Genomic DNA, 57,671 nt, shown 5'->3' with positions numbered 1-57,671 from the left:
AAAGGAATCAGAATGAGCAGTACTTTAGAGTCCGTAAATATACGACCAGATAAGCCTCAAACCAATGAGGACGAACTCACTTATGAACAACAACATAAACCAAGATCGGAATTTGAATCCCGCGAACAATATTTAGAGCATGAGTTACAAATCATGGCGCCTAAACGCTGGCGTCCCAATTTGCCGTTTAAAGATTATCGATTTGAGATAGAAGACACCATCCCAGCGATGGCCGCTACCATTGGTAAAGTGGTTATGGTGGGAGCGATAGCAGCCACCTTTGCCGGGGCGCTCGGGCTAAATGAAGGCTTTATTTTAGAAAACGTTCGTTATGAACTACTCATCGCCTCTGTTTTCATCATTCTATTCTCTGGCTTTTTATTACCTACCGCGAACCTCGCCGGTACACACGGCCCACTCATCCCTTTAATTCCAATTGTCGTTGCAGCAGGCGGACACCCTATGGCCTTTGGGTTACTGATTGGCGCTTTTGGCCTCATCTTAGCCATCAGTAAAGGTGGCAGCATGTTGGCCAACCTCACCAGTAAAGGCGTGTGTGGCGGCTTATTGCTCTACCTCGGTTTTGTTGGAACCGCCTCTCAAGTTAAGAAACTGTTCGCTTGGGCTGAGGGAATAGGTATGAGCCATATCGCGTTTGTCGTGATCTTTTGCACCATCATTTTGTACGCTTTATTAGAACATTTCCGCAAACGTTGGTTAGCCGTCCCTCTTAGTTGCTTATTGGGTGGTACGATTGCGTTTGCCATGGGTGCACCATTTGCTTTCCACACTGAGCCAGGCTTACCTAACATGAACCCTATGTATTGGTGGGGAGAAGATACAGGTTGGATGCTAGGCCTACCAACGATTGAACACTTCATGGTGGTATTGCCGTTTGCGATTCTTGCCGTAGCGATGTGGTCACCAGATTTCTTAGGACATCAAGTATTCCAAAAGATCAGCTATCCAGAACGTACCGAAAAAGTACACATGAACATTGACGATACCATGACCACGGCTTCGATTCGTCAAACGTTCGGTTCTCTGCTTGGCGGTACTAACTTTACGTCTTCATGGGGTACTTACATCGTACCGGCGGCGATTGCGAAACGCCCTATACCTGCTGGCGCTTTGCTGACGGCTCTGTTCTGTATCATCGCCGCAGTTTGGGGCTACCCAATGGATCTAGCGATATGGCAACCCGTACTTTGTGTTGCGCTCATTGTTGGGGTATTTGTTCCGTTGCTAGAAGCTGGAATGGAAATGACGCGTGAAGGAAAAACCACGCAATCGGCAGCGATTGTTGTATTTTCTTCAGCGCTCGTTAACCCCGCATTTGGCTGGTCTCTCACCATGCTGTTGGATAACTTAGGCCTGATAGGTTGTAAAGAACGTAGCGGTAAACTGAGTAAAATGAGCCGTTGGGTGTTGCCTGGCATTATGTTTATTGTGCTAAGTGGCGTAATGGCGTTGGTTGGTCTCCTACCAGGAGTACCGGCGATTATCCCAAGTTTTCGTTAACTTCTAAATAAGATTTATTGAATATTTGGCCCTTGCTGTTATTAAGTTTTGGTCAGAATACAAAAGGCCTCGCACGTGCGAGGCCCTAGTTTTATCAATCTAACGGTTACAACGGACCTAGTTCATCGCTTTAACAGTTGAACCGTGAGCTACGGCATTCATGCTACCAAGAGCCATGAATAGCAAGAGTGTGATGTTTAGAATTAAACGTTTCATAGTGTCTCTCTACTTACTTTGGAGGGAACACAGAAAGCGCCCCTCTCAATCAATATAGTCACTATAAAGTGTGAAGCTTTAGACAGGCCAACTGTTAAAAAACGGGGGCAACTTAAATAGAGTTAAATATCGGGTCTGTAAATCTTACGTCGTCAATGATCCAACATTAAACCCAATACATATTAACAACACAATGAAACATCAGTTAAATAAGCTATTTACATACCATTAAAACTCACCTTAGCTGAAAAAATATAAGTACATCATGTGTAACTGATCACATTGCAACATAGCCGATATCAATTACAATGCAAACTTCTTAAAAGTTAACAGAGTGTTCTTTAATGAAAATTGAAAGCGTTAGTATTCAAGGGTTTAGAAACTTTAGCGATGCAAATATTAACTTCAATAAACAAACATTGATTATAGGTAGCAATGACATAGGAAAAACTAACCTAGTCTATGCCATACGGCTTCTACTTGATAAGTCCTTATCTGAAAGAGACATCGAGCCTAGTGAAACGGATTTTCGTATTAGCGATAACGGCGAGCAATCAGATGAAATTTCGATAACTATAAAATTTTCTGACATTAAAGAAGATGCAGCGCTTTCAATTCTTAAAGAGCATGTTTCAGATAGTGAGGAGTCATATTTTGTATACAAAGCATATCGTAATACATTGGATTATAAAATATTTGTTGGTTCTACTATCGAAAATTTAGAAGCTAAGAATTCAAGATTTTATTTACGACATATAAACCTTAAGTACATTCAATCTAGTAGAAATTTAAAATCATTTATTGATAAAGAGAAGAAAAGCCTACTAAAATCAGCTCAAAATAGCAGAACTGACGTAGAAATTGAACACGATGAGAAGCTTTCAAAAAAGATATCTATTGGATTAGAAAATATTAACCAAAGAGTTAGAAAGCTTAATTACGTGAAAGATGCAACACAGTCTGTAAATAATGAATTAACGAACCTTTCTCACCACAACGCCGAATATTCGGTACATTTAGATTCTGGAGCTATAAAAGTAAATCAATTCATCGACAACTTAGAACTAGGGGCGAAGGTATCGGGTTCTAACTTGATGCTAGGAGGAGATGGGAGAAATAATCAGATCCTATTATCATTATGGAAAGCAAAAAGCGAAAGAGAAATAGTTCCCGAACATGAGGTTGTATTTTATTGCATTGAAGAACCTGAAGCTCATTTACATCCGCATCAACAGAGAAAATTAGCAAGTTACCTTTCTGATTCTCTGATTGGTCAATCGATAATTACAAGTCATTCACCTCAAATAGCGTCCAAATTTAGTCCAAACTCTATAATTAGTCTTGTCCCTACTAATAATGGTACTAAGGCTGCAAGTAACGGTTGTTCAGAATTAATCAAAGATACTTTTGTTGGTATGGGTTATCGAATGAGTATTCTTCCTGCCGAGGCATTTTTCGCTAAATGTGTATTATTAGTCGAAGGGCCATCCGAAGTACTTTTCTATAATTCGTTAGCATCAAAAATCGGAGTTGATTTAGACTACAATAACATCTCAATATTGAGCGTAGATGGCGTCGATTTCGGAGTTTACACTCGTATATTAGATGCAATGGGCATAAAGTGGACTCTAAGAACGGATAACGACATTTCAAAAGTTCCTTATAAAGATGAGATGTCATTAGCTGGTATTAATAGAGGTTTATCAATACTAGGATTAAACCATTATGAAAATGTACCACTGGGTACTTCTCATCAAGACACCATTACCAATGGCACATGGCAGAATGCGTCAAATATACTAAACCCAGAAGGAATATTCTTATCTAAAGTAGATTTAGAAAACGACTTATATAGTGAATTGAAGACAGATCTCGATTCCTTTGCCGATTCGGTTGGAACGGCCAATATTGTTTCATACTTACAATCAAAAAAGGCTCTTAGGATGAGTGAGTTTTTGAGAAAAGATAATATCGACTTCGATAGCCTGAGAGCGAAAAATATTGTAAAACCTCTCTTGCTTGCTGAAAAACTGGCGACGGAATAACATATGCTCACTTTCACCGATGAACAAAATGCCGCTATCGTTTTTGATGGTAGCATGGTGCTAACCGCTTGTCCTGGTAGCGGAAAAACTACAGTTATGGTTGAAAAAATAAGAAAGGAGCTAAATCAATTAGCAGACTACAAGGGTATTATTGGTATCACCTTTACTGTTAAAGCAAGTTCAGAGCTAAAGAAGAAATGCAAATCAGATGGCTTTAACACAAAGTCTAGTTTTTTTGGGACAATTGATAGTTTCTGCCTAGTCGAAATAGTTTATCCATTCTTATATAGTATTCATAATAATATACCTAAAAACTTAGATACGATGTCTTATTTTGATCTAAGTGATGATGATAAACTAGGTTTACCAGATCTAAGTATTGCTGGTAACTTAATTACCATCGACAACTTTAAAGGATATTCCGAGGCTATTTACAACCTAATATCTAAAGGTATTTTGTTATTAGAAGCTAATGGTATTATCGCACTCAAAGTTCTTGAATCGTCAAAGTCATGCAGAAGATATATTAAATCTAGATATACAGCCGTATATGTAGATGAATATCAAGATTCCTCTGAGTCACAACATGCATTGTTTCTCTATTTACACTCCCTAGATTTGAAGTGTATCTCTGTCGGCGATATACAGCAGTCTATCTATGCATTTAGAGGAAGTAATCCGAAGTATCTAAATGACCTGATGAATAATGAAAAATTCAAAGCTCTTTCGATTACGATCAATCATAGATGCCATCCTTCTATAATTAATTATGCTAGTAGACTTTATAATGAGAAATGCCATCTATTAGATACAGATGATAATAGGGTAATTTATTGGAACTTGGATGGCACCCCAGCACAGTGTGCGATTACAGTTAATAACTCTATAGAAAAATTGATTGAAAATGACAAAAGTTTGGTTCTCAAGGATATTGCAGTTCTAGTCAGAAATAACTCATCTTTAGATGTAATAAAGAATAACTTCAACTTGCCTTTGCGTATCTACGAGGATGTTAATCTAGCAAAAATTAACTCAACACCTGCGATAATTGCCAACTCATTACTTAGGTTCTACTTTGATCATTCTTCTCTGATTACTGATGTTATGAATACAATACTGAAGAATATTAATGAAAATGACATCAATTTTTCCCTAATTTCAAATAAAATAAGAGACTGTCGAAAAGAGGTTCCTAATAATATTATCCAATATATAAACAGCTTATTTCATCTTCTAAGAATACAGCCATTAAGTAATATTGAAGAAAGGGAAGTATCAAAAATTCTAACTGATGATTACTTGATGAAACAGTACAAACCTATTGATGATAATGAAGTTCAAGTTATGACTCTTCATAAAGCTAAAGGCTTAGAGTTTAAAGTTGTCTACCACTTGGACTTATACGACTGGATTATGCCAAAAAGAGTTTTCATTAAAGGTAATTATGATGTTATCTATGAAAACTATGAACAGTGCTTAAATTTACATTATGTCGGTATAACTAGAGCTATAGAGTGGTGTGTTTTAGTCACAAGTAACTTACGATTTGGGTATCAGGGCAAAGTTGTTAATGGGCAACCCTCTCAGTTTATCTCGTTACCAACATTAGCAAATCTAAGAAGATAGCTTATTTACTTCGATAAATAATCTTCACGAGTAGTTGTGTTGAGCATTCTTCTTTAAGAGTTACAATTAAACTGGTCGCGTGGTTGACTTGATTTTTTCAGCTATGAATTACCCCTACTTCTTAGGCTACAAAAAAGGCCTCGCAATGCGAGGCCTTTGATTTTCTATCTATCAGAAGAGATTAGTCGCGAAGTGCTGCGCCGAATTTCTCTGAAATTGAAGCTACGATAGCATCTACTGAACCAGCGATGTCTGCATCTTCAAGTGTGCGCTCTACAGACTGTAGGCTAAGTGCGATTGCTAGGCTCTTCTTACCTTCTTCAACGCCTTGACCAACGTATACGTCGAACAGTTTAGCGCCTGTTAGGAATTCGCCACCAGCAGCGATACACGCTTCTACGATGTCGCCAGAAGCGACTGCTTCGTCAACAACAACGGCGATATCACGACGGTTTGCAGGGAACTTAGATACGGCTACTGCTTCTGGAAGCACGCGAGTGTTGATAGCTGCCCATTCGATTTCGAATACGATAGTACGGCCGTTAAGACCAAACTTACGCTCTAGTTCTGGGTGAACAGTACCAATGATACCCACTTCTTTGCCGTCTACTACGATAGCCGCAGTTTGACCTGGGTGAAGTGCTGGGTGCTTAGCAGATTTGAAGCTGTATGCGATTTCGTTTGCTGAAAGCTCAAGAACGGCTTCTAGGTCACCTTTAAGATCGAAGAAATCTACAGTGTTAGTTGCAATGTCCCAGTGCTCTTCGCCACGAGTACCAGAGATAACGCCCGCAAGCATCATTTCTTGGCGCATGCCGTTTTCAGCCGTTGCTTCAGGGATGAAACGTAGGCCTGATTCGAATAGACGAACGCGAGACTGTTGACGCTTCTGGTTGTGAACAACTGTGTTTAGAAGACCTTGGATTAGGCCAAGGCGCATCGCTGACATGTCCGCAGAGATTGGGAATGGCAGGATTAGCGGCTCAACACCAGGTACAACAAGTTTTTGCTGTTCTGGTTCTACGAAGCTGTAAGTGATTGCTTCGTGGTAGCCACGGTCTACAAGAAGGTCACGAACGCGCTTAAGCGGTTGGTCAGCTTCTTTGTGGTCATTCATTTTAAGTGCCGCTTTAGGCGCTTGGTTTGGAATGTTATCGTAACCGTAGATACGACCTACTTCTTCAATTAGGTCTTGCTCGATTGCGATATCGAAACGCCAAGATGGAGACGTTGCCGTCCAACCTGCGTCCGTAGTCTCAACTGCACAACCTAGGCGAGTAAGAATTTCCACTACATCTGTAGATGGGATTTCGTGACCTAGTAGGCTGTCTAGCTTAGCGCGACGCAGAGATACTACGTTTGCTTTTGGTAGATCAGCTTCAGATTCGCTACCGTTTACTGGCGCAACTTCACCACCACAGATATCAACTAGAAGCTGTGTTGCACGCTCCATTGCTGCTGCTTGAAGTGTTGAGTCAACACCACGCTCGAAACGTAGAGAAGAATCTGTGTGAAGGCCGTAAGCACGTGCGCGACCACGGATGTGATCCGGTGCGAAGAATGCCGCTTCAAGAAGTACGTCAGTTGTTTCAGTAGTCACACCAGAATCTTGACCGCCAAAGATACCAGCGATTGCTAGTGCTTTGTTTTGGTCTGCGATAACAAGTGTGTTGCTGTTAAGTTCAGCTTCGTTGCCATCTAGAAGTGTTAGCTTTTCGCCCTGCTCTGCTAGACGAACCACGATACCGCCTTCGATCTTAGCAAGATCAAATGCGTGCATTGGTTGGCCTTGCTCTAGCATCACGTAGTTTGTGATGTCTACAACTGGGTCGATTGAACGGATACCACAACGGCGCAGTTTTTCTTGCATCCAGATTGGAGTGTCCGCTTTCACGTTTACGTTCTTAACCACACGGCCAAGGTAACGTGGACAAGCGTCTGTAGCTTTGATTTCAACAGATACTGTGTCTTCAATGCTTGTTGCAACAGTTTCAACTGCTGGCTCTGTAACGTCTGCGCGGTTTAGTACGCCAACTTCACGAGCAAGGCCACGGATGCTGAAGCAGTCTGCGCGGTTTGCTGTTAGGTCTACGTCGATAGTTACGTCGTTAAGCTCAAGAAGCTCACGTACGTCCATACCTAGCGTTGTGCCTTCTGGCAGCTCAAGGATGCCGTCTGACTCTACGTCGATACCTAGCTCAGAGAAAGAACAAAGCATGCCGTGCGATGGAACGCCACGTAGTTTTGCTTTCTTGATTTTGAAGTCACCAGGAAGTACTGCGCCAACGGTTGCTACTGCTACCGTTAGGCCAAGACGACAGTTAGATGCACCACAAACGATGTCTAAAAGCTCTTTATTACCGTCTGCATCAACAGCGCCGATATCAATTTTAGTTACTTGTAGTTTGTCTGCGTCTGGGTGCTGACCGCACTCAACCACTTTACCTACTTTAACGCCGGTGAATTCACCAGCAACAGGTTCTACATCGTCAACTTCCAAACCAGCCATAGTGATTTGGTGAGCTAGCTCTTCGCTGTTAATTGCAGGTTTAACCCACTCGCGTAGCCAAGATTCACTGAATTTCATAGTTTTGACTGCCCCGGATTACTTGAATTGTTTAAGGAAACGAAGGTCGTTCTCGAAGAACGCACGAAGGTCATTTACGCCGTAACGAAGCATCGTTAGACGCTCTACACCCATACCGAATGCAAAACCAGAGTATTTCTCAGGGTCGATGCCAACAGAGCGAAGTACGTTAGGGTGAACCATGCCACAGCCTAGAACTTCTAGCCATTTGCCATCTTTACGTTTCACGTCAACTTCAGCTGAAGGCTCTGTGAACGGGAAGAATGAAGGACGGAAACGCACTTCAACTTCTTCTTCAAAGAAGTTACAAAGGAAATCGTTAAGAATGCCTTTAAGTTGTGCGAAGTTTACGTTCTCATCAACTAACATACCTTCCACTTGGTGGAACATTGGCGTGTGAGTTTGATCGTAGTCGTTACGGTAAACACGACCCGGAGCAATGAAGCGGAATGGCGGTTTGCCGTTTTCCATCGTACGGATTTGAACACCAGAAGTGTGCGTACGTAGCATTAGATCAGGGTTGAAGAAGAAAGTATCGTGATCAGTACGAGCTGGGTGATCGTCTGCGATGTTTAGTGCATCAAAGTTGTGGAATGCATCTTCGATCTCAGGGCCAGACTCAGTGCTAAAGCCAAGCTCACCAAAGAACTGTTCGATACGCTCAACTGTGCGAGTCACTGGGTGAAGACCACCGTTCTCAATGCGACGACCTGGTAGGCTCACATCGATAGTTTCTTCAGCTAGTTTCGCTTCAAGCTCTGCACGTTGTAGTGCGTCTTTGCGAGCTGCGATCGCTTGTTGAACAGCACCTTTCGCTTTGTTGATCTCTTGACCAGCAGTGCGACGCTCTTCAGGTGGAAGTTTACCTAGGCTTTGTAGTTGAAGAGTGAGTTCACCCTTCTTACCTAAATACTGAACTCGCACTTCATCAAGTGCGACTAACGAATCTGCTGTATCAATAGCAGTCGTTGCATTAGCAATGATCTCTTCTAGATGTTGCATCATTTCCTCATCTACCAGTTGGTAGTGTCCGTATCGGATGATTAGTTTTTTAGATAGCTACACATAGTAATCAAACACGCAACTAATGCCAAATTGAATCGCTAAAAGAACAAGTTATTGACTAAAAACACGGCAAATTTAACAGGACATTAATGAGGAGTAGGAAGAAGTGGAACAATTACTGGTGCCACTCCTTAATTTGGAAATGACCTGAAGGCTAGATCTGAATCGAACAAACGCTGTTCTTCCCCGCATCTTTCGCTAAATAAACAGACTCATCAGCCGCTTTAATCAATTCATTCATTGTTTCAAACTCTTGGGTCATTTCAGCCACACCGACACTAATGCTGCCAATCCAAGCTTGGTTCCCAGTTTCGATCTCTAATTCAGACACTTTCTGTCGAGTCGTTTCTGCGATGTGCATGCCCCCATTAAGGTCGGTATCCGGGCAAATCACCAAGAACTCATCGCCCCCTAATCGACACACAATATCATCGTTGCGAAACCTGTTTTTCAGTTCGTTCGCGAGGGTTTGTAACACCAGATCACCAGCATCATGCCCACAAGTGTCATTAATGCGCTTGAAGTGATCGGCATCGATCATAATGCAGACTAAAGGTATGCCAAATTCTTTCGATTCTTGCCAATGCAAAGCTAACTGTTTAAAAGCACAACGACGGTTAGGTAATTTAGTGAGTGAATCGGTTAACGAGAGCTCTTCGAGTTTCTTGTTCGCTCGTTTCAATTCTGCTGTACGTTCCTCGACTTTGTCTTCGAGTACCTGGTTGAACCGTAACAACTGTTTGTTTCGTTCAGAAACTTGTTCGAATAAGCCTTTAAGCGCTGCTAGTAAAGGGATGGTTGAAGAGTCTTGCTGCTTTTCTTGTGCCTCAAAGGCTTGAAGGGGTGTTGCCCCCTCTTCTATCGCGGCCACTTGTCGCGCCATGTTTTGGTCCATGCCAAGGATGTGATAAGCGAGCCAATGGATGAGGAAGTCTAATAGCTGACGTGCTGATGCCTGATCTTCTTCCAATATGAAGGCTTGCATACTGTAGATATCTCGCATAAAAACACGATGCACTTTGATGTGTTCTTCTATGTGTAAATCATAAACTCCGCACCCTCTCATCAAAGATTCTTCTTCTTTAAAGTGAAACTCAGCATAACTTGTGAGATCAAGTAAAGCGATGCTAATGTCTTCGACTGAAATAGTATTCTCAGACAGCAGGTTTCCGTAGTGGTTGATAAAACCAACAAGGTATTGATGTTGTTCGTCTACGACACCAATACCTGTTTCAAAGTTTTTATCCCAATTAAATGAATTCATAAATCCCTTAGGGCCGATACCACCAGCACAATTTGCATGCATATTCGGAGGTTATAGATGCTCGAAAAATACAACTATTTTACCTATAGGGCTATTCGATTATTTGATCCATTTTATAAAAAGACGACTTTGAACATTCTAAATATAATTCATCTTAAATTTGAGACGCTCCCTTTAACAAGAGCGCCCCACGAATCCAACATTAACTTATTTGAAATGCTCACTTTTTGTAAAGACTAAAAATAGTATTCCAACGCCACCTCAACAAAGTCATCCTTGCGAGCAAAGAACAATAAGTCTTCAGCGGTTTCGTTCTCAAACAACCAAGCGTTCAATCGCCACTTGAGGTTATTATTGATGCGGCTCGATGCTTCGAGTTTTGCACTGTAGACATCGCTGTTATCTAAGTCTTGAGTGATGCCCGTTAATACCTCGGTTCCATCTACATCGTTTAAGGCGAAACGCGCACCAAGAAACACATCGTTTTGGCCGATGGTTTGGGCGTTATTGCCTCGACTGTCATACAAGTATTCAGCAATGAAGCCGATGTCCCAATACGACTCTAGCGCCCCAACCCACGTGTATTCAAAGCCTGTCGCCACGCCAGAGTGGTTGTCGTAGCTGTCGCGATAAATGCTTTCTAGCTTCCACAACCAATCGCCAATAATGCCTTGTACATCAAGCCCGAAATGCTGCATTTGTGCGTAGTATGGCTTGAGATTGCTGCCTTCCACACGGTAATAAGGGTCGCGATTTGTGCCGGCTAAATAACTGAAACCGACATTCCAGTCGCCGTACATTTGGCTATAACGTAATGCCACATCAACATGCTTTTCTTCTCTCGAAGATTCGTAAAGCGCATCGTCTGATACAGGTACGGTTGGTCTTAACCGTCCGTCTTCCCCTGCAAAGGTACGCTCACGAAAATACGGCAGTAACATAGCATCGATGGTTCCCCACTCTTTTATCGATGTGAAGTGCACCATAGGCTGACCCAATTTCGATTCACCATCGACCGATTCAATAGCATCGGTTTGGTTTACTACGTCCACTAAGTGCGCCGATTCGGTCACGCCCCAAAACACCTTGCCGACACCCGCTCGCAATTCGTAGTCATCCCAATACGTTAGGTATAAGGCTTCACGAACGTCACCATGGGTTCGCTCGTCGTCTTCACTGTCTAGGCGATAAAATGGCGTAAAGGTAAAGCTGCCATTACCCTTTTCTTGCTCCCAATAAAACTCTGGTTGTAACACCAGTGAGCTTTGCCCTTTATCTTGCCCTTGTAAGCCATCGCTAAAGAACTGCCTGTGTTCAAGGTTAACCTGCCCTGCCAGCTGTGGGGTGACCTGTTCTACGAACTCAGAGCTAAACCCATCTGCCACACATGGCAACGATACCTGCATAAGCCCCATGGTCGCCACCAAAGTGAAAGATAACTGCGTTCCTGTTGACACAATCCTTTTCATATTCTTGCCTTACTTTGCACGTTTAAGTGTGTTTTTTTGAAAATCCTTGTCCTTAAGACCGGTCTGGAACGCTAAATCTGTCGTGGTTAATACCGTACTTTTACCTGTTTGGTGGTTTTGCATCGACATGGTGTGTGCGCGCCAGTATTGGTTTAGGTATTGTTTGTAGTCTGCGAACGACAGGGTTTTCAGCAATGCGCCTTTACGGTCGTAAAACTCAACCTGAACGGGGCGGTAATATTGTTGATCGAGCCATACTTTCTGCTTGGTGTAGCCTGAATTTTTGTCGGTCGGAACTTGCTCTAAAACAAAGGTATCGACACCTTCGATTTTGGCGTCTTTAATGTAGTTGAAGGTGTACTTTTCTAGCTCAAACGAGCTTAAGTCTTCATAAGCAAATTCACTGCCCATGAACGGGCCCGATTTGTTACGTGAAGAGATGCGTTTTACACGCTTCAACGCAGGCAAATATAGCCATTGGTCATCCGATTTAGAGATGTGTGAATGGTTCAAGAAAGCCGTGCCTTTTACGTCACGTGGCTCATCAAAAATGGTCAGCCCTTTGTCGCCATCGTCATTAACCTCTAACGACTTCAATCGCATTAGGCGCGTACTGCTTTCGCCCTGTTTGTTGCGAAGTAGCATTTCCATTGTCGCGACAGAATCCCCCCACCCCATATCGACAGCTTTACGTTGTTCGGCAATTTCTAGGCCTTTCGCTGGGTCTGCTAACGCAGGGAAAGCTGCAAACGCGCTCATTGTTATCAATGACGTTATTAGTGTTTTCTTTGTAATAGAGTGTTTAATGCTTTTCATAAATTTCTCCTTGAGTCAGCCCACCGCAGCAGGCTGACGATTCCTTATTTGGTCGACGTAGACAGTTCGCCAACTGGTTTAGACGGGCTAGATTGATCGACTTTAGATAGCTTTGATTCGTGCTGAGGTTTGTCTGAATAGTGAGTTTGTTTGTCGAAGATCATCAGCAAGCTTGGTAGCAAGATGAAGTCGACCACCAGCGCAATAAAAATCACAATCGCGCTGAGTAAGCCCATGTCGGAATTGAGTCTGAAGCTCGACATCGCCAGTACAGAGAAACCAGCGACGAGCACAACAGTGGTGATCCACAATGCACGGCCAACAGTGTGGAAGGCATAACGAACCGCTTCCTCCGCGGATTTCCCTTCCAATCGTGCGCGTTGGTATTTACTTAAGAAGTGCACTGCATCATCAACCACGATACCCAAAGTAAGGGTGACTACGACCGACAATCCAAGGTTGATCTCACCAGAGATAAGCGCCCACAAACCAAAGCCAATAATTGCAGGGGCAATGTTTGGCACGAGACTGATCATGCCTAAGCGAACCGAGCGCAATGCAAAGATCATCAAACCAGAGATAAGCACTAAGGTGATAGGCAAAGTTGATAGCATGCTCGCCATATTGGTTTCACCGATGTGAGCAAACATCAGAGATGGACTGGATGCGACCACTTCATATTGCGGCGCGTTGGCTGCAAACCATGAGTAGATGCGTTCTTCGAGTTCAACCAGTTCTACGCTGCCTAGGTTATCGACCGTGAGTACCATTTTTATCGATGACTTATCGACGTTGATCTGGTTGTTCAAGTCCAAGCCATAAGGAAGAGACATCTCATAAAGCAGCAGGTATTGCGCAGCTAATTCCCGGTTAAGTGGCAATTGGTAGTAGCTCTCGTCATCGCCATGCATGTTCTTATTCAAACGCATGTAAACATCGGAAAGCGTTGCCACATGGTCGGTTTCAGGTTGTACACGCAGCCAGTCGGTAAAGTCACCAATCGCTTGCAAAAACACAGGATCAGCTATCGCTTGAGACTCGTTGGTTTTCACTGCAATACTGATGGTCGTCATGCCGCTTACAGTGTCTTCCATGAAGTCGGCCGCTTGTCTAAATTCACTTGAGGTATCGAAATACTTCACCGATTCATCATTCACTTTGTTCAAAGGAATTAACGCCGCAGCGCCGACAATCACAAGAGTTGAAACAGGCAGTAGCGCTTTACGGTGAGTCACCACAAAGTCGCCTAGCTTATCCATAAAGGTCACTTTGCTTTGTGCCGCTTCATTCGTTGGTAAAGTTTTAACTGGTAGCAGTTTTAGCAGCGCAGGTAACATAGTCACGGATAGCAAACACGCTATCATTACACCCAATGCCGATAAGTTACCAAAGTCACGCAACACCGGGGAATCCGACATGTTCATCATCAAGAAGCCTATCGCGGTAGTGACAGACGTTATCAAAATCGGCATCGCATTCAGCTTGATGCTGTATTGAATGGCTTGTGTTTTCTCCATCCCGCGTTGCATGGCTTGTCTCATGGTCACAATCACGTGAACACAGTCGGCAACGGCAAGGGTTAATACTAACGTTGGAACGTTGACCGTTGCCGTGCTAAGGAACATCCCTGCCCAGCCAGATAGCCCCATGGTCGCCACAATCGACGAGATAATCACAAGTAAGGTTGCAACCACACTAAAGAATGAGCGCAGCATAAAGGTCAGGAACACCAACACCACCAACAGCATTAATGGCACGAGCGTTGCGCTGTCTTCCTGAGCCGACATCATAAAGGCGTCATTCATGGCAATGATGCCCGCCTTGTGGAACTCGACATTCGGATAATCGGCTTGGTACTTGGCAATCATGGTGTTGATGGCCGCGATCACTTCTTGCACTTCCGCGGTTTCATCCACTTCAGGTAATTGCACGGTCACGTTAACAATAGTCACGTCACCAGACGCTGATACCAACGCATTCTTGAGTAGTGGCTCGTTTAGGGCAATCTGTTTAACTTTGGCGATTCGCTCTGGTGTATGCTCGTACCCTTCATACAACAGATCTTCCACCAAGAGGTCGTCTTCAATGGCTTCGGTGTGCTGATAATTGGCAAGTGAATCGACACGGCTTGAGTACGGAGTCTGCCAAGCATCGACCGTAAGGTTTTGAATTAAGGTGAGGGTTTCCGGGGTGAAGACATTGCCATTTTCAGGCGCGACAACAATCGCTAGGTTGTCGGTTTTCGCAAAGGTGGTTTGGATTTCTTCGAACGCCATCAACTGTTTGTTGGTGCCTTCGAAGAAGATATTGTAGTCTCCTCTGAAGTAGAGGTTCTTTGCCCCTAATGCAGAGAGCATAATGATTGAAAGAACCACCAGCAAAACGATAAACGAACGCTTGGTAGGTATTGAGTACCAACAGTTATTTAGATTCACGTTATCTAAGTTACTGCTATCTGAGCGGCTACGGCTTAGATTAGGGGTTTCTAAAGCGGGCTTCTGGCTGTCATGTTCCATCACAGTCTCCATTTGTGACGATTCGTCATATTTGTGTCATAAAAAATCAGCCAAAGCTGACACAGACACAATTCTTAGTCATACGTTCAAGAAAACCAAAACTACACTTGGTCAATTTTACGTTATGACGAATCGTCAAAAATGGTCATTAATAAACCCACATGAGTGGGCTTAATGGAAGGTTATCGTCCTACTGATTCTAAGTAAGCAATTTCTTCACTGAACAATTCATGCTCTACACGACGCCAGGTTTTTCGGTAATCCCAATCGCTAGAAAGGGGTTGCCAGTTTAGGCCATCTAGAAGCATATTTGCGTTATGTAATACTGAATACGGGTCTTGTAACCGCTTGATACAACGACTGTTTGATGCGTTCTGTGACAAGGCATTTGAACCGAATGCGATTGACCAGTTTGCAAACACGATGGCATCTGAACCCACACCAGAAGAGAACTTTAGGTCACCCGCTTCTACTGCTTGGTTAACCATAGAGTCGGCTTGTTCAATCACCAGCTCTTCCAGTTCGTTCATCTCGGTAACGCGTGCACTAGACGCTTTCTCTAGTACCCACGGGCTTTTCGCCATGATCGCACAAGTTGATAGTACCGGTTCCATGCGAGCATAGATTCGGTAAGCAACGTGTAATGCGACGATCTTTTCGCGTGTGTTGCCTTCAAACTCTCCAGAGCGAGCAAACATCAATGCCTCGGCCTTTAAAGAATGAATACACAAGGCTAAAACCACGTCTTCTTTGCTGCAAAAGTGATTGTATATCGTACCTTTAGAATAACAGCTCGCGGCCGTTAGCTTATCCATCGTGAGGTTTCCGAACCCTTGTTCTCGAACCAGATCTTTTGCTAACAACATCAATTCTACTTCTCGGTCTGCGATAGACTGCTGCTTTTTAGACAACACGCCTTTGCAACCAAAGATACCTTGTTTATCGCCTTTACAACCAAAGCCAAACATAATTTCTCAGTCCACATATGAGCTTAGCCGTTATCTAAGCTTCGCCAGTATTTAAAACACTCCTATCCAATATATTAACACGAATGATAAATTCATGTATCCAACCATTTTGTGACGCTTCGTCATTTCTGACCTATCGTCATAATAGCGCAAATATCGACCATATCAAGATATTTTGTCAATTAGATACAATTAATGAATAGATAAGAAAACAATCAATAATCAGTATAGAGGGAAGATAGGCACGTTCATGAGGGGACAAGACAAAATTTAGAAGCGCATTCGAAAATGCTAATAGACCACGTTACTTTAAGCCTTGGTGCAGAATCAGCCCCAAAAATACGACCGTAGACCTCATCTTTAGCCATCTTTTTACCTAGAATGAATTAGTGTAGGCTTACTTTTTGGGGCAGACTTCTCCTTATGGTTAATATTTGGCTTACTAATGCCGTTTTCTGTTAAGTTGCTATAAATTCAGTTAGGGGTGACTTACAATGGTGGCAACGATTTACCTTTATTGAGAACACTACCTTGAGCGCCAAATATTCTTATTTAGCTTGGCAAGTGAATACTTCTAGCCCAGCAGAAAAGCTTGTTTTATTGATGCTTGCAGACGGTGCTGATGAATGCGGCTACACCAATGTGTGCTTACAATCAGCAGGTCAGCTTTGTGCTCTCTCTACCTTTGGTTTGGCCGACTGCCTTAAATGCTTGGTCGACCAAGGCTTTCTCGATAAACTAAAAGTAGATTATCGAGACAAAAAAGAGATTCACGTTTTCAAAATGCTCATTGAGGAAGCACAAGAACAAGCTCAGGTTGATGTTGAAGCGCAACCGCCCAATAGCATACCCGTGTATTCTACTGCACCAGCACCAGCACCAGCACCTAAGTTTCAACCTGCGCCGGCGCCAATGCAAAATATGCAGCAAGCCCCTCGCCCACAAGGCCGAGGCTCAATGAACAGCAATACTGTTTCGACTCATGATCTCAACGAAGAAGAGATACCATCATGGGCAGAACGTGCATTTAAGTTCTCCGGCTTGTCCGGTGACCATAGTTTAGTATGGAAGAAATTTGTCCTCTGGTATAAAGCCAAAGCCAATGAATTAATGCCATTATCTCGGATTGAATCCAAGCTGCAGTACTGGCTAGTTAACGAGAAGCAAAATGAAAGACAGAACCAGAAAACCTCTCAATATTCAGGAAATGCAGGACAAGCTCAAGGAAATGGGTATCGACAAAAGCTTAGCCCATCTGAACGCTTCAGGCAGCAGCTCATCCAAAAAGGCAAAAAGCCAACCTTCTGAGCCAGCTCCGAAAGTTCAACGTGAAGCTCCAGTAGTACCTGAAGTAATTGAAAATCAAAGTACCGAAGTGAAAGTAGCGGCGGGACAAACTGCGGATTCTGGTGCGTCTCAACAAGTACCTGTTGTTGATCAAGATCCTGCAAAGCTGGAACTAACCGATTGGTGTATTCACGTGTTCGGCTCTTTTTTGAGCGTATATGAAACACAATGGGAATATCAATATGGTAGTGAGCCGAGCGGTAAGTTTATTGAATTTGCTAACTCTGTCGATTCAGACGGCCTAAACCGTGTGCTAATGCACTGCCATGAACGTATTCAACTTGGCAACAGTTGGCCGCCGCAAATGGGTGAGCTTTGGATCCTAAAAGACTCTTTGACTGAAGAGGAATTATTGGATAGCCGTATTCGAGTGTTATCGCGCGGTGGTGTGAACAAGATTGAGAAGTGGTTAATCCAAAACAAGCTGTACGATTTAAAACGCACAGCTGAAAACAAGCTCGATGGCCTGTTCAAGAAATACTACTTAGAAGCGAAACGTTTAGATGAAAAAGGTATGCTTGACACCGAGTTGCCAGATTTCCTTCTTACCGCTAACTCCGTAAAGAACCTAAACGATTTAAAACGAGAAGAGTACGAAAGCAAACACGGTAAAGCAATTAACCCAAGAATTCAGAAGATTCTGAACAGCAAAAAATAGCGCTGATCGCTTAACTTATACCGCTTAAGTCAACAACATTACTATTCTACAGATACAAAAATGCCAGCTATCAAGCTGGCATTTTTTATGAATTCTTACGAACTCTTTAACAAATATCCGTGACCAGCGGTAAGTCCGTCACTGACTGCAAGTAATTACAGCAGGTGGATAGTTGCGTTTAGAGAGAAAACGCCTGAGTCGTCATCTTTCATTTTGAAGTTTTGGTAGCTAGCGCCTACAGATAGTGGGCCAAAAATAAAGTACTCAGCGCCTACACCGTACATGATATCTACATCGTCTTGTTTGAAGCCGTCAGCTTTCAACTCGTATGAATGAAGACCACCTTTCGCGTATATGTGAAGAGGACCGAAATCGATACTTGGTTTGATCGCTAGATATGCCGTGCTCGCATCTAGGTTACTACGAACCGTGTTGCCATATTTTACGCTATCGAAAGAACCTAGATCCCAGTAACCCGCTTCAACACCGATTAATGGCAGAATACCTGTACCCACGTGGATACCCACCGCAGTTTCTTCTTCATTGCCTAATGAGTTTTGACCACCCATTACACCACCATATACCCATGAATCAGCCATTGCTGTTGAAGATGCACCTAGCAGTGCTAGTGCCAATAACGTTTTTTTCATATTCGACCTTTTCGTCCTAATGACCGACCTTAAGTGGTAATAAATTGCCACCAAGTCGCCCTGTATGTATTAACTATTCAATTAGTAATGCAATAAAGCAAGATTTATACCCAAACCTTGCCATTGCGTCTAGCTTTATTCTTTTAGCAAGCATCAATCGCGTTTTTAACACGCTTATCTGACACCGGGTAAGGCGTACCAAGCTGCTGAGCGAAGAAGCTTACACGAAGCTCTTCTATCATCCAACGCACCTCTTTCACGTTTTCTGGAACCGCGATCCCCTTTGGAATCTTATTCAACAGCTCTTTGTAATCGTTCATTACTGACTCAACTTTGATCATGTGTAAGCGATCTTTGTTCGGGTCAATCGGCAGCTTCTCCATGCGGCGTTCTATCGCCTTCATATAGCGTAGAGTATCTGGCAAGCGTTTCCATCCACATTCTGTGGCAAACCCCTTAAAAATCAAACCTTCTACTTGAGCTTTTATGTCAGAAAGTGCGAATGCCATAGAAAGATCAACACGACCTTTCAGCTTTTTACTGATGCTGAATGCCGTGGTTAAGATGGTTTCAACCTGTTGAGCAATCTCAACAACCGTATCACCCAGCTCTGCACGTACGTGTTCTTTCAGTGCTTCAAACTGCTCTGGTTCCCAAACCAAACCGCCCTTCTCTTCAATCAGCTTATCAATACCACAAGCGATACAGTCATCGATAAGATCGAGCACCTGTCCGTATGGGTTAAAGTACAGGCCAAGTTTCGATTTGTTCGGCAGGTTCGAGTGCAAGTATTTGATCGGTGATGGCACGTTCAACAGGATTAAACGACGCTGACCCGATTTCATTGCTGAGATCTGCTCTTGCTCGGTTTCGAACAGTTTGATCTCGACGCTGTCTTTAGTATCCACCAGCGCAGGGAAAGCTTTCACATCGTAGCCACCACGCTTCTGTTGGTAGACTTTTGGTAACTCACCAAAGCTCCACGTATGCAGGTTCTGTTGTTCGATATCATCGTCTGCCACTTTAGAAAGCGTTTCTTGAACCTTGTCTTTCAAGCTCTCTTTCAGCTCATGCAGGTCTTTCTGTTCTTTCAGCTTACGCTTGCGATGATCCACAGCACGGAATGTTACCTTTAAGTGCTCTGGTATCTGGTCTAACTTCCAGTCTTCACGAACTACTTCAACACCTGTCATGCGGCGCAGCTCTTTCTCAAGAGAGTCCAACAGTGGCGCTTCAAGTGGTGTAACGCGAGCTAAGAACGCATCGGCGTAGTTTGGCGCAGGCACAAAGTTACGGCGTAGCGTTTTAGGCAGTGACTTGATTAAACTAATCACCAATTCCTGGCGTAAGCCTGGGATCTGCCAATCAAAACCGTTCTGGTCGATTTGGTTCAAGATAGGCAGCGGAATGTGTACCGTTACACCATCATTGTCGTCGCCCGGCTCAAATTGGTAGCTCAGTTTCAACTTAATACCGTTTTGGTGCCAGAAGTTCGGGTAATCCAAATCAGTAACGTGGCTTGCATCGCCTCGGAACAGCATCGACTTTTCAAAGTTAAGCAGCTCAGGTGTTTTCTGGCTAGTCTTCTTCCACCATGTATCAAAGTGACGGCCTGAAACCGCCTCTTCACCTACACGCTGGTCATAGAAATCGAACAGTTCATCATCGTCGATCAAGATGTCACGACGACGTGATTTATGCTCTAGCTCTTCGACTTCTTGTAGAAGCTTACGGTTCTGCTTGAAGAAGGCGTGTTTGGTTTCCCACTCACCTTCTACTAATGCACTACGCACAAACAACTCACGGCTGACGGTGGCGTCAATCGCTCCGTAGTTCACCAAACGTTTCGGAATGATTGGGATTCCGTAGAGCATCACTTTCTCGTGAGCCATTACTGCCGCTTGCTTCTTCGACCAGTGTGGTTCGCTGTAGCTGCGCTTGATCAGATGTTTAGCCAAAGGTTCAATCCATTCCGGTTGAATCTTCGCGATAACACGACCCCAAAGTTTGGAGGTTTCCACCAGCTCAGCAGACATGATCCATTTAGGTTGTTTCTTAAATAGGCCAGACGCAGGGAAGATATGGAAGCGCGCATTACGAGCACCTTGATATTCATTCTTCTCTTGGTCTTTCATGCCGATGTGCGAAAGCAAACCTGATAGCAGCGACATGTGAATACCATCGTAGCTGCCCGGTTCGTCGTTCAACTTGGTATCCAATTCACGCATTGCTTGGTGAACTTGGAAATATACATCTTGCCATTCACGAATACGTAAATAGTTCAGATAATCTTGTTTACACTGTTTGCGGAACTGGTTACTCGACAGCGCTTTTTGCTGCTGCTTAATGTAATCCCATAGGTTCACAAACGTGATGAAGTCCGACTCTTTATCGAAGAAGCGCTTGTGCTTATCGTCAGACGATTGCTGCTTGTCTGATGGACGCTCACGCGGATCTTGAATCGACAATGCAGACGCAATAACCATCACTTCATGCAGGCAACGGTTGCTTGGCGCTTCAATCACCATACGTGCTAAACGTGGATCGATAGGTAGCTTCGCTAGCTTACGACCAATCGCCGTTAGCTTCTTCTTATCGTCGCCTTGATTCTTGTTTTTGTTCGCGGCGGGCCCGGCTGTCGCGATAGCACCTAGTTCTTCAAGCAGCCTTACACCGTCTTGAATGTTACGCTTATCTGGCGCTTCAACAAATGGGAAGGCTTGAATGTCGCCTAGACCTAAGGCTGTCATCTGAAGGATAACCGATGCTAGGTTCGTACGAAGAATCTCTGGATCGGTAAACTCTGGGCGTGACTCGAAATCTTCCTCAGAGTACAGACGAATACAGATACCTTCCGCAACACGACCACAACGACCTTTACGCTGGTTAGCACTCGCTTGAGATACTGGCTCAATCGGTAGGCGTTGTACTTTAGTTCGGTAGCTGTAGCGGCTGATACGCGCCGTACCCGGGTCGATAACATACTTGATGCCCGGAACGGTTAACGAGGTTTCTGCCACGTTGGTTGCCAGAACGATGCGTCGACCAGTGTGGGACTGGAAGATACGGTTCTGTTCACCCGCCGACAAGCGCGCATACAACGGAACAACCTCTGTATCACGCAGGTTACGCTTACTTAGCGCATCTGCGGTATCACGAATTTCTCGCTCACCGTTCATGAAGATCAAGATATCGCCAGAACCTTCATCACACAACTCATCAACCGCTTCAAAGATGCCTTCGATTTGGTCGCGGTCTGAATCACTTTCATCCCCCCCTAATGGGCGGTAACGCGTATCAACTGGGTAGGTACGGCCAGAAACTTCAATGATAGGCGCATTGTTGAAGTGCTTAGAGAAACGCTCTGGGTCGATGGTTGCCGACGTGATGATCACTTTGAGATCGGGACGCTTCGGTAGCAACTCTTTCAGGTAACCCATGATGAAGTCGATGTTCAGGCTACGTTCGTGCGCTTCATCGATGATGATGGTGTCGTACTGATTTAAAAAACGGTCGTGTTGAATCTCCGCCAGTAGAATACCGTCGGTCATCAATTTGATTTGGGTGTTATCAGAAATCTGATCGTTGAATCGAACCTTATAACCAACAAACTCACCCAGTTGTGTTTCCATCTCTTCAGCAATACGGTTCGCAACCGAACGCGCCGCAAGACGACGAGGCTGAGTGTGACCAATTAAGCCAAAGCGGCCACGGCCAAGTTCAGAACAAATTTTTGGTAACTGAGTGGTTTTACCCGAGCCTGTTTCACCCGCCACGATAACCACTTGGTTTTCAGCAATGGCTTTCGCGATGTCTTCGCGCTTTTGGCTGACAGGGAGAATCTCTGGATATTCAATCGTTGGTTTTTGTGCAGCGCGCTGGGTTGCCGTCATCATCGACTTGGCAATATCTAATGCAATTTCATCGAAAACAACGTGCTTGGATTGTTCGTTCTTAATGCGGCTTGCACCAGAGATGCGCTTACTTAAACGGAAGCGATCGCGCATCATGCACTCATTCAATGCCTTGCGAAGCGAGGCTGGGGTATTTTGAGATGCGCTAGCTTTAGGTGCTTGCTGCTTTGGTTTTTGGTTTTGTTTTGGGTTTTGCTTAACTTGATTTGCAGAGGAATCAGGTGTCGCGTTTGAATTCGCGGCATGGATCTGATTCGCAGTATCGTTGTTTTTGTCTGCTTTTTCCGGAGACGAAGTCACAGCGTGTCCTATTCTTTCTCTTATATAAACTCGCGCGATTGTACCACAAGTATTCAATAAAAAAGCCTGAGGGCTATGTGAAAACTGCGCTAACGTTTAAAAACTCAGCGATTCCACAGCGGCTGTCAGGCTCTTATCTCAGGTCCAATCAGCACCTAAATCAATCGTTAAAACTCATATTGGAAATAAACGGTGTTGTAGTTACTGCCACCTTTGATTCGACCAAACTGAGAGGCGTTTTCAAAGATCGCCGAGCGATGGTGTAATGAATAACCGAACCACAAGTTGTTCAAATCGTTGTTACCAATTAAATCACCCACATTCACATCGAATGAGAAGTCTAGGTAGTTCAACAAGTGACTTGCGGTGTAACCTTTACGATCCATCTCAGAGCCTTCAATGTAGGTAATCGAATCGATGTACGACATACCTTCTGCGACACCAAATCGCCACTGTGTCGGCCAATCAAACGTGTAGTAGGCTTTGATCGCAATGATGTATTCCGTACTCCTAGATTGCACATCTGAACTCCAGTGGTGTGCAATACCCGGCGTTAGGTAGATGTCCAACGGGAAACCAAACACTTCGTCAGTTAAAGGGTGACCATAGAAGAAGGATGTAAGCTGATTGTTGTATTCGTCTTTCTCACCGTTGAAAGTGATGATTTCACCAATGTTCGATGGCGTTGCCCAGCCGTGAGCAACACGCAGATAAGGTGCGTTACTTAGCTCAGGTTTTGGAGCCTTTTCTTTGTCGTTGAAGAAACCAAAGCCAAGGTAGAGTTCACCTTGATAACGGTCTTCCACAATGGAAGAATCGTAAGCATTATCGTCCAATCGAGTCACGCTGGTCGAACCCAATAGATAAAGGTTTGAAAATACATGATAACGCGCTTCTACGCCGACATTGAGGTCAACAGCTGCACCAATGGCTTCATTAGATGCTGAGTAGTATTCGCTATTGAAGTCGGCACTTTTATAACGCAGCGTCGCGCTTGGAGAGAATTCCCAATCGCCCGTTTCATACTTGGCTTTCACACGCAGATTACCGTGGAAGTTGTACTCACTGTCACTCATAATTTCCGTCTCGACAGCCCATTGCTCATCAAGTTGGTAAGTGAATTGAGCACCGAAATCGGCGGTATCGCCCTCAATGGCGTTTTGCTCTGAAGCTGAAATATCAATAAAACGCATACGAGAAATAGCGTTAAATGACCACTTTTCATCTTCGGTTTGGTACAGGTATGCTCCCATTTCTGTTCCGTCAATAAACACGTAATCGTTCTTGAAGAATAACATCGGGACAAATGAATTAACCGACTGGTCGCCACCAGAAGTGTCGTAAGGAATGCTCGCGGTTCGGAACATTGCAGCAATGCCCCATTCTTGCTCTTCCGCAGCCCACGCCACGCTGTTACCTAAAAAAGCGGTACTTAATAAAACCGCCCCATACGAGATGAGCTTCGGTGAAAATTTGTGCTTCATTCTTGTGTAATTACTCTTTGTAATAAATATTGTGTTACTGAATAGACATTTCTTAGTTATTCCGGCTAACTAATTTTAGGTTTGAACAGCAATGACCGTTACAATGAAGGATATTCTCGGTCAAATGAAAGTATTGTGAAAGTTTCAGAATTACAAAACATTATAAACCACTTACCCAGTGATTCCGACCCAGATATCGTTATGGGTGAGGAGTGGTTACCAGAGCGATTGGTCAACACAAAGTTAGACGGTGAACTGCTGTTTCTGGAATTCGATAATGCTCCCGAAGAAAACCAAGGGGACGACGAAGGCCGTGGTTTTGTTGAGCACGAAATTTCGATGATTAGAGAGAAGCTTGAGCAAGTCTTAGACGACCCTTCCGATACCCAGACTAAAGCCGACGCCCTATTAGCGATATTTCTCATGGGTCATGAACTTTCTAGCTCAGAAGTTATCGAAGTCCTTGAGATGGCAGAGTCAGAGGTAGTAGAGCAAGAGGTAATAGAGTCTGAAATTTCAGAATTGGAAACATCGACTCTCGAAGGTAACGAACCTGAAACACCAGAACTCGGCACCTCTGCGCTTGAAACAAAAAAACTCAACGACACACCTCCAACGATTTAGGAACCGTTTTGAAACGCTCGACGACATCATCTCTTCCATTTTTACTTGCTGGCCCGATTTTAAGAAAAACTACGGTAACTGAAGTTGTACTATGGATAGTGACTAGCTCACCGCTTACTGGCACAACCAAACTATTCAATGCAGGACAAGAGGCGCCTTTTTATACGTCGCAACTCGATGAACAAGAATCGATTCAAGTGGGTACACATGCTTGGGTAACCTTGATTCATTTACAAGGTGAGTTTCCAACCAACGTTCCGTTGGAATACCAAATAAAGACTGAGCAAGGTTCGTTAACCGACCTTGCACCTCATTTGGTTTACACAGACAGGCGAACCAACAATGACAGCTCTCGGATCGAATTTAAGATATCGACAACGGCTGACTACATCTTGCATGGCTCTTGTCGCAACCCCCATCACCCAAGTAAAGATAGTCTCGTTGCGGCTGACAACAAAGTCGCACAACAAACGGTGCTTGAGCGACCAGATATATTGATGATGAGCGGAGATCAGATCTATGCCGATCACGTCGCAGGCCCAACGCTTGATGCTATACAACAGGTGATTCAATTACTTGGACTTGCTAGTGAGAATTTGCCAACCGATTCGCAAGCTAGCGATATAAAAAATAGCGAAATGTTGTTTATGAGTGAATATCACTTGTACCGACGCCATCACCTTTTACCGCACCACAAAAGTTCCAATTCTCTACTCGATAAGATATTTCCAAGTCGCGGAGTTCCAATCTTCAGTTCGACTGATTGTGAAAACCACTTGGTCACCTTGTCTGAATTCATTGCTATGTACATACTGGTTTGGTCCCCCACGCTATGGGAATACATCAACCGTGAACGATTAATAGAAAACGATTTCACACAAGGCGGCAATAAATTAACGCCTGCAGAGCAACAAAAATGGCGAGATGAAAGCGTCATCATCGATGATTTCATTGCTGGCTTACCGCAAGTGCAGCGTCTGTTCGCGCATATTCCAACGTACATGATCTTTGACGATCACGATGTGACTGATGATTGGAACCTTACCGTGGGTTGGGAACATGCCGTCGACCAAAACCAGTTCGCGACTCAAGTCATTGGTAACGGCCTTGCGGCTTATTGGATGTGTCAGGGTTGGGGTAACAAACCGGAAAGCTTCGACGAAACGTTTATCGAGCAAGCAAAACAGCTTTTTGTCGATCAACCGCTCATTACTAAACAAACTCATAATAAAGCCGGCAATGCTGTGACTACTCACTCTGTTAGCAACATCGAGCCAGAAAAACATCAAGCCTTTATTGAGATGCTGAGTCGCTTTGAAGAGTGGCATTATACAATAGATACCTCACCCAAACTCATTGTGTTGGATACTCGAACGCGTCGTTGGCGTTCAGAGTCACGCATGAATAAGCCCTCCGGTTTAATGGACTGGGAAGCCTTGATTGAGTTTCAACATCAGTTAATGAATCAAGATAAAGTGGTGATCGTTTCTGCGGCACCGATGTTTGGCGTGAAGTTTATTGAAACGCTGCAAAAGATGATGACCACGCTAGGCAAGCCACTGGTAATTGATGCTGAAAACTGGATGGCTCACCCTGGTAGTGCCAACACGCTGATCAGTATTTTTACGCATACTAAAACACCAACCAACTTTGTCGTTCTTTCTGGCGATGTTCATTACTCTTTTGCTTACGATATAAAGCTAAGATATCGCAGAAACAGTCCGAACATTTACCAAATAACGTGCAGCGGGATCAAAAATCATTTTCCTGGTTCACTGCTTAAATTCTGTGATGCTTGGGACCGGTTGTTATACAGCCCGCGTTCGATTCTTAACTATTTCACCAAGCGTAAACGCTTAAAAATTGAGAAACGAAGTCCAGATAATCAGACCTTTTATCGCCTTTCAAATCGCAGTGCTATTGGTGAGTTAAAGTTAGACAGTGACGGTAAACCACAGTCAATCACGACATTAGGCAGTGATGGTAAAGTCACACGCTTCCCTGAACCGGATTAAACAAGTGTTCCTTATCCCTCGCTTATCCGTAATGTCAGCTTTGAGTAAAGACGCTTGCGATCACGCTCTGTAAACCCAATAGTTATATCTATCAGCGTTGCAAACTCGATATAAACATTCACTGGAGCTCGTTATGTTTAATTCTCTTACATCAATCTTCAAACAATTAATAGAAGGCCAAGACCTAAGCAAAAACCAAGTCGCATCACCCAATCTCGCCATCGCGAGTTTATTATGTGAAGTTGCGGGTGCCGACCACCAGATCGATGAATCGGAAAGAGTGGCTAAGCTTCAGCTTATTCAGCGCTTGCTAGACTTAGATGAGAAGCAAGCAAAGGCGTTACTGGAACAAGCCGAGCCAAAAGTAGAGCAATCGGTATCGCTGTATGATTACACATCTCAACTAAGAGAATTGTCTCAGCAAGTAAGAATCGACTTAATAAAAGCGATGTGGGAAGTAGCGCATGCAGATGGTGAAATAGACCCAATTGAAGACTCTGTGATCCGTAAAACAGCAGAGCTACTCTACGTTGACCACAGTGACTTTATCAAGAGTAAGTTAAGTGTTTTAGGCAAAAATTAGTGCCTGAAATAATGAATTGGAAACTGAAATAAATAAGAAGCGACGGATTAAGAAACCGGTCGCTTTTTTGAATCGGTAAGCTGAAAGCTGGCTAAACAGGGCTGAAAGGAGCTAAAAATTCAGCTACAACATAGTTAATGTGAGTTTCGCAAGATTATAAGCATCAACATAACCCGAGTGCTGACGCCCTTCCCATTCAATGTTCTTAGCTTCTTGAGCGGCTCTGTGACCAATGCGTTTGTCTTTCAATCTATTTTGAACACGATAAAGCGTTGCAATGTTTAAGAACTCGCTGAAAGGAGGTTCAATGCCTTTTTCTTTACACTCGTTGTGTAAGATGAGGTCATCGCGTCCCCACGCTGCGTAAATCTTGTTTGGACCACCAAAGTTCTTGATCATCGACTTGATGACAGACTCTAGCGGGCGGCCTTGCTTTTCAATTTTACGAGGTGTAATGCCCGTTAACTCGGCACAGAACAGAGAGACTTCGTCTTTCTCTGGCTTAACGTAGTATTGTGCGCGCTTCACGATAGTGCCGGATGCTAGGTCAATCTCAGCAAGACCAACTTCAATGATCTCCCCTGTTGTACCTACACCGTCTTCGCTCCAACAGCACATTTCCAAATCGAAACACACCACTCGATTGTGATTCATACGTCGCCTAGTTCTCTCGTCAAAATTTCGTGAAATTGTACATGAGCCCAATAAAGAACTCGACCCCAGTTTCATCAAGTGCTCATTTAGCCTGCAATTGTGACTCGATTTCGGCCATTTGACTTACTGTGGTAGAGCATGCTGTCCGCTTTTTGCATGATCTCTTCAGAGTCCTCACCGCTACGAATGGCAGCACCAATACTTAAAGTACAACTCAGTTGTCGACCTTTATACTCACAATGAGAGTGACTCACTGTGTTTCGAATGCATTCTAAGTAACGATTCAAAGCTTCATGATTCGAAATGCTAGAGATAATACAGAACTCATCACCGCCTAAACGGAACAGACCATCTCCTTGCTTCAGATTGACAGAAATCAGCTTGATAACATGAATAAGTAAAGCATCGCCAGCCGGATGGCCGAATTGGTCATTAATACCTTTAAATTTATCGACATCAAACCCAATCAAACTAAAGGGCTGGTTTCGCTCAATGGCTTTGTCGAGCATTTTATTGAAAGCACGGCGGTTATAAATTTCGGTCAGGCTATCATGATTGGCTAAGAAACGAAGCTCTTCCGTTCTTTCATCAATCATTCGGTATAAACGCTCTTTCTCACGAATTTGTAAATTGACAATATAAGCAAGAAGCAGTGAGATGGTTGTACCAACAAAAGCAATACCCGCCAATACAAGATAACCATTAAAAGAGATGCATGAATCTATCTTGTAATCGACCGTCCATTCTCGGTTAGTCAACGTGATTGTTTTTGTAATATGGTGTCCAGACACACCTTCGTAGCCGTCAGATTCAAATAAAATAGGAGCATCTTCGGATTCAAAGCCGTTATCAGTAACACGTACATAGACGTCTATATCTCCGATTGTTGACGCCAAAAGGTTATCAAAGTAGGCCGTAGTACGAACTATACCAATCACAATCCCTAATAAGTTGTCACTGTGGTCATCAAACACTGGATGGAAAACCAACATCCCCCTTTTCGGCGTATCACTATCTAAACCGTCTTGCAGTAAACGAACTTTGTCTGAAATATTAGCCTCACCCGTCTCTCTGATGTTATCAAGGATCAACTTAAAGCGTTCACGAGAAGAATAAAAACCCAACACATCATTGTTTACTGGGTCATTGGGGTAGATATCGGTCGCAATAAATGCGGGTTCACCACTCAAAACATAACCGTATGTTTTTGGGCCATGTTTAGGAATAGTAAACATTTTGTAGGATGGGTACTTCGCTATCATTTGTGCGGTATGTTCGGCGATATCTTCTGCCGCCACTTTTTGCATCCATTGCAATCCAATCAAGCTTTTCGAACCATTCATAATTTGCTCAGCAAAACGGTCGAATTTATCCCAGCCCCCTGGCTCAGAGGAATAGAAAAAATTAGCACCTGAACCTATATAAGCCACATCATTATCGATAAATGCTTTCAAGCTCAACGTTTGTTGCTTAGCAAAGCTATCCAAGTTCGTATTTAAGGAATTATGTTGATTAATCGCGACTAGAACAAAGCACAATACCATTATCAAAAATGAAACCGAAAAGGCGACTAACGGCAGAGTTCGTTTTTTCAACCCCGTCATAGGGTCGATTGTATGGGGCATACAGTTTCCATTCATATTGATTGATTTGAAAGTATACACTGCCAGAATATTACTCTCTAATTATCTTTGACTTTAACAATGGGACAAAACTAACACTATTTACAAAGTGTGGACATTTACGACGAATAAACCAACAATTCTCGATTAAATTTCAAGCTAACTCGCTAAAAAGCCAATTTATTGAAAACATTTAATAAAGCCCTTAAGCCTTGAACATGCTAGTATCCACCCCATATTTATAGCTTGAAAGAATCTATTTTGCCTTTGCATAAATGAGTTTTCTTTCCAACCTGTATATTCTACAAAACCAGCGAATATACCGTTAAATCAATCTTAAAGAGAAATCACTATGATCGTTGATTTGAACCTAATCCCACAGACGTTTGATATGCTTCACGCAGGCCTAACTGCATCAAGCGTTTTACTACTGTTAATTGCCGTTTCTCGTAAAACCAAAGTGGTTGAGAAAGTCATAGAAAAACCAGTAGAGAAGATCGTTGAAGTTGAAAAGCCAGTTGAAAAAATTGTCGAAGTAGAGAAAGTTGTTGAAGTTGAAAAAGTGATCGAAAAAGTCGTTGAAGTGGAATCTAAGCTGGCGACAGCGCCAACAGATTCAGCAATGCAACTTCTGTCTATCATGCAACAAGAAGCGCGCTTAATCGACTTCCTACAAGAAGACCTAACTTCGTTCTCTGATGAAGAAGTTGGCGCAGCGGCACGTGTTATCCACACTGGCGGCCAAAAAGTATTAGCAGACTACGTAACGCTTTCTCACATCCGTACTGAAGATGAAGAAACGCGCATCACAGTAGCTGAAGGTTTCAACCCGCAAGAGATCCGCCTAACAGGCAATGTAACGGGTAACGCACCATTCAACGGCACACTGGTTCACAAAGGTTGGAAAGCCACTGACATGAACCTACCTAAGCTTGCTGAGAATTACGATACATCTGTGATTGCACCGGCTGAGGTGGAGCTATAATGGAACACCAAAATCATTCTTCATCGCAAGAGCGTTCACAACAACAGCAAGCACCTAAGTTCAGTGTTGGTATAGATCTAGGTACAACACACTGCGTTTTGTCTTTCATCGACACAACCAATGAAGATGCTCGTGTTGAGGTGATGCCAATCCCTCAACTGACGGCTCCAGGTACAGTAGAAACTCGCAGCCAACTTGGCTCGTTCCTATACCAACCGCACGAACATGAAATGAACTCAGGTTCTCGCGTTCTACCTTGGTCTTCTGAGCCTAAAGCACTGGTTGGTGCGATTGCGCGTAACCTTGGCTCAAAAACCCCTATCCGTTTGGTAGCAAGTGCAAAATCTTGGCTATGCCACGGTGGTGTTAACCGTCGTGATGCGTTCCTTCCTGCAGGCAGCCCTGAAGAGGTTGAAAAAGTATCTCCGCTTAAAACTACTGAACTGTACCTTGAGCACCTTAAAGATGCTTGGAACCACGCAAACCCAGAACACAAACTGGCAGACCAAGATGTAACAATCACGGTTCCTGCTTCGTTTGACCCTGCTGCTCGTGACCTAACAGCTGAAGCTGCGCGTAATGTCGGGTTCACTCACCTAACGCTTTTAGAAGAGCCACAAGCGGCTCTTTACAGCTGGATTGATAACAGCAACGACACATGGCGTGACGAAGTAGACGTTGGCGACATCGTGCTTGTTGTTGATATCGGTGGTGGTACTACCGACCTTTCGTTAGTTGAAGTAACACAAGACGACGGCAACCTAAGCTTGAACCGTATCGCAGTAGGTGAACACATCCTACTGGGCGGTGACAACATGGACTTAGCTCTTGCTTACCGCTTGAAGATGAAACTGGCGCAAGACGGCAAAGAGCTAGCACCTTGGCAAGTTCAAGCTATGACTCACGCTTGTCGTGATGCGAAAGAAGCACTGCTAAACGATGGTGAACTTCAATCTGTGCCGATCGTTGTCCCAAGCCGCGGTTCTAAACTGCTTGGCGCGACACTGAAAACAGAACTGACTCAGCAAGAAGTACAACAAACATTGGTTGATGGCTTCTTCCCGAAAGTAGCCGTGACTGAGCATCCAGTACAAAAGACGCGTGGCGCACTGACTCAAATGGGTCTGCCTTACGCTCAAGATGCGGGTATCACTCGTCATATTGCTGCATTTCTTTCTAAGCAAGCCAATGCGCTTTCTGGAAATAGCGAAACGGCTCAACAAGATTTCAACCCGTTTGCAAACATGCCCGGTATGCCAGGCGCAGAAGCACCAGCGGCAGCGGCAGATTTCATCAAACCAACAGCGGTGTTGTTCAATGGTGGTGTTCTAAAATCTAACCTACTTGCTGATCGTCTTTCAGATACGATCAACGAATGGTTGATCAATGCTGATGCAGAATTTGCTAAACAGCTTTCTGGATTGGATTTAGACCTTGCAGTTGCAAGTGGCGCTTCTTACTACGGCGCAGTGCGTCGCGGCCAAGGCGTTCGTATCCGTGGTGGTATCGCTTCTTCTTACTACGTAGGAATCGAAAGCGCCATGCCAGCTATCCCAGGTATGGCTCCGCCAATGGAAGCACTGTGTGTTGCGCCATTTGGTATGGAAGAAGGTTCAAGCGTTCAAGTTCCTAGCCAAGAGTTTGGTTTGGTGATTGGCCAGCCAGTACACTTCCAATTCTTCGGTTCTACGACCCGTCGTGAAGACGTAGCGGGTACGCACCTTGATCATTGGGCACCAGAAGACCTTGATGAACTTCCAGAGATTCAAGTGACACTGCCAGTATCTGAAGGTCGCCGTGAGGGTGAAGTGGTTCCAGTAACCCTAGCCTCTCGTGTTACTGAACTCGGCACGCTTTACCTAGAAGCAATTGCTGCTGATAACGGTCAGAAATGGCACGTAGAGTTTGATGTTCGTGAAGACGCGAATAACGACTCAAACGAACAAGCATAACGAAGCAACGGCACCTTAACGGGTGCCGTTACTTTATCAATGCGATTCCCTAACCCTGTATTAAAAACATTTAAAAGACAATAATAAGACCAAGACTATCAACACACTGGTCATCACTCTGGAAGAATAAGGTTTTGTATGGCATCTCCTCGTTTTTTAGTCGGCATTGACTTAGGCACAACCAACACTGTGGTTGCCTACTGTGAAATCAACGACGACCTACAACATGCTCCCGTTTCTCTTTTCGATATTGATCAACTCATCGGCCCCGGTGAAGTGGTTCGTAAGCCCCTACTTCCATCATTTCGTTACCACCCAGCACAAGGTCAAATCTCCCCTTCTGACCTAACCATGCCTTGGGAAACAAGCCCAGTAAAAGGCGATATCAAGAACGTTATCGTCGGTGAATGGGCGCGTGAATTAGGTGCTAAAGTGGAAGGCCGTCAAGTATCCAGTGCTAAGAGCTGGCTATCGCACCAAGCGGTTGATCGCAGCTCAGACATTCTCCCTTGGGCTGGTGCGAATGATGTCGATAAAGTATCACCCGTTGTCGCGAGTGCGAGCTACCTGAATCACATTCGCCAAGCATGGAATTACCGTAACCCGAGTAACAAACTTGAAGACCAAGATGTAGTAGTAACGGTTCCAGCATCATTCGACGAGACTGCACGCAAGCTGACGCTTGAAGCCGCAGAACTTGCTGGCTTAGGCAAGATTCTATTACTCGAAGAGCCTCAAGCGGTTTGTTACGACTGGTATGCTCGTCACCAGCAAACGGCTGCGGAAGAGCTTCAACAGATCCCGCTGATCTTAGTGTGCGATGTAGGCGGTGGTACCACCGACTTGAGCTTAATTGAAGCCAAATTCGATGCGAATGGTGATGCGGAAAAACAAGGTCATAGCGAGCTAGAACTCGACCGTATCGGCGTTGGCGAACACTTGATGCTCGGTGGTGATAACCTCGATTTAGCGCTTGCTCACCTTGCAGAGCAACGATTCAATCAAAACAAGAAGCTAAACGCCTCTAGCCTAACCAAACTGATTCAACAAACTCGCGCTGCAAAAGAGAGCCTGCTTTCTGCTAATGCACCAGACGATGTAAAGATCACCATGCTGGGCAGCGGTTCAAAACTGCTTGGCGGTACTAAGAGTATTGGCTTAACCAAACAAGAAGTTCATCAAATCGCATTGGAAGGTTTCTTCCCGCTTTCTGAGTTTACAGAAGTGCCAGACAAACGCCGCAGTGCAGTGGTTGAGTTTGGTCTGCCTTACGTGGCTGACCCTGCCGTGAGTAAGCACGTTGCAGAGTTCCTAACAACGCATCAACAAGTGTCGAAAACAGCACTAAAAAACTCTGATTCTATCGAGTTTGACGATACTAAACCTGCTATTCCTGTCGGTGTGCTACTTAATGGTGGTGTGTTCAACAGTGAACTTGTCACAGAACGTATTACTCAGCTTCTAGGTAACTGGAAAGGTTCTCCAATCACAGTATTAGATAACCCTCACCCTGATTGGTCAGTCGCTCTAGGGGCTGTTGCTTTTGGTAAAGCTCGCCGTGGTGCGCAGCTGAAAATCGGTGGCGGTGCTGCTCGTTCTTACTTCTTACATTTACAAGAAAAGAACAAGATGGGCAAAGCACTTTGTCTACTTGCCAAAGGGACTGAAGAAGGCCAAGAAATCCGTTTGAACAGCCGTCGTTTCTCATTGACGCTGGGCGAACCGGTTCGTTTTAACCTACTGACTTCAACACACGATCAAATCGCACACAACACTGCAATCCAAAACGGTGTGATGGTGGATGTGGATGCCGATCTGTTCTCCCCTCTTCCACCTTACATTTCTACCTTGGAAAGTTCGGGGACTGTCGAGCTTCAAGCCAACCAAAAAGAGCGCGTTGAAGTATTGCTCGCTTGTCAGTTGACCGAAGTCGGCACACTTAAAATAGAATGTGTGAGCACTGAAGATGACTCTAAGCGTTGGTTGCTTGAGTTCGAAGTAAGAAACAAGCAAGGTGATGAGTCTGATACCTCTGCACTTCATCCAAGATTAGAAGAGTGTAAGGAATTAATCTCTCGTCTATATAGTGGCAACAAGAAGAGTGCTGAATCGAAAGAGATCAAGACTCTCTCCAAAGACCTTGAGAAACGACTCGGTAAACGTGATGAATGGGACTTCACGACTCTTCGTCATTTGTTCGATAGCTTCTCATTAGGTCGCAAGCGTCGCCGTCGCTCAGAGGCACACGAGAAGAACTGGCTGCGTTTGGCGGGTTACTCGCTGCGTCCTGGCTTTGGTGACCCAACGGACTCATGGCGTATTGAGCAAATTTGGGGACTCTACCAACAAAACATCCAATTCCAAAACCACCAAGGTTGGACGGACTGGTGGGTATTCTGGCGTCGTGTTGCAGGCGGTTTAAACCAAGAACAGCAAGAAACTATCTTGGCTGACATTGCGAAGTACCTTCACCCTGGCGCAATGAAAAACCCGAAGACGGCCAAAGATGCACAAGACAATGGTTATGAAGCCATGGTTCGTTTAGCCGCATCACTTGAGCAACTTGAGGTTGAAGACAAAGTGCTGCTGGCGAGCTGGTTTTTGAGCAAAGCGATTAACCAGAATCAGTTTGAGCAAGCACACTGGTGGGCACTAGGTCGATTAGCATCAAGAACGCCTTTATATGGCAGTCAGCACAGCGTGATTCCTAGAGAGCAAGCGGAGCAATGGTTACCGAAACTACTTGAACAGAACTGGCATAAAGAACAAATGATAGCCTTTGCAGCTGTGATGATTTGTCGTAAGACGGGTGACCGTCAGTTTGATATCTCTGATGACTATCGCAACCAAGTGATTGAGAAACTGAAACAAAGTAAGGTGCCTGAATCTTGGCTAATGCTAGTGAGTGAAGTGACTGAACTTTCTGAGAGCGAGTCTAAGCGTGTATTTGGTGATGCATTGCCAAGCGGATTAAGCCTGATCAATAGCTAGTTTTAAAAACGATGAGCTTGCGTTACTAGTGAAAAAAGAAAAGCCACTTTCGATTCGTTGAAAGTGGCTTTTTTATTGGTGGCTTAAGCCTGGTATGTGTCGTTGATAATCAGTTTTCGAGTTAAGAGCCTCAGCCGTGTTGCAGTTCATCATTGTTAATGTTTCGTTCCAGTTGGGTTGATAGGAAAATCCGTGTTTTCATAAATATCGGACAGTTTTTTCGGTTTCTTATCCTTGGCTCCTTTGGTTGATTGATTATGAGTTTCGCTTAAAAGCCATTCCTCATGCATTTTTGCCGAATCCAAAAACTCTGGATCCTCCATTGCTTCCTTGCGAAGTTTATTTACACGTTCGAGAGTATCCCAAATCATAATACTTCACCTCCACTAAGGCTACACTTCCAATATAGAACTCCCCCCTTTTGATTCAATACTTTCCGATTAAACCATAGTGAATTTGTGATTTACATATCGAAAACGGCTTTATAAGTGCATTGTTTGAACAGAGAGAACTCATTTATTTTTTATTAAAAAATAAATATGGTTATGGTGTTATCTATAAACGCACCACCTAGGAGGTACTGTGTTTTTCAATCAAGGCTATAAATAAAGAAAAATGTATTATTTCAGATTGTAAAGACAATTTTTTGACATTATAGTCAATAGTATGACATTCCATCAGGTGATCATTAATGCCATTTAGTAACATATATAAGTCAAGCTCCAAACATGCCATAAATGATCTAGTTAAAGATATGGATCTATCTTTATGGAAAAGCATGCTCAACAATATTGCAGAAGTGCTTAATGCTCCTGCTGTTGAACTTGTTCTTACTGCTGAAGTAGGATTTCAAAGCATTGCTATGTCCACATCTTCAGGGGTCAAAGCAAAACCAGGGAAGATAATCCCTAAGGACATCAACCTATATTGCAAGAAAGTAATGGACACAAGAGCTAAGTAATGGACACAAGAGCTATGCTCTACGTTCACAACGCTACAGGCCAAGAAGAGTGGAGCGACAATCCAAAACTAACACAGATGGGCTATGTCTCTTATCTTGGGTTACCTATCTTTCACTCCGATGGAAGTATGTTTGCTACGCTTTGTGCTCTAGATACTAAAGAAACATCTTATCAAACTGTCCAGATAAACTTAATGGAAAGCATTCGAGCTTTATTGGAGCGCGAAGTCCATACCGCCGAAAGAGTTAGAAATTTAAAATTCACATCAATTCACGATGAACTAACTCAAGTTTTTAATCGGCGCGGTGTGTTGAATGAATCTCCTAAGATTATTGATAGTGCTTCTGAATATGGCTTAGCAATTGGGTTCATTTATTTTGACATTGATGGTCTGAAATATATCAATGATAACTTCGGGCATAATATTGGTGACCAATATATAAAATGCTTTTCCAATTCACTGAAAAAAAACACTCGCAAGGAAGACATTTGTGGCCGAATTGGAGGTGATGAGTTCGTTCTATTGTGTAGAGATGTATCAGAAACCTCTTTAGAACAAATAGTAACTCGAGTTAAGTCAGATTTTGATAAGTACTTCAACAATTTGGGGATCAATTCTCGGGCTGACTTTAGTCAAGGAACACTAATCTACTCATCGAATCCCCCTCCTATCCATGAATTAATAAAGTTAGCAGATATAAAAATGTATGAAAACAAGATGACTAAACGTTGTGCTAAATTTAAATAAAAAAAGCGAGCTCGATGCTCGCTTTTTATCTGTCGTTTATTCAACACAGGCTTAATCAAATCATGCTGTCATTAAGCTCGGTTGCCGATTTTCACTGTACCGTTTGTTGAAAACCAAAGCGCTTCTGAACGACGGCGGCCGAGTAGAATCGGACCATCATCGTAAAACAAAAAGTTCTTCCAATGCTTCTTAAAAATCGCCCACTTGGTCTCAAGTACATTGTATTTTTCGTAACAAAAATAAACAGTTACGTCATCTTGCCAATCAATGAAGTTTAGGATCTCTTCTGGCATTTCTGGTTCATCTGCTTCCCAATGTGCCATCCAGCTGATCTCTTCATTCCAGTTCGATGCTTTGCTCGGCCAATCTTGCGAGCTTAGCCTTTCTGCATCTGGGCTTTGAGGGCTTACGTTCTCTTTCCAAAACTGAGATGCTCTTGCCTGTGTCATTGGCTTAATCTTTTCCAAGTCTTCCGCTGGCAGTGGCATCGACTGATGAGTGAAAATCCATTTTCTTTGGTATTCGTCCAAAGTTGTATATGACATCAAAATTCCTCAAATTTCGTCTTAGGCTGATGGATTACCATGCCTATCTGTTCTTTCTGATGCAGCGGCGATTAGAGATCGCTTGATATTCGCTGCCTTTAAATTCGTTGTTCGCTTGTTTACTTAAATACGCTTACTGCTAAATACAACTGTAGCTAACTACAACTGCGTCTGAGCATTGCGTCTGTCTTCCCAGTTAGGGTTAACTAACGCGGTCAGTATATGGTCTTCCCATTTACCGTTAATCTGTAGGTAGTCTTTAGCAAAACCTTCTCGAACAAAGCCAAGATGTTCTAATACACCAGCGCTGCGTTCGTTGTGAGGCATGTAGCCCGCCATTAAGCGGTGCATGTTTTGCACATCAAACATATAGTCTTTGGCCATGCTCAAACCTCTTCGCATGTAACCGTGGCCTTGTTCACTTTCAGCCAACGAGTAGCCCACATTACAGGCGTAAAACGGAAAGCGAGACAAGTTACTGAATGATATCGTGCCTAACATTTCGTTTGAGTCGGCATTGATCAATAAACAGTAATAACCAAGCCCCATTTTATGAAGCTCGTTTAGCTTGATCAGTCGCTGCGCCCAACCTTCTCTTTCGAAGAACGCATCTTCTCGAATCGGTTCCCAAGGTTTAAGGTGCTCTCGGTTTGTTTGAAAATACTCACTGATCATGTTCGCATCGTCAATTTGCGCTGTACGTAGAATAAGGTTTCCATCGTGCTTATAAATGCGTTCAGGTGTACTCAGATCTTCCATTCGCTTTCTTATTCCGTTATCTGGTCTTGTTCTAATTTCTTACTCAATACCGTTTGCTTGTTCAATACTACCCACTTACTTAATAACATACCCAAACAGGCTCAATCAGTTCTTTCTAATACCGTAGTCGCGCAGTTTGTTGGCAATTGAGGTGTGAGAAACATTCAAGCGCTTTGCTAACTTACGGCTTGATGGGAACGACTGGTAAAGCTTCTCTAGAATCTGAGATTCATAGTCTTTCATGATCTCATCCAGAGAACCATCTAAGCTTAGGTTTGCCATTCCTGCCGTCATGGTGTCTAGCTGAGGCAAGTGGAATTGCTCAACCGTTAAAGTATCCGAATCCAACTCTGTCAGTGCACGTAGAACCATGTTGTCTAATTGACGAATGTTACCCGGCCATTGGTAATTACCAAGCTGATCAATTAACTCTTGAGTGAGCTTTGGCTTTAGCATACCTAATTGCTGCGCATATTTAGCCACGAACAGCTCTAGCAATGATGCTACGTCATTAGAACGTTCACGCAAAGCTGGAATTGACAGCGTCAGTACATTCAAGCGGTAGAATAAGTCTTCACGGAATGAGCCAGAATCAGCGAGTTCAGAAAGGCGGTGGCGCGTTGAGGCTATAATACGCACATCAGCGTGCATCTCTTCTTCTTCTCCAACACGACGGAACGAACCATCTTGTAGAAAACGAAGCAATTTGATTTGTAGATGTGGGCTCATTTCGCCAATCTCATCTAAAAATACCGTGCCGCCATTCGCTTGTTCGAAAATACCTTTATGACCTTGCTCATGGTTGAATGAACCCGGAGCATGACCAAACAATTCGGTTTCCGCTACGTCATCAGGCATTGATGCACAGCTTAGAATCAAAAATGGGAAAGACGAACGATTTGAGCGGTTATGACACGCTTTTGCCAACATCTCTTTACCTGTACCTGTATCGCCCTCAATTAACAAAGGCTGATCCAGCATCGCCAGTTTCTTAGCTTGACTGATCAAGGCTTTATGGCGATTAGAGACACCAACAAAGTGTTCAAAACCTAAGTTGTTCTGTTCTGGGATTGCATCTGGCGTGTTCGTCTCTTGATTACACGACCGAATCGTCATTACTGCACTCGCCAGTACTGCTTCGTTAACATCGCCACCAAGATAAATAGGCAGAACCTCAATCGAGAAATCTAAACCATCCAACACCACCACTTCACGATGACGAGTGACGTCACCTTCGATCCAACGAGCAAAGTTGAAGCTAGGTACGAATGTCGAAAGCGGCTCGCCGATTACTTCGTCTTCTTGCTTGCCGAATAAGTTCAATGCAGCGTGATTCGCTATATCAACTGACCCTTTAAGGTCAATCGCTATAACGGGGTCTGGTAGATTAGCCAACAGAGCAATTAACTCTGTGTTATGTCTTTCGCTTGGCATAAATTGGATTTTTCGTACATCCTTCACACCAGAAATTCTGCGAATTTCAGCCATAAGTTCACTAAAAGCATCAAAATTGATATCAGGGCAGTTTAGGTAAATAATGCCTTTAACATCAATTTCGATTCCTCTTAAATCAATGCTTTTTGAGGCCAAGATATCGAGCAACTCACGCGTTAAGCCGAGTCTGTCTTCACACAATACTTCAAGACGCACAAATAGTCCTATTATAGGTGTCAGGATAAGTTGACAGTAGTGTGGATTAAGGTCTAAGTTCAGTCAAGAAGAAGAGTAAACATATGTTTACTCTTCGCTCGCATACCACTCAATGTCATACATTTTGTTTCAAAGTCGTATGCACTATTTCAGCGTGATTCGTTTTATTTCAGAAAGGACGGCTTTTCGCATATCTGCCAGTTTTACTTTGCGCTCGTTATGCCAAGGCATTGGGCGAAGTAACGTCATGGCTTTTAAGCCCAATCGAGCGGTTAGGATACCAACACCTAGGCCCTGTCCTGCTCTCGCGGATACTTTGCCAGCAAGATCCATCGAGACAAGATCCATACTCGCGTCTATTGCGAGTTCACTGGCCCCCGCAGCTGCCATATTGATCAACACCAACTTGAATAACTTAATACGCGACCAGTAGCCAAGCTCAATGCCATACACATCAGCAAGCTTGTCTATCATGGTGAAATTGCGCCACGCCACCAGCAACATATCAGCCGCCGCCAATGGACTCACTGCAACCAAAGCCGCCGATTCGGTCGAGAACTTAGTGACGATTTGAGTCGCAACCTTATCTTGTTTGCTCACCACTAGAGCATCGTACATATCCAACACCTCAGCATCGCTGTGTGCTGGGTTAATGCTGTTTCGCCACTTATCGTACGAAGGCGACTCAGCGATAATTCCGCCCTGCTTCGCGATGTTTTCACAGAACGCTTTGCCCTTACCGACACTTTGGCTTTGCAATAGCTCTTCACTCTGCTCTTGCACACTAAAGTGATCTTTAAGTGAGCGCAGTTTCCACAGCTCTTTGCCTATTGCGCCTAAACCCAATGAAGCAATGGCAGCCATAAAGCCTGACCAACCCAACGCAAGCCAGTCAGCCGTTTGAATCGCGGTAATCACCGAATCAATTGCCTGCCATCCAACTAGGCCAGAGAAAGCGACCAATAAACCCGTTCCAAACCACTTCTTCTTTTTGCTCGGTCGAATCACTTGTTCCAATTGCTGCTCAGCTTCACCATCAAGATCGGCTTCCACTTGCGGTGCAACAGGGATAAATTTCTCTTGCTCTGTGAACAGTTGTTGTGCGCCTAAATCCGGGCCAACGTCGCTCTTATCTTGCTCATCAAAAGAGGTTTTCAACGGTTCATTAAAGACCTGCTTTGTTTTTAATTCACTCATTTTGATTACCTCAATTATTTCAACTTGTCGCCAATGAGATACTCTAAAACCTTGTCGACTCTTAGATGTTGGCAAGGCTCATCGGAATATTGCTCCATCGGTCTAAAGCTCGTGAAATCAAACTGGTTGGTTTCCCAATACTGTTTGTTGGGCAACTTACGCGGCACTTCTCCCGGATACATGGTTTGAGGGACATTATCCAAAGTCACACCTTGCAACGCTGGGACATTGTCTGAACCTGACGAGATATAACCCGCGCTGGTCGCTTGAATAGACGCGATACTCATACAACTCATGTCGATGTGTTCAAACGCCGCCTGTTGCCAAGCCGGATGCACCATCTGTTGTAGCAGTGACACCAAGTTCGGATGTTGATCCGGTGTCACGTGGTCAGCCTTAGTGGCTGCAAACAAGATCTTGTCGATCTTCGGTGCAAACAGACGCCTTAAAATATTGCTTCGACCGTACTTAAAGCTCTTAAGTAACTGTTCTAACGCGCCACGCATGTCCATGAAAGAGTCATAGCCCGCATTAAGTGGCTGTAAGCAATCCACCAGTACGATTTGTCTGTCGAACGTCGCGAAGTGATTTTTGTAGAACGCTTTGACGACCTTCTGTTGATACTCTTCATAACGCGCTTTCAGTACCGCATAGTTACTTGTTTTTAAGAACTTACCCTCAGGTGCGATACACGGAAAGAATTGCAGCACAGGCGCGCCTTCAAGCTCACCGGGTAATACGAATCGACCCGGCTGCACCCAGTGCAACCCGTTATCCTTACAAGTGTGAAGATACTGAGTATAGCTATCGGCAATGGCGACCAGTTTCTTTTCGTCCGCTTCTGCTAGCAAGTCAACGTCACCACGCATTGCGTTCCACTGTTGCGAGTAAGTTTCTCTGTCGCCTTTCAATGCGGCAAACTGAGATTGGCTCCAGGTATCGAAGTCCATATCCAGTAACGGCAAATCAAGCAGCCACTCTCCTGGATAATCGACAATATCGAGATAAAGGGTGCTGTTTTTACTCAGTAGCTTTTTCGCGCCCTTCGCAGGCTTATATTTGATGGCTAGACGAATCTCACTGACATCACGCGTTGGCACCGGCCATTCTGGTGGCTGCGCATTCAAAGATTCCATCGCTTCATCGTACGAGAAACGGGGAATCATCATGTTGTGTTGTGGAATACGTTTAGCACCAATAATTCTTCCATCTCTCGCCGAGGCAAGAAGTGGTAAATTTTTGTGGGTAGACGTATAAAGAAGCTGATTAACCAGCGAAGTAATGAATGCTGTCTTGCCCGCACGAGAAAGCCCCGTGACCGCTACTCGAATGTGAGAATCCGTTCCTCTGCTTATAAAGTCACTCATTTCTTGAGTTAGGTGTTTCATTTGAACGACTCCGTTATAAATAGGCTAGCTGCTTAAGATAATAGAGAGGGAAGCCTATGTTCTTTCCCTGTTGGGATAGTTTGTATGCTTTTGCTAATAGTGGAGAGTATGCAATACCCATTCTTAATGCTAGATGAATAAAAGCCCCTGACTACATACATAATCAGGGGCTTTAAATTTTTTCGTTGATGTCTACTAATCGTCTTCTATTAGCTTGTAGATAACAAACAGTGTTATCTCAGAAATCAACCACAATACACATGTTATGGTTACGTATTTGTCGTTAAAGATGCTGATTCCGTGCAAGATCAAATCGTAACCAATGAAACTACCAATCACCACTGCCAAGATAATCTGTAGGATCTGAATAAAACGAGGCATTCCTCTCTCCTATGTTCTTATATCAAACGATATGTTTATCACTATATCATTGATAATAAGACAAAAGTGCAAATAATGCTGCACTTTTGTCTTCAACTTTCTGTCAAGAATTGCAATTCAAACACTGAAGCTAGCGTCTGTTTCGACTTTTTGACTTCAGAAAATTATGCTTTTTCAGCTTCAGCAATTTTCACTTTCCACGTGTCAGGGCCGATCTGGTGCGCGTTCACGCCGTTAGAGTCAACCGCTACTGTTACGGGCATATCTTCAACTTCAAACTCGTAAATCGCTTCCATACCGAGATCTTCAAACGCAACAACGCGTGCTTTTTTAATTGCTTTCGCGACTAAATAAGCTGCACCGCCAACCGCCATTAGATAAACCGCTTTGTGCTCCTTGATTGATTCAACCGTTGCAGGACCACGTTCCGCTTTACCTATCATGCCCATGATGCCAGTTTCGTTTAGCATCATGTCAGTGAACTTATCCATACGTGTTGACGTTGTTGGACCCGCAGGGCCTACCGCTTCATCGCCTACCGCATCAACAGGGCCAACGTAGTAAATGAACTTGCCTTTGAAATCAACGCCAGCTGGAAGGCCTTCGCCGCTTTCGAGCATGCCTTGAATACGTTTATGCGCTGCATCACGACCTGTTAAGATCTTACCTGATAGCAGAACCGTTTCGCCTGTCTTCCACTCTTGTACGTCTTCTTTGGTTACTTCATCAAGGTTAACACGACGTGTGTTTGCGCCCGCTTCCCAAGTGATGTCTGGCCATTCTTCTAGCTTAGGTGGCGTTAGCTCTGCAGGGCCGCTGCCGTCTAGTGTGAAGTGAACGTGACGAGTCGCTGCACAGTTCGGGATTAAGCAAACAGGCTTAGAGGCTGCGTGTGTTGGTGCTGTTTTGATTTTCACATCAACCACAGTCGTTAGGCCGCCAAGGCCTTGAGCACCAATACCCAGTTTGTTTACGCGGTTGAAGATGTCTAAACGAAGCTCTTCTTCAGCGTTCTCTGGACCTTTGTCGATAAGCTCTTGGATATCGATGTGTTCCATAAGAGATTCTTTCGCTAGTACCGCTGCTTTCTCAGCCGTACCGCCGATGCCTATACCAAGCATGCCCGGAGGACACCAGCCTGCGCCCATTGTTGGTAGCGTCTTCTCTACCCACTCTGCAATATCATCAGAAGGGTTCAGCATAACCATCTTGGTTTTGTTCTCAGAACCGCCGCCTTTCGCCGCGATTTGAATTTCAACTTTGTTGCCTGGAACCATATTAATGTGAACAACCGCTGGTGTGTTGTCTTTTGTATTAATACGCTTACCTGCAGGGTCCATTAGGACAGACGCACGCAATGGGTTGTCTGGATTGTTGTAAGCTTGACGAACACCTTCATCAACCATCTGTTGTACTGTTTGATCCGTTTCCCACCTAACATCCATGCCGATGTTCACGAAACAAGTAACAATACCCGTATCCTGACAAATTGGACGATGACCTTCCGCAGACATGCGCGAGTTGATAAGAATCTGAGCGATCGCATCTTTTGCTGCTTGGCTCTCTTCTTTCTCATACGCTTTTTCTAGGGCTTGGACAAAGTCTAAAGGGTGATAATAAGAAATGTACTGAAGTGCGTCAGCGACACTGCTGATCACATCTTGCTTACGAATAACCGTCATTGCATGCCTCTTTATTGTTCTGGTTCCATGTGGGTCCATGGTTTGACTATTTCAGGCCTAATTGGCTTAGCTTTTTATTGTGTTAAGCTGTATTTAGTTGCTTTAGCAATCGCTTGCATAGCTGTAAACTAAACCATTTGTATTACACCGTTCTAATCAAGAACCCATTTTATTTTCAATTTATGATACTCTTGCTTCCTCTCACACGCCATGCAGTGATCGAACTCTTTGTCACAAATTAAACAAATGAATAACAACGAATTTCGCTCTATCCAAATAAAGCCGCTTGAATATCAATCAACTTTAGCTAAACAGCTGTTTTCCCATATTGAGAACCTACCGTGGGCAATGCTATTACGCTCCGCTTCAGAAAACCACGTTGATAGTCGATACGATATTTTAGTTGCTCAACCCATCGCCACCTTCGAGACAATCGGCGTCAAAACGACCGTTAATGTAAACGAAGAACGTAAGGTGTCAGAGTCAGATCCTTTCGAACTACTCGACCAATATCAGCAGCAATTATTGCCTGCAGCCAAAGGCCACCCTGAATTACCATTCGTTGGCGGTGCTTTAGGCTACTTTAGTTACGATTTGGGGCGCAGAGTTGAAACACTTCCGTCTCTTGCAAAGCGCGATATTAACGCACCCGACATGGCGGTTGGTTTGTATGAATGGGCAATAGTGGTTGATCACAAGCTTAAGACAGCGTGTGTGGTTGGACAGAACATCGAGGCGCACTGGAATTGGTTATCTGAGCAGCAAGGCAAATCTCAAACAGAGGAATTTCGCCTAACGACACCGTGGCAATCGAACATGAGTGAACAGAGTTATTCTGACAAGTTCGAGCACGTTCAAGAATACCTGCTCTCTGGCGACTGTTATCAGATTAATTTAGCTCAGCGCTTCAATGCCAAATACCAAGGCAGTGAATGGCTGGCCTATGAAAAGCTTGAACAGTATAACTCAGCCCCCTTCTCCGGTTTTATCCGTTTGACCGAATGCGCAATAATCAGTGTTTCGCCTGAACGATTCTTAGAACTCAATAGTGGCACTATTGAAACAAAACCGATCAAAGGCACACGCCCTCGTTCTGAAGACCCTATAATTGATGATGCCAACGCACAAGACTTAGCAAGTGCCGATAAAGATCAGGCAGAAAACTTGATGATCGTTGACCTGCTTCGTAATGACATTGGTCGAGTAGCAAAACCGGGCACCGTTCATGTACCAAAACTGTTCGACATTGAAAGCTTCCCTGCGGTTCATCATTTAGTAAGCACAATAAGAGCTGACCTTGATGACCAATATTCAGCAACTGCTCTACTGAGAGCTTGCTTCCCTGGTGGTTCGATTACTGGTGCACCTAAAGTTCGCGCAATGCAGATCATTGAAGAGCTAGAGCCTCATCGACGTTCAGCATATTGCGGCAGTATTGGCTACATCAGCCGAAACGGTAGAATGGATACTAGTATTACCATTCGTACGTTAGTGGCAGAGAACAATACCCTTTACGCTTGGGCTGGTGGTGGTGTGGTGTTTGATAGTGATTGTGCATCTGAATACCAAGAGACGCTGGACAAGTTGAGTCGGATCTTGCCCGTGCTCGAAGACAGCTAAGCATCAGTCCAATGTTTGACGACGTTTACCCGTTGGCGTTCAGCAAATAAAGCAAACCCTAGGTTATCCGGTTGTCATCATGACCACTTAGGGTTTTTAGTTTCTTTCTAAATGCATGTTGTCCACGGAATTCACTAGCTCAACTTAAATCACTGTAGTTTTACCTAAATAATAAATAGCTTGACCTAAACAACAGCAGCAGGTGTGGAACCCCACTTCTTAAGCATATCTTTGAGGTCATCCGCTGTGTAGGGTTTACTGAGTATGTCGTCCATACCACACTGAATACAGCGTTCACGCTCTTCCAGTGTTGTGCCCGCAGTCAGTGCCACAATCGACTTGTTATACCCTTTCTCTCTTAAGGTTTGTGTTGCTTCAAAGCCATCCATTACTGGCATTCTGCAGTCCATAAATAAAATGTCGTATTCATTGGTACATGCTAACTCAAGCCCTTCGACACCATTGCTTGCGATCGCAGGCTCTATCTCATACTTACGAAGCATTTGTTGGATGATGACCTGGTTCATCTTAATATCATCAACCACCAGTACTTTTAATAACGACAGTTCGACATCTGACTCGAGATCTTTAGCCTCTCGTTCGCTATTAGGCAATATATCGATAACTTGCAGCGGAATTGCGATAGAAAAAGTCGTTCCTACACCCACGGTACTCGAAACTTTAATATCACCGTGCATCATCGCGACTAACTTGCGACAAATCGCTAACCCCAACCCTGTACCTTCATAGTTTCGGCTACTAGAGTTATCAGCTTGTGTAAAAGGTTCGAAGAGTGTTTCATGAGCAGACTCAGCGATTCCAACCCCAGAATCTTGTACCGAAAAGAAAAATTGATTATGTCGCCATTCTATATCAACACTTACGTGACCTTCTTCAGTAAACTTGATGGCATTACCAATCAGGTTCACAAACAACTGTGTAATGCGCTCCAAATCCCCATTGAAGTGAGTCGGCATATTTTGGGCAACATTGACATTAAATTGCAGTTGTTTCTCAATGGCTCTATTTGTAAAGATGCTGTCGATAGTGTTTCTCAAATCCTTCAACGCAAACTTCTTCGGAATAAGTTCCAACATGCCCGCATTTATTTTACTGTAATCGAGTAGGTCATTAATGATGGTTCTTAGAAACTCACCAGATTGGCTTAGGTTGTTCACTAATTCGCGCTGTGAACTTGTTAATTCGGTATCACTAATCAGTTCCGCACTACCCAACAATCCGTTTAATGGGGTCCTTAACTCGTGGTTTATCATGGCAACAAAATCGCGTGTCGCCCTTTCAGATTCTTCCGCTCGTTGACGTGATTTAATATTGCGGTTAATGGCAAGCTGATGAGCCAACGCACTGCATATAAGGTCGGCCACCAACGATAATTGACTCTCAATAAACTCATAGTCTTGTACAGACAAATTAACTTTAACAATCAGTGCACCAACAATCACCTTCTCGACTTCAAGGGGCACCGTCAGTATATTGCCTTCCCATTGAGGCATCTGTATATCATGTGTTAGCTCGCCAACGGTTTTGTCGCCATAGTCGTACGTTTGAAGTTCTGGGATTAGCTTAGGTGGCAGTATTAAGCGGCTGGCTTCGATAAGGTAACTGTTCATTACATTAGTCGTTAGTTCAGACAACATAACATCATCCAGATCATTACGGAGAAACGCTCGTCCAAAATCAATCAACAGGTTATCGACTTGTTCTTGAAACTCAATACGACGCAAATTCGCTTTAGAGCGCTTCTCTAACTGGCGCAAAGCAAGTTCAAGTTGCTGGTTAGTCTCAAATAGTTCCAGACTTTTTTGCTCCAACAATCTTTCAGCTTCTTTTCTTGCCGCGATCTGTCGCTTAAGTTTCTTTTCTAGCGCGGATGCCAAACTCATATTACTTTTCTACTTTAAGATTAAACCTAACCACACTTTGCTCATCATTTTGAGGTGTCATCTCTATTACAATCGATTCACTATAGTAATCAGCACAACCCTCAATGAGTCCTAAACATACATGCGACATACACCTCGCACTCTTATAATCGAATATAAGCTGCGCTTCTGTAGTCGTTATAAAACTAAATTCTGGTGGCTCAGCATCCGGATAGAGCTTCTTCACTTCTACATGAATATAATGCTCTACGTGTTGGATAAATTGGAAAGTGGTATTGCTGTGCTTAAGGCTGGCTTTATTAGGTATAGAAGCTAACAGGTTCTTAAAGACAGACTGACCAAACACTCGCTGTAAACTGGCAGCATCTATATTGGTTTTTTTACTTAGGTTAATGATGAGCTTCACAAGATTTTTATGGTCGTAACTACCTACAGATGTGTAAATCCCTTCATCTTCTGACATCTCTAAAACTTCTTCCAACAACTCTAATCCAAATTTGTCTTCAACAAGCTCTAAAAATTCGGTGAATATGATTCCTTTCATCGCATGCCTTTTTTTTTATTTCTTTTTAGAATGGGCTACTAAATTATTGTGATCAAATTCTTAAACAAAAAATATACGTTTCATCACCCAATTATATGACATGGATAACGCTTACCAATTTAAATGCACATATTGAGTATGGGGGAATGGTTATTTTTAAGTTGAATTTTGCACTTTTACTATTAACTAATTATCCAAAAGAACAGAGTTCTCTTGTTAAAACTATGGGAAGCAAGGCAAATTTTAGTCAAAGTTGGTAATCTACTCGGTGTTATGCTTATACTTATAATTATAATTATAATTATAATTATCAATATATTGGGTTGATATGAATAGAAAGAACTTCCTTCAGCAATTCCAACTGAATACAGCTGTCGGTTACCACCCTGAGTCTATTGAGCGTGTTGCTCACATAAGCCGGGAACAACTTCGCAAAGCGGCAGTTGTAGTCGGTTTAGTTGATCGCGAAGACGGTTTACATGTAATTTTTACTAAAAGAGCCGCTCATTTAAAGCATCACCCAGGACAAGTGAGCTTCCCTGGCGGAAAACACGAACTTTCCGACCCTTCAATGCAGTTCACAGCACTGAGAGAACTTCACGAGGAAGTAGGAATTCGATCGGATCAAGTTAAAATTGTTGGGCAATTACCAGCATTAAGTACCATTAGTAAATTTTATGTTACGCCAATTGTTGTATTCGTCGATCCCAACTACAAAGCGGTTATAGATGCGAACGAAGTCGCCTCTATTTTTGAGGTACCTGCCACCTATATTTTGGACCAAGCCAAGCTTCATAGTCATACCGTTAATTTAAGAAAAATCAAACACCGTGTTTTTGCCATGCCCTTCCAAGAGCACCTAATTTGGGGCGTTACAGCTCAAATCATTCAGTCATTGCAACAGCACGTAATGCAATAGATCACACTGAAACCACACCTTGTTTAATCTTTGTTAACAAATTCGAGCCTTTCTATGGAACAGATTTATTAATGCAATTTTACGCAAACGTTTATCTGATATAAATCTGTACAAACCACCCCTTCAAATTAGAAAAACTAATAACAGGCATGAGCATAAATCACCTGTGGCACGCTATTTTCGTGATCAAAAATCCGTTTTTCGCATATCATGTGACACGCCGTTTCATTACATGATTTAGATCTACTTTTTACTAAAGAAAATTCTGCAAAATTAGCCCCGACTTATTTCCTGTTCCCAAAAAATGAGTAATTTAACATGAACACAACAACTTCTTCGGTAAGTGCCGTTAAAAATTCAAGCAAGTTTAACTATAAAGATTTTACCTGGTGTTTATCACTATTTGGTACAGCAGTTGGTGCTGGCGTACTGTTCCTTCCAATCAAAGCTGGTGCGGGTGGTTTTTGGCCACTAGTTATCCTAGCTCTAATCGCGGCACCAATGACTTGGTTCGCACACAAATCTCTAGCTCGTTTCGTACTGTCAGCTAAAAACCCTGAAGCCGATATTACAGACACAGTTGAAGAACACTTCGGTAAGACTGGCGCAAACATTATCACTTTCGCTTACTTCTTCGCTATCTACCCGATCGTTCTTATCTACGGTGTTGGTATCACAAACACTGTTGATTCTTTTTTAGTAAACCAAATCGGCATGGAATCTATTCCTCGTCCTCTTCTTTCTGGTGCACTTATCCTTGCTATGACAGCAGGTGTTGTATTCGGTAAAGAGCTGATGCTAAAGGCAACTTCAGCAATGGTTTATCCGCTAGTATTCATCCTATTAGCTCTTTCTTTTTACCTAGTTCCTGAATGGAACACTTCTATGATGGACGTTGAACCTGAGTGGTCAACAATGCCTTCTATCATCTGGCTTGCAATTCCAATCATCGTGTTCTCTTTCAACCACAGTCCAATCATTTCACAGTTCTCTAAAGAGCAACGTCGTGTATACGGTGAAAACGCAGTTAAGAAAACTGACGCTATCACCGGCGGCGCAGCAATGATGCTGATGGGCTTTGTAATGTTCTTTGTATTCTCTGTCGTGCTTTCTCTATCTCCAGAGCAACTAGCAACAGCACAAGCACAGAACATCTCTGTACTTTCTTACCTAGCTAACATTCACGAGTCTCCACTTATCTCTTACATGGGTCCTCTAGTCGCGTTCGCAGCGATTACTTCAAGCTACTTCGGTCACTTCTTAGGTGCTCACGAAGGTCTTGTTGGTCTAATCAAGTCTCGCTCTGACTCTTCAGTAAGCAAGATTGAAAAAGTATCTTTAGCGTTCATCGTTGTTACAACTTGGATTGTTGCAGTCGTTAACCCAAGTATCCTAGGTATGATTGAAACAATGGGTGCTCCAATGATTGCAGCTATCCTGTTCCTAATGCCAGTATTCGCGATGCAAAAAGTACCAGCAATGGCTAAGTACAAAACTTCAACACCTGTACAAATGTTTACAGCTTTATGTGGTCTAGCGGCTATTAGTTCTGTAATCTACGGCGCTCTTTAATCTTAAGCATTTTTTATAAGATGGTATTCATCTTATGTCTCGAGATTAAACACAAATATAATGATAATAAATGAGCCTCCCTACTCCACTTGGGAGGCTCTCTTTTTGAGGTAATCGCTATGATTAGTGTATTTGATATCTTTAAAATCGGTGTTGGTCCATCGAGCTCACATACAGTAGGACCAATGAAAGCGGGTAAAGAGTTTATTGATGACCTACGTTCAATGGGAAAGTTGCGCGACATCACTAAAATCACCGTGGACGTATATGGATCACTATCACTGACAGGGAAAGGTCACCACACAGATATCGCTATCATCATGGGTCTTGCTGGCAATACTCCTGAGAAAGTAGATATTGATTCCATCGCAGGTTTTATGGCTCGCGTAGAAGAAACTGAACGTCTACCTGTTGGTATGCACTGTCATACTGTTTCGTTCCCTAAAGATGGCGGAATGAATTTTCATACTTCGAACCTTTCATTGCATGAAAATGGCATGAGCATTCATGCTTGGGTTGATGACGAAGTAGCATACTCAAAAACATACTACTCAATTGGTGGCGGTTTCATCGTTGACGAAGAGAATTTCGGCAAAGAAGAAGCAAACCCAATCAAAGCACCTTACGAATTCACAACAGCTGAAGAGCTGGTTAATCAATGTAAAGAAAGTGGCCTTTCTATTAGTACACTGGTTATGAAAAACCAAGCGGCTTTCCACTCAGACGAGGAGTCTCGCATTTACTTCTCGAACATCTGGAAAACGATGCGTGAATGTATGGATCGCGGTATGAATACCGAAGGTATCCTGCCTGGTCCATTACGCGTACCTCGCCGCGCTTCAGCACTTCGCCAACAGCTAATTACTTCAGAAAAAACAACTAACGACCCAATGACAGTTGTTGATTGGGTAAATATGTTTGCGATTGCTGTAAACGAAGAAAACGCAGCTGGCGGCCGTGTAGTAACGGCACCAACAAACGGCGCATGTGGCATCATCCCAGCGGTATTGGCTTACTATGATAAGTTCATCCAAACAGTGACAGAAAAAGACTACATCCGTTACTTCGCAGCTTCTGGCGCGATCGGAGGTCTATACAAGCGTAACGCTTCTATCTCTGGCGCTGAAGTTGGCTGTCAGGGTGAAGTTGGTGTGGCATGTTCTATGGCTGCTGCAGGCCTTGCTGAACTTATGGGTGGTAGCCCAGAGCAAGTATGTATGGCGGCAGAAATCGGTATGGAGCACAACCTAGGTCTAACATGTGACCCAGTTGCTGGCCAAGTACAAGTACCATGTATCGAGCGTAACGGTATTGCTGCAGTTAAAGCAATCAACTCAACTCGTATGGCACTTCGTCGCTCTTCTGCTCCGACTGTTTCTCTCGATAAAGTTATCGAAACAATGCTAGAAACCGGTAAAGACATGAACGCTAAATACCGTGAGACTTCTCAAGGTGGTTTGGCAGTTAAGGTAGTTTGTTAATAGCTTTCGAATCAACCTGCTTTTAATGAGCAGATAATAAAAAGGAACGCCGATGCGTTCCTTTTTTTGTATCTAAAGCTTCTGTAGATGAAGCTTGGTGACTGATTGATTCAACCGACCAAATTGGCTTGCTAAATCACTTGTGAAATAAGCAAGAAGCAACCAAATAGCAATGAGAAAAGCATCATTAGTCGGCCACCTTCTGCGCTGTATCTGTCTTCCGCTACTTTCATAAAGCGCTGCTTGTGAACCATCATCAACGGAACGAACACGGCTAAGAACACTAAGATGATGCCGGCGTAATTCAGTACTTGTAAGAATTTGTCAGCAGCAAGCAGAGAACCCGCCAAAGGTAAGATGAAACTAATGCAGTACGTTACCGCGGTATTTTGGTTGAACATGTCCTTATTCTGGTTGAATAAAGACATAGCTACACCAAAGAAAGAGGTCAACAACGCCAAGCCAGTGAAGGTAGACAGAACGTTACCCACCCAAGGAGACTGAGCCTCAAACGCTGCCATCAAGTCTGAGACATTCTTAAAGCTTCTGAATTGCTCTTCATTCAAATTGCCCACGACAGCGAATAACCAGCATAGGTAGCACACTAGTGGAATAAGGGAACCTGCAATCACCATATTTCTTAACTGTGTGTCTGTCGCTTCGTGGTTGTAAGAAACCAAGGTCGGGATCACTACCATAAAACCAAAACTGGTAAACAGAATTGCACTGGTTTTGATTAGGTCAAGATGATCATGACTTGTCACTTGCGACAAGTTAGACACCGTCATTCCCGGAGCCAAAAACACCATGGTTGTTACCAAACTGCCTAGCATCACGAAAAACAACAAACGATTGAGCTTATCGACCACTCCTGTACCACTTGCCACAATCGCACCAGCGATCACTGTGAAACCGATCTGACCATTCGTTGCTGTTATTTCTAAGCCAAAGTTAGACAGTACCTTACTCAGTAGATCACCAGCGCCTAGGATGTAGGCCATTAATAGGCAAATCAGTAACGCATAAAGCAAACCATTGGTGATCAGCTGGCCCTGCTTGCCCAGTGTTTTTCTTGCAATTGAGTTTAATCCTAGACCGCCACCCGCTTTGATGGTCGCTTCTAGAAGTAGTAACGCTGCATAGGTGGTACCGAAGCAAATTAGTACCATCAGCAATGTACCGTACAGCAATCCAAATTGAGCTAATACCATTGGGATCGCAAGCATACCAGCACCGAGAGCGGTACCAGCGATAATTAGGGAGCTACCCATCATTTTAATATTCATTATTTTTAACTTATTTGTTTAGTTTTTATAGGTGTGAGTCTTCGTGCATCAAGTGGATGACAAAGGAATTCAGATAGAAATAAAGTTATAAAACGAATAACAATAGGAGCGATAAGCAGTAAAGAAGCGTGCAGAAACGTTGTCGAACAGGGCGTTCAAAGGGGAGCTTGTCTTAAAAAAGGGAAAACGAGATGCATAAATTTTCGTTAACTGATGTGGCGAACCTTCCGTCGGTTCAATAATCGGTGAGGTAATCTTAAATTTCATGTATGTGTCCAGTAAATCACATTCCATAGCAATTGAAACAGCGTATCCGTTGCTGCCCTTCCTCTAGCATTAGAGACCTTTTTATCTTATCGAATAAGCCTCGAAACACAACGCTATAACCACACTTTTTGCTATTAAATTGAACAAAACAGCTGTTTGAACAAAATTCAACCACCAAACTGCGTAAAACAATAATCATTTATAATAAGAACCAAAGAGAGACGCAATGGTATCTCTTTTTATCCGAACGAAACATTACATCAAGGCGCAGGGCTATATAAACGAGGTGGACTGCTGTTTGGTAAGTGAATCAAATTTAAACGGTTACGCCTTGCCCATTCGACAGTCAATGATGTCGGTGCCGACAAACAAACCAAGGTTGCAATTTCAGCACGTACCGCTTTATGGATAAGCTCTAAACTGCAACGACTCGTCATAATGGCGAACCCCGACTTAGGGTTGGTACCGTTCACGGCCATTGCCCCTATTAGTTTATCCAGTGCGTTATGGCGACCGATATCTTCGCGGCAAAGGACAATTTCACCTTTCGAATTCGCAAACAACGAGGCATGTAAGGCGCCGGATATTTTCGCTGCTTTTTGATGTTCGGCAATTCGACTTCTCAATCCCTGAAAAACCAGTGGACTGGGTGGTAACGACGATGGCAATGGCACTAAATCCGGAAGTGCTTGTTCAAGCGCCTCAACACCGCACAAGCCACAACCTGTGGTTCCAGCCAAGTTACGCCGCTGAGTTTTCATTTCCCAAAAAGCACGATTGCTAATTTCTACTTGTGCGAAATGAGATTCACCATTGCGACCAATCTCTATATCGCGAATTTCATTGAAGCTTTTCACAATACCGGAGCTTAAACTAAAACCGCGCACAAAATCTTCCATGTGTCCGGGCGTGACCATCATAACCGCTTGATTTATCCCATTATAACTGATCGCCAATGCAGATTCGTTTGCCAAAGGAGCATCTACTACCATACTATCGCCCGTAAGCTCTCGATAGCTCATGGCATTGGGCTGTGGAGGCGCTTGATTAAAATCAGGCAGTTCAATATAGGATTGAGTTAAACATCTCATAAAATCACCCGGAAAGACGGTCAGCTTGACGATATCGACTCAGACTGAAAACCTTACTTATTAAATAAATATCACTGGTTAAACAAACATCACTGATTAAACAAGTGTTTTGCCTCAGCAAAACACTGGTCAGTGACTGCCGAATAGGGCTCTTGTTTGCGCTTAAGTAAACCTAAAGGTGAATGCACCACAGCTTTTTCTATCGGTACGATACGCAGTTGTTCATTAAGCTCTTCCAATCCCGAGTTAAGCGGCATAACGGCACAGCAAAGACCGCTGGTGACGGCTTGGATCAGGTGAAAGGTAGAATTACTTTCAATCACAGTCTGCGGAACTAAGCCTTTACTACCAAAGCTCAAATCAATCGAATGACGATAGTGCATACCTTTAGACAAAAGCCCTAAAGGAATGTTATTGAGTGATTCCCACAAGACCTCCGGCTCTGCAAAATCAAAGAACCGGCTGTCATACAAAATACCTAAATCCGTTGAATTCATTTCTATAACGTCAAAGTAAGCCGTATTGATCTGGTCAACGTAACACATACCTAAATCAAGTTGATTACGATTGAGCTGGTCTATGATCTGCTCAGAAGTCATCGATAAAATCTGAAAACGGAGTTCAGGGAACTTTGCGGACAAAGGCTTAATCAGCTGCATAGGGTTTTGACTGGCTAGGGGCACCATGCCAATCCTTAGCGAACCGACCAGTTGACCACGGCAGTTAGCCGCTTCAGCTTGTAAACCGTCATGAGCCGCTAAGACAGTCTTTGCCCAAGCCAATATACGTTCACCCGCTTCGGTAAACCCTTCAAAACGTTGACTTCTTGAAATCAATTCGAGGTCTAACTCTTCTTCTAAACGCCTTATCCTCATCGACAACGTAGGCTGAGTAATATGACAAAGTGTCGCTGCCTGACCAAAGTGTTTCGTTTGATCTAAAGCGATTAAGTACTTAAGTTGTTTTATATCCATGAATGATTAGTAAAACCTTGAAATGAAGCGTTTTCTTCGCGTTCGTCTTACATTAACGGTTCTCTGCGATTGAAAATACCTATCACGGGGAAATGGCTCAATCTGTAAAGCAACAGCTAAAATAAAACGGTATTTTTTGATTTAAATCAAAGTATGCCTAATTTAAATACAGGTCAAATCTAAATTATCTATAGCATGATAGACAACAACTATCATGGAAAGACCAGCAATACTAAGGCTGATCGACGAATCTCTCATGAAATAGAGCCCACATCGCACTGGGTAATAATTTCTATTTATCACTGTGACAAAAGCGAGATTTTCCATATTTACTCGCCATGATAGATTCTATTTATCACTCAGTCGGCAATATCAATTGGACGTATCGCCTCTTAACGACATAACCTTTGATTTAGATCATGGCGAACAATTCGCCAATCCATTTCTAAATATTCAAAGCAGTAAACAGGTATCAATACTAAATCATAAAAACCGTTTTACTCCCGCTTTATTTTTATAATGCGCCTGTTTTACTGGTTCCCTTGTTTATTGCCTTTTCTGTGCGTGAGGAGTGCTGTCGTGAGCCAAAAAGAACAGATAAAAAAATATGAAGGTCCCGCGGGCGGTTGGGGCGCGTTAAAAGCCGTCACTAAGAGTTGGTGGGGCAGCGAAAACGCCATCAAAAACATTCGAACAATGCTTAAAACGAATCAAAACGGTGGTTTTGATTGTCCAGGGTGCGCATGGGGTGAATCCCCACACGGCAGTAAAGTGAACTTCTGTGAGAACGGTGCAAAAGCCGTGAACTGGGAAGCCACAAATCGATTTG

43 protein-coding genes (1 of these 43 only partly in view) are annotated in these 57,671 nt (G+C 43.6%); 18 read left to right on the top strand and 25 right to left on the bottom strand.

The window, feature by feature from the left end; all coding sequences use genetic code 11:
• Positions 1 to 12: 12 nt before the first annotated feature.
• The 3 genes from OCV24_RS06405 (at position 13) to OCV24_RS06395 (ending at position 5,408) form a co-directional block, all read left to right on the top strand.
• Entirely contained in the window at positions 13 to 1,521 is a 1,509-nt protein-coding gene (locus OCV24_RS06405; protein WP_017057489.1) for a DUF3360 domain-containing protein, read from the top strand.
• Positions 1,522 to 2,081: 560 nt separating this feature from the next.
• Positions 2,082 to 3,782, top strand: coding sequence for an ATP-dependent nuclease (locus OCV24_RS06400; RefSeq protein ID WP_150878472.1), 1,701 nt, complete (start codon positions 2,082 to 2,084; stop codon positions 3,780 to 3,782).
• Between the two features lie 3 nt (positions 3,783 to 3,785).
• The gene (locus tag OCV24_RS06395) at positions 3,786 to 5,408 is read left to right on the top strand and encodes a UvrD-helicase domain-containing protein (RefSeq protein WP_150878470.1); all 1,623 of its coding nucleotides are present in this window, start codon (positions 3,786 to 3,788) and stop codon (positions 5,406 to 5,408) included.
• A gap of 181 nt (positions 5,409 to 5,589) precedes the next feature.
• On the opposite strand, the gene pheT is transcribed toward OCV24_RS06395, so the two are convergent.
• The 7 genes from pheT to OCV24_RS06360 form a co-directional block, all read right to left on the bottom strand.
• Positions 5,590 to 7,995, bottom strand: coding sequence for a phenylalanine--tRNA ligase subunit beta (gene pheT / locus OCV24_RS06390; protein ID WP_150878469.1), 2,406 nt, complete (start codon positions 7,993 to 7,995; stop codon positions 5,590 to 5,592).
• 18 nt (positions 7,996 to 8,013) lie between these two features.
• A complete protein-coding gene (gene pheS, locus OCV24_RS06385) occupies positions 8,014 to 8,997 on the bottom strand; it encodes a phenylalanine--tRNA ligase subunit alpha (protein WP_004734764.1) in 984 nt (327 codons plus the stop codon).
• A gap of 217 nt (positions 8,998 to 9,214) precedes the next feature.
• Complete coding sequence (locus OCV24_RS06380) at positions 9,215 to 10,324, bottom strand: GGDEF domain-containing protein (RefSeq protein WP_150878467.1); 1,110 nt, start codon at positions 10,322 to 10,324, stop codon at positions 9,215 to 9,217.
• 236 nt (positions 10,325 to 10,560) lie between these two features.
• A complete protein-coding gene (locus OCV24_RS06375; protein WP_150878463.1) occupies positions 10,561 to 11,793 on the bottom strand; it encodes a hypothetical protein in 1,233 nt (410 codons plus the stop codon).
• 9 nt (positions 11,794 to 11,802) lie between these two features.
• Positions 11,803 to 12,552, bottom strand: coding sequence for an outer membrane lipoprotein-sorting protein (locus OCV24_RS06370; RefSeq protein WP_244291734.1), 750 nt, complete (start codon positions 12,550 to 12,552; stop codon positions 11,803 to 11,805).
• A 101-nt stretch (positions 12,553 to 12,653) separates the two neighbouring features.
• The gene (locus OCV24_RS06365; RefSeq protein WP_150878459.1) at positions 12,654 to 15,137 is read right to left on the bottom strand and encodes an efflux RND transporter permease subunit; all 2,484 of its coding nucleotides are present in this window, start codon (positions 15,135 to 15,137) and stop codon (positions 12,654 to 12,656) included.
• Positions 15,138 to 15,307: 170 nt separating this feature from the next.
• Positions 15,308 to 16,093, bottom strand: a complete 786-nt coding sequence (locus OCV24_RS06360; protein ID WP_017057503.1) for a TetR/AcrR family transcriptional regulator — start codon at positions 16,091 to 16,093, stop codon at positions 15,308 to 15,310.
• A 531-nt stretch (positions 16,094 to 16,624) separates the two neighbouring features.
• Here OCV24_RS06360 and OCV24_RS06355 point away from each other — a divergent pair.
• Both OCV24_RS06355 and OCV24_RS06350 read left to right on the top strand, forming a co-directional pair.
• A complete protein-coding gene (locus tag OCV24_RS06355) occupies positions 16,625 to 17,401 on the top strand; it encodes a hypothetical protein (protein ID WP_150878457.1) in 777 nt (258 codons plus the stop codon).
• The gene (locus tag OCV24_RS06350) at positions 17,322 to 18,098 is read left to right on the top strand and encodes a hypothetical protein (RefSeq protein ID WP_150878455.1); all 777 of its coding nucleotides are present in this window, start codon (positions 17,322 to 17,324) and stop codon (positions 18,096 to 18,098) included. Before OCV24_RS06355 ends, OCV24_RS06350 begins: the two co-directional genes overlap by 80 nt.
• A gap of 155 nt (positions 18,099 to 18,253) precedes the next feature.
• On the opposite strand, the gene OCV24_RS06345 is transcribed toward OCV24_RS06350, so the two are convergent.
• The 3 genes from OCV24_RS06345 to OCV24_RS06335 form a co-directional block, all read right to left on the bottom strand.
• Positions 18,254 to 18,748 (bottom strand): outer membrane beta-barrel protein, encoded by a 495-nt coding sequence (locus tag OCV24_RS06345; protein WP_077680512.1) that lies wholly within the window; start codon positions 18,746 to 18,748, stop codon positions 18,254 to 18,256.
• A gap of 143 nt (positions 18,749 to 18,891) precedes the next feature.
• Positions 18,892 to 22,758: an ATP-dependent RNA helicase HrpA gene (hrpA, locus tag OCV24_RS06340; protein ID WP_390902100.1), complete on the bottom strand. Its 3,867-nt coding sequence runs from the start codon at positions 22,756 to 22,758 to the stop codon at positions 18,892 to 18,894.
• A 371-nt stretch (positions 22,759 to 23,129) separates the two neighbouring features.
• The gene (locus OCV24_RS06335) at positions 23,130 to 24,446 is read right to left on the bottom strand and encodes a MipA/OmpV family protein (protein ID WP_150878451.1); all 1,317 of its coding nucleotides are present in this window, start codon (positions 24,444 to 24,446) and stop codon (positions 23,130 to 23,132) included.
• Between the two features lie 135 nt (positions 24,447 to 24,581).
• Here OCV24_RS06335 and OCV24_RS06330 point away from each other — a divergent pair, with 135 nt between their 5' ends.
• From OCV24_RS06330 to OCV24_RS06320, 3 genes are all read left to right on the top strand, one after another.
• Positions 24,582 to 25,070, top strand: coding sequence for a VC1380 family protein (locus OCV24_RS06330; RefSeq protein ID WP_150878449.1), 489 nt, complete (start codon positions 24,582 to 24,584; stop codon positions 25,068 to 25,070).
• Positions 25,071 to 25,078: 8 nt separating this feature from the next.
• Positions 25,079 to 27,085, top strand: a complete 2,007-nt coding sequence (locus OCV24_RS06325) for a metallophosphoesterase family protein (protein ID WP_150878447.1) — start codon at positions 25,079 to 25,081, stop codon at positions 27,083 to 27,085.
• A 133-nt stretch (positions 27,086 to 27,218) separates the two neighbouring features.
• Positions 27,219 to 27,668 carry a tellurite resistance TerB family protein gene (locus tag OCV24_RS06320; protein WP_136997845.1) on the top strand — a complete coding sequence of 150 codons (450 nt, stop codon included), beginning with the start codon at positions 27,219 to 27,221 and terminating at the stop codon, positions 27,666 to 27,668.
• Positions 27,669 to 27,791: 123 nt separating this feature from the next.
• On the opposite strand, the gene OCV24_RS06315 is transcribed toward OCV24_RS06320, so the two are convergent.
• Positions 27,792 to 28,322: a 3'-5' exonuclease gene (locus OCV24_RS06315; protein WP_017057512.1), complete on the bottom strand. Its 531-nt coding sequence runs from the start codon at positions 28,320 to 28,322 to the stop codon at positions 27,792 to 27,794.
• Positions 28,323 to 28,408: 86 nt separating this feature from the next.
• Complete coding sequence (locus OCV24_RS06310; RefSeq protein ID WP_017057513.1) at positions 28,409 to 29,947, bottom strand: sensor domain-containing diguanylate cyclase; 1,539 nt, start codon at positions 29,945 to 29,947, stop codon at positions 28,409 to 28,411.
• 349 nt (positions 29,948 to 30,296) lie between these two features.
• Between OCV24_RS06310 and OCV24_RS06305 the strand changes: the two genes are divergently transcribed.
• From OCV24_RS06305 to OCV24_RS06295, 3 genes are all read left to right on the top strand, one after another.
• On the top strand, positions 30,297 to 30,929 hold the full coding sequence (locus OCV24_RS06305) for a DUF2760 domain-containing protein (protein WP_137008161.1): 633 nt from the start codon (positions 30,297 to 30,299) through the stop codon (positions 30,927 to 30,929).
• On the top strand, positions 30,929 to 32,881 hold the full coding sequence (locus OCV24_RS06300; RefSeq protein WP_137008160.1) for an Hsp70 family protein: 1,953 nt from the start codon (positions 30,929 to 30,931) through the stop codon (positions 32,879 to 32,881). The genes OCV24_RS06305 and OCV24_RS06300 overlap by 1 nt, the downstream gene beginning before the upstream one ends.
• A 138-nt stretch (positions 32,882 to 33,019) precedes the next feature.
• Entirely contained in the window at positions 33,020 to 35,872 is a 2,853-nt protein-coding gene (locus OCV24_RS06295) for an Hsp70 family protein (protein WP_150878445.1), read from the top strand.
• A gap of 155 nt (positions 35,873 to 36,027) precedes the next feature.
• Here the strand turns inward: OCV24_RS06295 and OCV24_RS06290 are convergent, their stop codons facing one another.
• Positions 36,028 to 36,243 (bottom strand): hypothetical protein, encoded by a 216-nt coding sequence (locus OCV24_RS06290; RefSeq protein ID WP_102506130.1) that lies wholly within the window; start codon positions 36,241 to 36,243, stop codon positions 36,028 to 36,030.
• A 320-nt stretch (positions 36,244 to 36,563) separates the two neighbouring features.
• Between OCV24_RS06290 and OCV24_RS06285 the strand changes: the two genes are divergently transcribed.
• Together OCV24_RS06285 and OCV24_RS06280 are read left to right on the top strand one after the other, a co-directional pair.
• Positions 36,564 to 36,833, top strand: coding sequence for a hypothetical protein (locus tag OCV24_RS06285; RefSeq protein ID WP_244291732.1), 270 nt, complete (start codon positions 36,564 to 36,566; stop codon positions 36,831 to 36,833).
• The gene (locus tag OCV24_RS06280; protein ID WP_244291731.1) at positions 36,833 to 37,582 is read left to right on the top strand and encodes a sensor domain-containing diguanylate cyclase; all 750 of its coding nucleotides are present in this window, start codon (positions 36,833 to 36,835) and stop codon (positions 37,580 to 37,582) included. Before OCV24_RS06285 ends, OCV24_RS06280 begins: the two co-directional genes overlap by 1 nt.
• A 71-nt stretch (positions 37,583 to 37,653) precedes the next feature.
• Here OCV24_RS06280 and OCV24_RS06275 read toward each other — a convergent pair whose 3' ends face one another.
• The 7 genes from OCV24_RS06275 to OCV24_RS06245 all read right to left on the bottom strand — a co-directional run bounded on the left by OCV24_RS06275 (position 37,654) and on the right by OCV24_RS06245 (position 45,184).
• Complete coding sequence (locus OCV24_RS06275; protein ID WP_017057519.1) at positions 37,654 to 38,127, bottom strand: DUF2947 domain-containing protein; 474 nt, start codon at positions 38,125 to 38,127, stop codon at positions 37,654 to 37,656.
• 159 nt (positions 38,128 to 38,286) lie between these two features.
• On the bottom strand, positions 38,287 to 38,886 hold the full coding sequence (gene rimJ, locus OCV24_RS06270) for a ribosomal protein S5-alanine N-acetyltransferase (protein ID WP_017057520.1): 600 nt from the start codon (positions 38,884 to 38,886) through the stop codon (positions 38,287 to 38,289).
• Positions 38,887 to 38,991: 105 nt separating this feature from the next.
• Positions 38,992 to 40,536: a transcriptional regulator TyrR gene (tyrR, locus tag OCV24_RS06265; RefSeq protein WP_017057521.1), complete on the bottom strand. Its 1,545-nt coding sequence runs from the start codon at positions 40,534 to 40,536 to the stop codon at positions 38,992 to 38,994.
• Positions 40,537 to 40,680: 144 nt separating this feature from the next.
• Positions 40,681 to 41,733, bottom strand: coding sequence for a YcjF family protein (locus OCV24_RS06260; protein ID WP_102506131.1), 1,053 nt, complete (start codon positions 41,731 to 41,733; stop codon positions 40,681 to 40,683).
• Between the two features lie 14 nt (positions 41,734 to 41,747).
• Positions 41,748 to 43,121: a YcjX family GTP-binding protein gene (locus tag OCV24_RS06255; protein ID WP_150878443.1), complete on the bottom strand. Its 1,374-nt coding sequence runs from the start codon at positions 43,119 to 43,121 to the stop codon at positions 41,748 to 41,750.
• 195 nt (positions 43,122 to 43,316) lie between these two features.
• Positions 43,317 to 43,502, bottom strand: coding sequence for a hypothetical protein (locus OCV24_RS06250; RefSeq protein WP_017057524.1), 186 nt, complete (start codon positions 43,500 to 43,502; stop codon positions 43,317 to 43,319).
• A 164-nt stretch (positions 43,503 to 43,666) separates the two neighbouring features.
• Positions 43,667 to 45,184, bottom strand: coding sequence for a fumarate hydratase (locus OCV24_RS06245; RefSeq protein WP_046224623.1), 1,518 nt, complete (start codon positions 45,182 to 45,184; stop codon positions 43,667 to 43,669).
• A 246-nt stretch (positions 45,185 to 45,430) separates the two neighbouring features.
• Between OCV24_RS06245 and pabB the strand changes: the two genes are divergently transcribed.
• Complete coding sequence (gene pabB / locus OCV24_RS06240) at positions 45,431 to 46,804, top strand: aminodeoxychorismate synthase component I (protein ID WP_077680521.1); 1,374 nt, start codon at positions 45,431 to 45,433, stop codon at positions 46,802 to 46,804.
• 185 nt (positions 46,805 to 46,989) lie between these two features.
• On the opposite strand, the gene OCV24_RS06235 is transcribed toward pabB, so the two are convergent.
• Both OCV24_RS06235 and OCV24_RS06230 read right to left on the bottom strand, forming a co-directional pair.
• A complete protein-coding gene (locus tag OCV24_RS06235; protein WP_077680522.1) occupies positions 46,990 to 48,708 on the bottom strand; it encodes an ATP-binding protein in 1,719 nt (572 codons plus the stop codon).
• A gap of 1 nt (position 48,709) precedes the next feature.
• Positions 48,710 to 49,252 carry a heme NO-binding domain-containing protein gene (locus tag OCV24_RS06230; protein ID WP_077680523.1) on the bottom strand — a complete coding sequence of 181 codons (543 nt, stop codon included), beginning with the start codon at positions 49,250 to 49,252 and terminating at the stop codon, positions 48,710 to 48,712.
• A gap of 328 nt (positions 49,253 to 49,580) precedes the next feature.
• Between OCV24_RS06230 and OCV24_RS06225 the strand changes: the two genes are divergently transcribed.
• The 3 genes from OCV24_RS06225 (at position 49,581) to OCV24_RS06215 (ending at position 53,224) form a co-directional block, all read left to right on the top strand.
• Positions 49,581 to 50,171 (top strand): CoA pyrophosphatase, encoded by a 591-nt coding sequence (locus tag OCV24_RS06225; protein ID WP_077680524.1) that lies wholly within the window; start codon positions 49,581 to 49,583, stop codon positions 50,169 to 50,171.
• A 318-nt stretch (positions 50,172 to 50,489) separates the two neighbouring features.
• Positions 50,490 to 51,743: an aromatic amino acid transport family protein gene (locus OCV24_RS06220; RefSeq protein ID WP_077680525.1), complete on the top strand. Its 1,254-nt coding sequence runs from the start codon at positions 50,490 to 50,492 to the stop codon at positions 51,741 to 51,743.
• A 119-nt stretch (positions 51,744 to 51,862) separates the two neighbouring features.
• On the top strand, positions 51,863 to 53,224 hold the full coding sequence (locus OCV24_RS06215; protein WP_077680526.1) for an L-serine ammonia-lyase: 1,362 nt from the start codon (positions 51,863 to 51,865) through the stop codon (positions 53,222 to 53,224).
• Positions 53,225 to 53,355: 131 nt separating this feature from the next.
• Here OCV24_RS06215 and OCV24_RS06210 read toward each other — a convergent pair whose 3' ends face one another.
• The 3 genes from OCV24_RS06210 to OCV24_RS06200 all read right to left on the bottom strand — a co-directional run bounded on the left by OCV24_RS06210 (position 53,356) and on the right by OCV24_RS06200 (position 56,842).
• The gene (locus OCV24_RS06210) at positions 53,356 to 54,498 is read right to left on the bottom strand and encodes an amino acid permease (RefSeq protein WP_150878598.1); all 1,143 of its coding nucleotides are present in this window, start codon (positions 54,496 to 54,498) and stop codon (positions 53,356 to 53,358) included.
• A 539-nt stretch (positions 54,499 to 55,037) separates the two neighbouring features.
• Complete coding sequence (gene fdhD / locus OCV24_RS06205) at positions 55,038 to 55,868, bottom strand: formate dehydrogenase accessory sulfurtransferase FdhD (RefSeq protein ID WP_017057533.1); 831 nt, start codon at positions 55,866 to 55,868, stop codon at positions 55,038 to 55,040.
• Between the two features lie 89 nt (positions 55,869 to 55,957).
• Entirely contained in the window at positions 55,958 to 56,842 is an 885-nt protein-coding gene (locus OCV24_RS06200; RefSeq protein ID WP_077680528.1) for a LysR family transcriptional regulator, read from the bottom strand.
• Between the two features lie 579 nt (positions 56,843 to 57,421).
• Between OCV24_RS06200 and OCV24_RS06195 the strand changes: the two genes are divergently transcribed.
• Positions 57,422 to 57,671, top strand: the 5' portion of a protein-coding gene (locus tag OCV24_RS06195) for an FdhF/YdeP family oxidoreductase (RefSeq protein ID WP_150878441.1). It continues 2,075 nt past the right edge of the window; only the first 250 of its 2,325 coding nucleotides appear in the window; it begins with the start codon at positions 57,422 to 57,424; its stop codon lies off the right edge, out of view.

Origin of the sequence: Vibrio kanaloae, assembly GCF_024347535.1 — a bacterium.
In the GTDB taxonomy this organism is placed as follows: domain Bacteria; phylum Pseudomonadota; class Gammaproteobacteria; order Enterobacterales; family Vibrionaceae; genus Vibrio; species Vibrio kanaloae.
Note: the sequence above shows the minus strand (reverse complement) of the source record. Positions and strands in the feature narration are given on the sequence as shown.

What these genes read in the sequence shown, in the direction of transcription:
- OCV24_RS06405 (WP_017057489.1), top strand. Translation starts at nt 13, where the DNA reads ATGAGCAGTACTTTAGAGTCCGTAAATATACGACCAGATAAGCCTCAA.
- OCV24_RS06400 (WP_150878472.1), top strand. Translation starts at nt 2,082, where the DNA reads ATGAAAATTGAAAGCGTTAGTATTCAAGGGTTTAGAAACTTTAGCGAT.
- OCV24_RS06395 (WP_150878470.1), top strand. Translation starts at nt 3,786, where the DNA reads ATGCTCACTTTCACCGATGAACAAAATGCCGCTATCGTTTTTGATGGT.
- pheT (WP_150878469.1), bottom strand. Translation starts at nt 7,995, where the DNA reads ATGAAATTCAGTGAATCTTGGCTACGCGAGTGGGTTAAACCTGCAATT.
- pheS (WP_004734764.1), bottom strand. Translation starts at nt 8,997, where the DNA reads ATGCAACATCTAGAAGAGATCATTGCTAATGCAACGACTGCTATTGAT.
- OCV24_RS06380 (WP_150878467.1), bottom strand. Translation starts at nt 10,324, where the DNA reads ATGAATTCATTTAATTGGGATAAAAACTTTGAAACAGGTATTGGTGTC.
- OCV24_RS06375 (WP_150878463.1), bottom strand. Translation starts at nt 11,793, where the DNA reads ATGAAAAGGATTGTGTCAACAGGAACGCAGTTATCTTTCACTTTGGTG.
- OCV24_RS06370 (WP_244291734.1), bottom strand. Translation starts at nt 12,552, where the DNA reads ATGAGCGCGTTTGCAGCTTTCCCTGCGTTAGCAGACCCAGCGAAAGGC.
- OCV24_RS06365 (WP_150878459.1), bottom strand. Translation starts at nt 15,137, where the DNA reads ATGGAGACTGTGATGGAACATGACAGCCAGAAGCCCGCTTTAGAAACC.
- OCV24_RS06360 (WP_017057503.1), bottom strand. Translation starts at nt 16,093, where the DNA reads ATGTTTGGCTTTGGTTGTAAAGGCGATAAACAAGGTATCTTTGGTTGC.
- OCV24_RS06350 (WP_150878455.1), top strand. Translation starts at nt 17,322, where the DNA reads ATGGGTATCGACAAAAGCTTAGCCCATCTGAACGCTTCAGGCAGCAGC.
- OCV24_RS06345 (WP_077680512.1), bottom strand. Translation starts at nt 18,748, where the DNA reads ATGAAAAAAACGTTATTGGCACTAGCACTGCTAGGTGCATCTTCAACA.
- hrpA (WP_390902100.1), bottom strand. Translation starts at nt 22,758, where the DNA reads ATGATGCGCGATCGCTTCCGTTTAAGTAAGCGCATCTCTGGTGCAAGC.
- OCV24_RS06335 (WP_150878451.1), bottom strand. Translation starts at nt 24,446, where the DNA reads ATGAAGCACAAATTTTCACCGAAGCTCATCTCGTATGGGGCGGTTTTA.
- OCV24_RS06320 (WP_136997845.1), top strand. Translation starts at nt 27,219, where the DNA reads ATGTTTAATTCTCTTACATCAATCTTCAAACAATTAATAGAAGGCCAA.
- OCV24_RS06315 (WP_017057512.1), bottom strand. Translation starts at nt 28,322, where the DNA reads ATGAATCACAATCGAGTGGTGTGTTTCGATTTGGAAATGTGCTGTTGG.
- OCV24_RS06310 (WP_017057513.1), bottom strand. Translation starts at nt 29,947, where the DNA reads ATGCCCCATACAATCGACCCTATGACGGGGTTGAAAAAACGAACTCTG.
- OCV24_RS06305 (WP_137008161.1), top strand. Translation starts at nt 30,297, where the DNA reads ATGATCGTTGATTTGAACCTAATCCCACAGACGTTTGATATGCTTCAC.
- OCV24_RS06300 (WP_137008160.1), top strand. Translation starts at nt 30,929, where the DNA reads ATGGAACACCAAAATCATTCTTCATCGCAAGAGCGTTCACAACAACAG.
- OCV24_RS06295 (WP_150878445.1), top strand. Translation starts at nt 33,020, where the DNA reads ATGGCATCTCCTCGTTTTTTAGTCGGCATTGACTTAGGCACAACCAAC.
- OCV24_RS06290 (WP_102506130.1), bottom strand. Translation starts at nt 36,243, where the DNA reads ATGATTTGGGATACTCTCGAACGTGTAAATAAACTTCGCAAGGAAGCA.
- OCV24_RS06285 (WP_244291732.1), top strand. Translation starts at nt 36,564, where the DNA reads ATGCCATTTAGTAACATATATAAGTCAAGCTCCAAACATGCCATAAAT.
- OCV24_RS06280 (WP_244291731.1), top strand. Translation starts at nt 36,833, where the DNA reads ATGGACACAAGAGCTATGCTCTACGTTCACAACGCTACAGGCCAAGAA.
- OCV24_RS06275 (WP_017057519.1), bottom strand. Translation starts at nt 38,127, where the DNA reads ATGTCATATACAACTTTGGACGAATACCAAAGAAAATGGATTTTCACT.
- rimJ (WP_017057520.1), bottom strand. Translation starts at nt 38,886, where the DNA reads ATGGAAGATCTGAGTACACCTGAACGCATTTATAAGCACGATGGAAAC.
- OCV24_RS06260 (WP_102506131.1), bottom strand. Translation starts at nt 41,733, where the DNA reads ATGAGTGAATTAAAAACAAAGCAGGTCTTTAATGAACCGTTGAAAACC.
- OCV24_RS06255 (WP_150878443.1), bottom strand. Translation starts at nt 43,121, where the DNA reads ATGAAACACCTAACTCAAGAAATGAGTGACTTTATAAGCAGAGGAACG.
- OCV24_RS06250 (WP_017057524.1), bottom strand. Translation starts at nt 43,502, where the DNA reads ATGCCTCGTTTTATTCAGATCCTACAGATTATCTTGGCAGTGGTGATT.
- OCV24_RS06245 (WP_046224623.1), bottom strand. Translation starts at nt 45,184, where the DNA reads ATGACGGTTATTCGTAAGCAAGATGTGATCAGCAGTGTCGCTGACGCA.
- pabB (WP_077680521.1), top strand. Translation starts at nt 45,431, where the DNA reads ATGAATAACAACGAATTTCGCTCTATCCAAATAAAGCCGCTTGAATAT.
- OCV24_RS06235 (WP_077680522.1), bottom strand. Translation starts at nt 48,708, where the DNA reads ATGAGTTTGGCATCCGCGCTAGAAAAGAAACTTAAGCGACAGATCGCG.
- OCV24_RS06230 (WP_077680523.1), bottom strand. Translation starts at nt 49,252, where the DNA reads ATGAAAGGAATCATATTCACCGAATTTTTAGAGCTTGTTGAAGACAAA.
- OCV24_RS06225 (WP_077680524.1), top strand. Translation starts at nt 49,581, where the DNA reads ATGAATAGAAAGAACTTCCTTCAGCAATTCCAACTGAATACAGCTGTC.
- OCV24_RS06220 (WP_077680525.1), top strand. Translation starts at nt 50,490, where the DNA reads ATGAACACAACAACTTCTTCGGTAAGTGCCGTTAAAAATTCAAGCAAG.
- OCV24_RS06215 (WP_077680526.1), top strand. Translation starts at nt 51,863, where the DNA reads ATGATTAGTGTATTTGATATCTTTAAAATCGGTGTTGGTCCATCGAGC.
- OCV24_RS06210 (WP_150878598.1), bottom strand. Translation starts at nt 54,498, where the DNA reads ATGATGGGTAGCTCCCTAATTATCGCTGGTACCGCTCTCGGTGCTGGT.
- fdhD (WP_017057533.1), bottom strand. Translation starts at nt 55,868, where the DNA reads ATGAGATGTTTAACTCAATCCTATATTGAACTGCCTGATTTTAATCAA.
- OCV24_RS06200 (WP_077680528.1), bottom strand. Translation starts at nt 56,842, where the DNA reads ATGGATATAAAACAACTTAAGTACTTAATCGCTTTAGATCAAACGAAA.